The following is a 56,151-nucleotide window of genomic DNA, read 5'->3' on the forward strand; positions in this document are numbered from 1 at the left end:
GGGGGCGCCCGCCCCCCCACCCTCCGCCCCGGGCGGGGGGGGCCCCCCCACTGCAACCGGGGCGGCTGACGGCTCGTAGCCGTCAGCGGCCCTGGGCCACCGTGCGATGTGCCGTCAGCGGCGCACCGGCGAGGGCGACTCGGTCCGGTTGCCGTCCACGGGCGCGGGGACGGTGCCGGCCGCGGGCATCGCACCGAGCCGGCGGCGTACGCCTCCGACGAGCGTCGACGCCGTGAAGGCCGCGCCCTGGACGAAGCGCATGGCCGGGCCGAAGCCCGAGGCCGTCACCAGGCCCGCCAGGAACAGGCCCGGGTGGGAGGACTCGAAGCCGTGCCCGACCAGCGGGGAGCCGTCGGGCAGTGCCGCCAGCGTGCCGCGCAGCTCGGGGGCGAGCAGTCCGAGCCGGTCGCAGCGCGCCCGGAATCCCGTGGCGGCGATGACGTGTTCGGTCTCCAGGCTGCGCGGGGCGCCCGTACGGCTCACCGTGTCCAGCCGGACCCCGCCCGGCACCGCGGAGGCCGCGGCCACCTCATGGCCCGGCAGCAGCTCCACCACACCCTCCACCCGGTCCCGCACCCACCACGCGCCCGCCGGCCCCAGCGCCGTGGTCGCGATGCGGGCCCGGGTCGGCTCCGGCAGCCGCCGGAACAGGCCCGGGCGCTCCGCGTAGAACCAGTTCCGCCAGCCCGGGCCGAGGCCGCTGTGCGGGGAGCGGGCCGACTGCCACCAGGGGCGCTCCCAGGCCGGCGGCACGTCGTTCCAGACCAGCTGTTCCGCCCGGGCCAGCACCCGTACGCGCGTGCCCTGTTCGGCGAGCAGCGCCGCCGTCTCCAGGGCCGCCTGGCCGCCGCCGATCACCGTGACGTCCTTGCCGCGGAAACGGTCGAGGTCGCTGTGGTGGCTGCTGTGCGTCACCAGCGCGGGGTGCAGTCCGCGCAGGGCCTGCGGTACCTCGACGAACGGCATCACCCCGACCGCCAGGGCCACCGCCCGCGCGTGCACCTCCTCCCCGTCCTCGGCGATCGCCGTGAAGCCGCCGGGCCCGGCCGACACGCGGGTCACCGTGCGCTCGTCCACCCCCGGCACGGCGTTGCGCGCGAACCACAGGCCGTACTGCGCGAACGCCTCGACCGGGATCGGCTTCGCGTGCCGTGCCGTCAGCCCCTGCTCCGCGCAGTAGACGTCCAGCCGCCACCGCCCGGCCGGGTCGGAGAGGTTGGACGCCCACGGCTCCGACTTCAGGAACATGCCGCGGGGCATGTTGTCCCGCCAGGACGCCATGGGCCGGCCGAACACGCGCAGGTTCAGCCCGGCGGCCGCCGCGTGGGACGCGATCGACAGGCCGTACGGGCCTGCGCCCACCACCAGAAGGTCGTACACCATCAACTGCTCGCTTTCTCGTTGTCGGTCAGGGAGGGCGAGGCTGCCCGGGGGATCAGCCGAGGCGCCGGCTCCGCCACCGCCGGCGTCGTCGTGCCCAGCCGTTCACGCAGCCGGCGGGACACATGCCGGCACCACAGGGCCCACATGACCCGTCCGGGGGAGCGGTCGTCCCCGGCGTACCAGGCCAGTTCGCGTTCACGTCCGCCCGGCGCCGCGCTCAGCGCGGCCAGCGGCGCGTAGTTCTCCACCACGAAGGTCCGCCCGGCCAGCGGGGACCCGTCCGGCAGCGGACAGCCCGTCATGTCCAGGTGCAGGGCCCGGACGACGTCGAGACCCGCGCTGTCCGCGAAGAGCCGGAACTGGGCGCCGGTGCGCGGGTTGAAGTCGAGCAGGTGGTAGCGGCCCGTCGTGCCGCAGCGGCGGAAGTCGAGGTCGAAAATGCCCCGGTAGCCCAGCGCGTCGACGAGCCGCTCGGCCAGCGCCTGCACCTGGGCGTTGGGCGTCCAGCAGCCCACCGCGGTCAGCCCCGCCCCGCGCGGCCAGGCCAGCTGCTTGCGGCCGGGACCGCCCCCGCGCACGGTCCCCGAGTGGTCGGCGTAGCCGTGGAAGAACCAGTCCCGGTCCGGCCCCGGTGCCAGATACGCCTGGAGCAGCAGCCGGCTGCCCGCTTCGCCGGTGCGCACGAACAGCTCCCGGGCCTGCTGCACGGACCGCACCAGCACCGTGCTGCGCAGTCCGCTGCCCGCGGGCAGCAGCCAGGGCCGGCTCCACTTCGCCACCACCGGCAGCCCGAGCCGCCGCATGGCGTCGGCGACCTCCGCAGGGCTGTCCGGGACCAGCGTCTCCGGGTACGGGACGTCGGTGGCCGCGCACACGGCGGCCAGCTCCGCCTTGTCGGCGACACGCTCCGCCAGGGCGTTCGGCATCGCCGGCAGCAGGTAGGAGGGCGCGAGTTCGTCCCGCATCCGGCTCACGGCGATCGCGGTCGCGTCGTCCATCGGGACCAGGACGGCGGGCCGCCCGATGTGGTCGGCCACGCGGCGCAGCACCGCGAGGATGTCGTCCGGGGAGGCTCCCGGCGGTGGCGGGGAATGCATATGGCGTACATAGCGTGACGCGCCGACGGGACTCCCCGCGGAATCCGCGACGACGTGTACGTCCACGCCCGCTCTGCCGAGTGAACGCGCGGCTCCCAGTGTTCCGTGGTGAAAAGGGTTCCGGTCGATCCGCATTACTACAGCGGGGACGCGGGTATCGAGCAGCGACACGAATTCTCTCTTTCTTTTCGTTCGGCTCACCCGCACGGGCGAGCCCGGCACTCGAAAGCCGCAACGGCGGTGGCGTCACTGGCTTTTCTGTGACTGACTTCGTATGACTGCCCGTCAATAACAAAAGCCGAGGCAGTAGTCCGGACGAGAGCGAAAAAAGGAGCAGGCATGGCCCCACAGCAGAAGCGGGCCGGTGTCCGCCGGTTGGCCCTGGGGGCGGCGGCGGTCGCCGCGTCGGCCGCCCTGGCGTCCGGCCCCGTGGCCGGGGTGGGAGTGGCGCGAGCCGCCGAACCACGGGCTCCGGCACCGACCCCGCCGCCGCCCGTGGCCACGCCCTCGGCCCTCGCACCGCCGGCCGTCCCCGAGCCGTCGACACCGGCCCCGGCCGCCACCACCCCGGCGGCGCGCGAGCCGGCCCCGGCCTTCGGTGTCTTCCTCAAGTCCGACGCCCGCGGCGTGGCCCGGATGCCGCTGTTCAGCCACTGGCTGGGCGGTACGGAGCTGCGCGCCGGCCACACCTATCTGCCGGGCCACCGCTGGCGCGACATCGAGGGCGCTCCCGGGTTCCTGGACGTGTGGGCGCACTGGCGCAACAAGAAGGCCGACCGGATGCTCGTCCTCAACGTCCCCATGCAGGAACGCAACGAGGAGGGCATCTCCGACCACGAGGTCCGGCGGCTGCTGCAACGGGGCGCGGCCGGGGAGTTCGATCACCACTTCCGTGTCCTCGCCGAGCGGCTGGTGGAGTTGAAGGTGCCGGACACGGTCCTCGTGCTCGGCTGGGAGATGAACGGCACCACGTACACCCATCGCTGTGGGCCGGACCCGGAGGCCTGGAAGAAGTACTGGAACAGGATCGTCACCACCATGCGTTCCGTGCCGGGCCAGAATTTTCGGTTCGATTTCACGCCGAGCCGTGGCCGCGACGCCGTTCCCTGGACGAAATGCTATCCGGGGGACGACACGGTGGACATCATTGGCATGGATTCCTACGACCAGCCGGCCGGGATGTCGTTCGAACAACAGGTGAAAGAGCCCTACGGGTTGCAGGACCATGTGGATTTCGCCAAGGCTCACGGCAAGCCCATTTCCTATCCGGAATGGGGGCTCTTCCGCAACGGTGACAATGCCGATTACATGCGGGACATGCTCGCCTGGATGGAGGAGCACAAGCCGCTCTACAACACGCTGACCGACTACTGCCCGCACGGTGTGTGGCAGTGCGGGGCCAACCCGAAGTCGTCCCAGCTCTACCGGTCCGCCCTGTTCGGCCGTACCGACCAGGCGGCCCCGTCCCTCGAGCCCACCCCGAAGCCGACCCCGCCCGGCACGGCGACGCCCCCGGCGGGCTGCACGCCGCTGGACCTCGGCAGCTGGGTGGAGGAGTGGCTCGGCGGGAAGCTCTGCCTGCGCTTGGACTGGTGGTAGTCCGGCTGATCCGCTCGGGCCCGCCGCCGTCACCGTTGTCCGCGGACATCGGCGGCGGCGGCCGGGCTCGGCACCGAGGGGGCCGGGGCGGGTTCGTCCTCCCGGCCGTTCCTCCGCGGCCGCGCCAGCAGGGCCAGGCCGCCCAGCAGACCGCCCGCGCTCGCACCGACCAGACCGGTCACCGCCGTCGACGTGGAGGTCGGCTCGCTCGGCTCCACCGCCCGCGAGAACTGCACGAGCCGCACATGCGTGTTGCCCCGGGTGTCGTCCGCGTGCCGGGTCAGCGAGCGGGTGACCGCGTTGGCCATGTCGACGGCGAGGCCCGGCTTCGAGGAGGTGGCCGAGACGGCGACCATCGGCGCGTCCGGCGATGTCGCCGTGCGCACACTGCGCTGCAGGGTGCGCACCGGCACACCCGCGTACACCTGCGCGTCCCCGAGCACCGCGAGCTGCGTGGCGACCCGGCCGTACGCCTGGGCGAACCCGAGGGCGGCGTCCGGCGAGGACTTCCCCGCGGGCACGGCGATGACGTAGCTGGTGGCCGTGTAGGTCGCGGGGGTGAGCAGGCCGTACGAACCGCCGAGCAGGCCCCCGGCGAGGGTGCCGGCCGCGACCACGGACCACAGGGGCAGCCCCCGCAGACGAGCCAGGGACAGGGGACGCTGACGGATCGGAGTGTCGGTCATGAGGAGTTGGCTCCCGGAGAAGAGGGGGACGTCGAACTGGAGACCGCTGCCGCGTACACGTCCGTGAGACGGGCCGCGCAGTGGGTGATGCTGTAGTGCCGCGCGACCTCCGAGGCCGTACGCGGCCGGGCACCGGCCGCCCGTACCTCGGCGATCGCGCGGGCGTATGCCTCGGGGCCGCCGGTCACCCGCCGGACGCCGATGGCGGCCGGCGGCCGTACGTCCTCGATGGCCGGGCAGGAGGCGTAGAGCACGGGCAGTCCTGCCGCCAGTGCCTCCACGGCCGCCAGGCCGAAGGCCTCCTCGGTGGACGGGGAGGCGAGCAGGTCCATCGCCGAGGTGAGCGAGGGCAGGTCAGGTCCTGACGAACCGTCGGGCACATAGGGACGCTCGCCGGCGAACACGACGCGGCCGGCCACACCGGCCTCCTGGGCCGTGCGGCGCAGGAAGGGCTCCTCGGGGCCGCCGCCCACCAGCAGCAGCCAGTGGTCCTTCGGGAGCAGCGTGAGCGCGCGGACGAGGACATCGAACCGCTTCCCCCGGCTGAGCCGGCCGACACCGCCGACGACCCACGCTCCCTCCGGCAGGCCGAGCTCGCGGCGGGTGCGCTCGCGCCGCTCCGCGTCGAAGCGGAACCGGTCCAGGTCGATGCCGTTCGGGACGACCTCGATGCGCGGCGCGGGCACGCCCCAGCGCTCCAGGCGGCCGGCCACCGTCGAGGAGACGGCGACCGTCGACGAACCGAGCCGCTCGCTGGCGAGGTACAGCCCGCGCACCCCCGCGGTCAGCCTGCGGCCCTCCATCTGCGAGTCGCCCAGGGAGTGCTCGGTGGCGACGACCGCCCGGACCCCGGCGAGGCGTGCGGCGAACCGCCCGTAGACACAGGCCCGGTACAGGTGGGTGTGCACCAGGTCGTAGCCGCCGGCCCGGATCAGCTTGACCAGCCGCGGCAGCGCGCCCAGGTCGCGGTTGCCGCCCATGCCGAGGTGCGTGACGCGGACCCCGTCGGCGGTGAGGCCCTCGGCGACCGCCCCGGGGTTGGTGAGCGTCACGACGTCGCAGTCGACGGGCAGATGACGCAGCAGCAGCCGCAACTGCTGCTCGGCGCCGCCGACGCCGAGGCCGGTGATGATGTGCAGAGCTCTCATCTCACAGGCCCTCCACCGGCCGCCGGCGCAGCCGGTGCAGCCGGTGCTTGAGGTGCAGGCGCATGGCCGTGTCGTTCTGGCCCACGTGCACCCGCGGCAGGGCGTGCGGACCGGTCAGCGGACCCGGGTCGATGGCGCAGGCGTAGGTGTAGCCCGCTTCCCGTACGGCCTCGACGGCGCGGGCGTCGACCGTGCCGTACGGATAGCAGAAGCCGTCGACCCAGGCGCCCGTCAGCTCCGTGAGCAGCGCCCGGCTCTCGCCTACCTCGGCCCTGAGGGTGAGGTTGTCGGCCCGGGTGAGGTCGACGTGCGTCAGTCCGTGCGAGCCGATCTCCACGCCCTCGGCGGCCGCGTGCCGGATGCCGTCCGCGGTCAGCAGCGGCTTGCGCGGGCCGAGCGGGTCCCAGGCGTTGTCGCCGCCGAGCCGCCCGGGCAGCACGAAGAGGGTCGCGCGGCAGTCGTAGCGGCGCAGCAACGGCAGGGCCTCGGTGACGAAGTCGGCGTACCCGTCGTCGAAGGTGAGCCCGACCAGGCCCCGTGCCTCGCCCCGGGCGCGGGCGGCGAGCAGCTCGGCCACGGACACGCCCCGCAGCCCCCGGCGGCGCAGCCACGCCAGCTGCCGGTCGAGCCGCTCGGGTGTGACCGTGATGCGGTACGGGTCGTCCGAGCAGTCGCCCACCGAGTGGTACATCGCCACCCAGGGGACGGGGCCCCTGTGCGGGGCCGGGGGTCTGCCGGTGTCGAGGGAATCAACGGAAGCGGCCATGTGTGAGCCTTCGTGTGACGGCGCGTAGGGAGCGCAGAGCGGACGCGGGGCCCTGGGCACCGAGGGCCCAGGTGAGCGGGACGAAGACGAAGGTCACGGTCAGGAAGCCGGCCGCGAGTCCCGCCGCGGGGGAGTCCGGCAGGCTCGCGGCGAACGCCCCCGCGAGCGTGGCGACGACGGCCGCGCCCACCAGCCTGCTCAGCTCGGCCAGCACCTGCGGGACACGGACCGAGACGCTGTGCGGGCTGTCGCGACGCCCCGTGCGCAGCCCGGCGAGCAGCAGGGCGGCCGTGACGGTGATGCCGAGGGCGTTGGCGGCGGCGATCCCCGCCACGCCCCAGGAGTGCACGCTTGCGGCGCCGATGAAGGACGTCACGGCGATGCCCGCCGTCATCGCGCCCAGCGGATACCAGCTGGCCCGGCCCGCCGAGAAGTAGGAGCGCACGAGGGCGCCCACCAGGGTCTGGCCCAGCAGTCCGAGGGCGTAGACGCGCATGACGTCCGCCGTCGCCGCGGTGTCGCCCGCGGTGAACGCGCCCCGCTGGAAGAGCAGTTCGATCATCTGCGGGGCGCAGGCGATCACCGCGCACATGCCCAGCAGCACCAGGGCGGCGGCGAGCGCCAGATCCCGCTCCACGCGGCTGCGGGCCCGTGCGGTGTCGCCGTCCGCGAGCGCCCGCGCCACCACCGGGAAGGTGACCGTGCACACCATCAGCGACAGCGTCATCGGGATCTGGGCGACCTTCTGCGCGTAGTTCAGGTGCGAGATGGCGCCGGCGGGCAGGCCGGAGGCGAGGAAGCGTTCGGCGAGGACCTGCGACTGGCGGCACAGCGCGAAGAGGAGGACGGCGGCGACCAGGGCGACCTGCATCGGCCGCTCCTCGACGACGGCCCCGGCCTTGGCGAGAGGCCGCGCGGGCGAGGCCAGTCGCCGCCACAGCGCCGGCACCTGCACCGCCACCATCAGACAGCCGCCCGCCGCCACCCCGACCGCGGCGGAGCGCACGCCCCAGCCCTCGCCGAGGAGGAACATCGCGGCGATGATGCCGGTGTTGTAGGCGACGTAGATCGCCGCGGGCGCGAGGAAGCAGCGGTGGGCCCGCAGGGCGGCGCTGCAGTACCCGGCGAGCCCGAAGGCCAGCACGCAGGTCGCCGTGATCCGGGTGCAGTCGACGGCGAGCCGCGGGTCGGGCAGGCCGGGTGCCAGGGCCTGGACCACGTAGGGAGCGGTGCCGGCGAGCAGCGCGGCCACCGCGGTCAGGGCGAGGCACAGCCGGGGCAGGGTGGCGCCGACCAGGGCACGGACCGGATCGCCCGGGGCGCCCCGGGCGCGGCGGGCCAGCGCCATGCTGAACGCCGGGATCAGCGCGATCGCCAGCCCGTCCTCGATGAGCAGCGTGGCGGCGAACTCCGGCACGGTCCAGGCGACCAGGAAGGCGTCCGTGTCGCTCCCGGCGCCGAACAGCCGCGCCAGCGACTGGTCGCGCACCAGGCCGAGCAGCGATCCGGCGATGGACAGCGACGCCGTCACCAGCGCGGCCCTGGCCAGGAAGCTCCCGGAGGCCTGCGCCGACGCCGAGGCGGCCGGGTCGGCACCGTCCCCGGCCTTGACGGCGGCACGCGCCGGGGGCACGGTCGTCGCGCCGTCCGTCTCGGGACCGGGGGTCTGCGAAGGCACCACCGTCATCGCGCCATGGCCTCCTCGGCGCGCTCGCGCACCCCGGCCCGGGGCAGCTCCGCACGCGCGTCGTCGCCGGCCAGCGCCCACCACGCCACGAGCCCCATGCCCACGGCGATCAGCACGGTCGAGGGACCGCCGATGTCTCCGTACACGAAGTCGGTCAGCAGCCAGAGCAGCAGTCCGCAGGCGACGAGCCCGCAGTCGAGTCCCGGGCCGCGGTCGCGGACGCGCAGCAGCCGCCGCACCCCGCACACCAGCAGCGCCAGCCAGCTCCCGGCGAGCGCGAGCAGCCCGATCAGGCCCTGCTCGCTCAGCACCAGCAGGTACATGTTGTGCGGCGACAGCAGCGGCTGCCGCTGGTACGCCATCCCCGCGCCGTCGGTCTCGCTGCCCGACGACAGCGCCAGCGTGGCGTGCCCGTCCCGGTACTCGGGAAAGCCCTTCAGCCCGACGCCGGTCAGCGGGTGCCCACGCCAGATGTCCGTGGCGGACGCCCACAGGGTGTACCGGTCGACGACGGACTGGTCGGGGGTGTCGGCGACCTGGGCGATGCTGTCGATCCGCTGCTGCAGCAGCGCCGAGCCCACGCCGAACCCGCCCACCAGGATCACGCCGGAGGCGACCGCGGCCGCGACCACCTTGAGCGCGCGCCGCCATCCGGTCAGCACCAGCTGCGCGGTGCAGGTCAGGGCGGTCGCGATCCAGGCTCCCCGGCTGAAGGACAGCGCGAGCGGCAGCATCAGCACCAGCGCGCACCCGGCCGCGATGACCCGCTGCCGTACGGATACCCGGCCCAGCGCGATCCCGACCGCGCACACCAGGCCCAGCGAGACCGCCGTCGCCATGCCCATCACGTCCTGCGGCCCGAAGGTGCCCACCGCGCGGATGTTCGCGCCCTGGTAGGAGGCGCCGGTCCGGGTGACGAACTGGTGGACGCCGACGGCCCCCTGGCACAGCCCGAGCCCCACGAAGGACCAGGCCACCAGCCGGAAGCCGGACCGGTCGCGGAGCAGGAGCAGCACGGCCGCCGGGACGAGGACGAAGGTCTGCAGATAGCGGCCGAGGCCGGTGAGCCCGGCCTGGGGTGAGAACGCCCCCATGGCGGCGATCGCGAGCCCCACGACGGGCAGGCCCAGCACCACGGCCGCGGCGGGCGACAGCGGGCGCCGCCGTTCGCGCAGGAGACGGATCACGCAGTAGACCACCACGAGCCCGGAGAGCACGTCGGCGGGCCCGGCGCCGTCCGGTGCCCGCGGCAGGGCCAGCAGGGCGGGTACGGCCACCACGGGAAGCGCCGGCGTCAGCGCGACGACGCGGCGCGGGAGCGGTGTCAGTGCGAGGCTCACCGCTCAGCTCCCCGTCGGACGTACCACCGTGGCCGCGGTGCGCAGCAGGATGCACACGTCCTGCCACAGGGACCAGTCGTCGATGTAGGCGTTGTCGAACCGGCAGCGGTCCTCGATCGAGGTGTCGCCGCGCAGCCCGTGGATCTGGGCGAGACCGGTGATGCCGGTCCGCATCCGGTGGCGGACCGCGTAGCCGGGGTAGGTCTGGCCGAACTGCGCGACGAAATAGGGGCGTTCGGGCCGCGGCCCGACCAGGCTCATGTCGCCCCGGAGCACGTTCCACAGCTGGAGCAGTTCGTCGAGCGAGGTACGCCGCAGCATCCGGCAGAACCAGCGCATCTCGTCCTCGTTCGCCACGCTCCACCGGGTCGCCGACTCGTGCTCGTCGACCGGGCGGTGCGTACGGAACTTCAGCAGCGTGAACGGCTCCCCGTTCCTGCCGATGCGCTCCTGCCGGAACACCACGCCCGGCCCGTCGCTGAGCCGCAGCGCCGCGGCGAAGGCCAGCAGCAGCGGGCCGACCAGAAGCAGCAGTGCCCCCGACACCAGGATGTCGAGGGCCCGCTTGCCGGCGCTGCCGTGCCGCGTGGGGGACAGGTCCAGACGCCGGCAGGAGAACCCGGCCAGCCGCTCCCGCGTCGCGTACGACGGAGAGTCGGCGTCGACTTCCCAGACGACGCAGCCCGATTCGGCCAGCGCCCTCAGCAGCGGCTCCTGTTCGGCGCGCACCGAGGGGTGCACGGCCAGCACCGCCCGCACCCCGTTCTGGATGACCGCCCGCTCGACCTCCTCGGCGGTCGTCAGCACCGGCAGGGTCTCGGTGCCGTCCGACTGCTCGGCGACGATCCCCACCGGCCGTACACCGCACCGCGGTTGACGCAGGACGGCGGCGGCCACGCGCTGCGCGGTCGCGACCGGGCCGAGGACGAGCGCGGTGTGCGGGTGGCGCAGCAGCGCGGCGCGCCGCCGCGCGTGCACGGCCCCGCGCAGCACACAGCCGGCCGTCACCTGCAGCGCGAGCCCCGCCAGCACGGTACGGAGGGACAGCGCGTGCTCCGGCCGGTATGCCGCCAGGAGCGCCGCGAGCGTCAGCCAGGCCACCGCGACGCGGCCGCACACGGCGGGCAGTTCCTCCAGCAGCCCCGGTACCGGCGGCCGCCCGTCGCGCCGGCGCAGCAGCAGGGAGAGGACGATCAGCAGGGTGACGAGCAGCGGCTGGCGCGGGGCCTCGGCGAGCACCGGCGCGCCCGCCAGGGCGGCGACGCCGTCCGCGGCGAGCAGCGGGACGGGCGAGGCCGGCCGGGCCGGGCCCCGCGGGGCGGACAGCCGGAAACCGGTGGCGGTGCCGCGCGGCGGCATGACCGAGACTGGTGAGGATCCGTGCTCCCGTGGCGGTACGCCGGGGGAGGGCACGGTACGTTCGGCGGTCACGAGTGGATGGACTCCCTGTACTCGGTGGGCTCGACGCGCTGCGTCGTCCGGTTCGGTTCGGCGCCACGTCCGGTGTCGAGCCGCTGACCGTGCTCAGCGCCGGGGACGGCGGCGGTCCATGGGCCGAGCAGATCGCGGTAGACGTCCGAGACGGCCTCGGCGGTGTGCCGCACGTCGTGGGTCGACAGCACGTGCCGGCGGCCCTGGTCGCCGAGCGACTCGCGCAGCAGCGGGTCGGTCAGCAGCTCGGTGACGGCCCCGGCCAGCGCCGCCGGGTTCTCCGGCGGGACCAGGCACCGGGCGGAGAAGGAGGGCGGCAGGCTCTCGCGGGCCCCGTCCACGTCCGTGACCACCACGGGCCGCCCGCAGGCCATCGCCTCCAGCGGCGCCAGGGCCATGCCCTCCCAGCGGGACGGCAGGACGACGAGGTCGGCGACCTGGTACCAGGGGGAGGCGTCGGTGACGGCTCCCGCGAACACCACGGATTCCGGGGCGTCCTCGCGCAGCCGGTCGTGGTCCGGCCCGTCGCCGACCAGGACGAGGCGGGCGTCGGGCACCCTGCGCACGATGTCGTCCCAGGCCCGCAGCAGGACGTCCTGCCCCTTCTGCCGGCACAGCCGCCCCACGCACACCACGAGCGGTGCCGCCGGGTGGAGGCCGGCCAGCGGTGCGAGCCCGGAGCGCACGAGGCCGGCGGTGGCCGGGTGGAAGCGCCGCGGATCGATGCCGTTGGGGACGACGGTCCAGCGGCCGGTGATCCTCGCGCCCATGCCGGTCGCCCGCTCCGCCTCGCTCACACACACGGTGCGCGAGGCCCAACGCGCCCCCCAGCGCTCCCACATGAGTGCCAGGGCCGCGGTGCCTCCGCCGACCGCCTCGAACGACCAGGCGTGCGGCTGGAAGACCGTCGGGATCCGCCCGCGTACCGCGAGGCGTCCGGCGAGTCCGGCCTTCGCGCTGTGCGCGTGCACCAGATCGGGGCGCACCTCGTCGATCACCCGTGCCAGATGCCGTACCTCCCGGACGAGCGACGTACCCGGCGACCGCGTCGCGTGCCAGTGCCGTACGCGTGCGCCGAGCGTGCGCAGCCTCGCGGTGAGCACGCTGTCGGGGCAGGCCACGGTGACGTCGAGGCCGTCCGACAGCTGTGCCGCGACCAGGTCCGTCACGACGCGCGCCACCCCGCCGTCCACCGGTTGGGTGAGATGGAGAACTCTGGGATGGGGGGCGGTGGATGGCAGATGCATGTGCGCGGATTCCTCGCTCGCGAAGGCGTTCGGGGCGGACGGCGACGGACTCACCGCCGCGCGTCGACGGCGACGAAGAGCACGCCGGCCCACGCCGCGTCGTGCTGGGACTGGATCCGGAAGGTCGCCTGGTCGCCGCCCTGCTGCAGACCGCTTCCGAGGTCGAACACATCGGAGTCGTAGCCGAGGGTGTTGGCGTGGGAGGGCACACGCGACGCGTCCGCCCCGGGCTCGCTGATGGTGGAGTTGAGGACGTCGTCGCGGGGGTTGGCGTTGTTGCCGAGAGCGGTCGCGGACTGGCCGGTCGCCACGGTGAACGAGTCGCCGCCGGTGCCGCGGTCGCCGTTGTACGTCACCAGGCCCGCCCGGCCCCACGCGCCCGCCGCGAAGCCCAGACCGGTCACACGGACCTCCTGGGATCCGGACCTGAGCGGGGCGAACCCGTCCCAGACCGCGAGGTTCCGCAGCGGCTCCGACGGGTTCTCGTAGGCCACCACGAGCGTCCAGCCGCCCCATGCCCCGGCCGTCGACCTGCCCATGGCGATGTTGATCTGCGCCACGGTGTACAGGCCCGATCCGCCCTCCCGCACCAGCCCCGTCACGTCCGCCGAGGCCTGGAAGGCGTCCATGCCGTCCAGTACGCGGTGGCCGACGATCGTGTCGGCGAGCAACTGCTTGTACTCTCCGCCGGGTTCGGCGATCAGCACCCGCCCGTTGTCCTCCGGCGGCTTCTGCTCGCCCACCCGCAGGTTGCCGCCCCAGTAGAGGCGCGCGTAGGTCACCCGGGAGCCGCTGGGCAGGCGGACCTCGGAGCGGGAGGAGTTGTAGGTGTTGGGGTCGCGGTCGACGTCGACGTAGAACATGTCGAAGTCGCCGTTGGCCGCGACACCGCCCGCCTGCGCGTCCGGGCAGGAGGGCCGCTGGGCCGCGCGGCAGGTGATCGAGGCGTTGGCAGCGCGTACGATGCCGCCGTGCTGGAGTGCGCGGTACCGCTCGGCGAAGGCGAGGCTCTCGGCCTCCGGCGAGGGCGCCGCGGCCGGCGCGGCGGCCGGGGAACTGCTGGCTGCCCACATGGCGGCAAGGGCGAGGACGCCCACGGTCGCGCGGCGAAACAGCGGGCCCAGGGAATGGCGCATGACCGGTCGTTGCCCTTTCGGAACAGGTGGCCGTGGCGGCAGCGCCACGAGTGCGATGTGTCCGCGCTGAGGAGTGCGTCGGGCGGTTCGCAACTCTAGTCATCAATCGGACATAGTCGATGAAATTCGGTGAAGTCTGACAAGTGTGTCGGAATCGTGAAATCGCAAGTGTTTGCTGGTTCCGACCGCCGTCCCGGTGCCGGGCGGTGCCACCGCCCGGCGGGCGCCGGGCCTTTGCTCCATCAGGGGCGAGGGCGGTGCGACCTGACAAAGCGTCTGATCAGGCCGGACGCGGCGAAAGAGGGAATTATGTATTCCCGAAAAGCCTATGAATGCTTGCGGAAAGGCCTTGGATCTTTCACGGTGGGCTCAAGATCCATCGCCGTCGAAAGGAATCCCCATGCGTGCTCTGCCCGCACGGCGCATCGCGTCCAGCGCACTGTGCGCCGCCCTTCTGGTCGGGATCACCGGCCCCGTCGCCATGGCGGCCGACTCGACCCGCGGGCACGGCCATGCGGCCTCCGATGCCCGGCTTCCCGGCGCCGATGTGCGCCTCGTACAGATCCAGAGAATCAACTGGGGCACGCTCACCCCCGTCGCCGACCTGCTGAACGCCGTACTCCGGGACAACGGCCGACTGTCCGCGGCCGAGGCGACGAAGCTCGGTGACGCCGCGAAGACCGCCCTGGCCGAGGCGGCCGCCGAGGACGAGTACACCCTGTCCCCCGTGGCACCCCTGACCCCGGCGCCGGTCGTGCTGCCGGCTCCCGTCCTGCCCGCTCCCGCCCTGGTGCCCGAGCGGCGCGCCGCCGACCCGGTGACCGACCTGCTGGACCTCGTGCTGGGGGCTGTCGACGGCCTCCTGCAAGGGATCACCGGTGGTGCCGGAGGCCTCCTTCCGCTGGTCGACGACCTGCTGGGCGGGGTGGACGAACTCCTCGCCGAACTGACCTCGGGCGAGCCGGTGCTCCAGGACGAGGACGCCGTTCCGGCGGTGACGTCCAGCACCTCGACGACCCCGGCGGCGGAGCCCGACGACTTCTTCGCGCCCGAGGTCTCGGTGCTGACGCCGCTGCTGCCGCCGGCCCCGTGAGCCCGTCCAGTCGTGGTGCCGGCCTCGACGAGCGGCGCCACGACTGATTGTTCTTTTACACCCGGAGGTCCGGTCCTTTAATAGATCTCGTATGAGGTATTGGCAATCTTCGGCAGTTCCGGTTTCCGCCCAGGCCAGGGCTCGTTAGGCACGGCGACAGAAACCACTCCGGCGACGTGCGTTGCCGAAGAAAGGAACACGATGAAGTCTCTGAAGGCTGCCGCAGTCTTTGCCGGGTCCCTGATCGCCGCCGGTTCCGCGACCCCGGCGTTCGCCCAGGACGCCATGGTCGCCCCGAGCGCCCCCGCCGCTCAGAGCGTCCCGGATGTGCAGAGCGCTCCGGTGGCCCAGAGTGCTCCGGCTGCCCCGGTCGCCCAGGCCGCCCCGGTTGCCCAGTCCGCCCCGGCACAGAGCGCTCCGGTCGCTCAGAGCGCTCCGGCCGTGCAGAGTGCCCCGGTCGCCCAGGCCGCCCCTCAGCCCGCTCCGGTCGCTCAGCCCGCCCCGGCTCCCCAGCCCGCTCCGGCTGTGCAGAGCGCTCCGGTTGCTCCGCCGGCTCCGCAGCCCGCTCCGGCCGCTCAGCCCGCCGCCGCCCCCGAGCCCGCTCCGGCCGCTCAGAACTCTCGCGACCTGGCGTCCACCGACCTCACCGGCGGCGTGAGCACCAAGGTCCCGCTCGACGTGACCGCCGAAGGCAAGGAGTCGCTGGTCCACACCGCGAAGAACGCCGCGTCCACCGTCAACGACGCCAAGCCGCTGCACGGCAACCTGTGGTTCTAGGGCTGGAACCACGCCCCGCGGAGGGCCGGTCCTCGGAATGTCCGAGGACCGGCCCTCCGCTTGTGCCCGGCCACTGACGGGTCCCCCTCCCGGCCGGGACGCACATCGGTGATCACTTGTCTGGCCGCGCGGCGGTGACCGCGCGGGTCGTCCGGCGGTTACGGCTACGACACCGGAACCGGACGAGGAGTGGGCCATGGCCGTCAGCATCGACGGAAGACCGGCGGGGGACGGGGCGATGGGCCCGGCGGGTGCCCTGCCGGCGGGCGGTACGCGGGGGGAGGGGATGCGGCGTGAGGTGGCGCGGCGGGAGGTGAGCCGGGGGGAGGTGATGCGGCGCGAGGTGTCGCCGCAGGAGGTGACGCTGCGGGAGGTGTCGCGGCGGGAGGTGTCGCGGCGGGAGGTGGCGCGGCGGCAGGTGAGACGGCGGGAGGTGTCGCGGCGGGAGGTGACGCGTGGCCTGCGGGTCTGCGCCCTCGTCGCGGCCCTGGTGGCCCCGGTGGTCCCGGTGTTCGCGGCCTTGTGGCCGAGACGCCTCGGAAGGGACGCCCCGGGCGGCACCGCCGTCACCGAGACCTACCGAGGCCGTCGCATCGGCGTGGCGTGGACCCCGCCGCACGGCCCGGCCGGGCAGGGCCGGTGGCACGTCACCGTCGACGGCCGCCCGCTGCATCTGATGCGCCGGGCCGACGGCACCTGGCTGAGCATGGTCGACCACTACTGCTCCTACCGGACACCGCTCGAGGCCGCCCGCGCCGCCGTCGACGCACTCGGCCCCGGTCAGCGACTGCGCGCGCCGGGTCCGGGCCAGGGAGGCGCGGGGCACCCGCACACGGAGGCCCGCCGTGGCGTACGTACGTAGGGACGCCGCCACGCTCACCCGGGCCGAGCAGCGCCGGTTCGTCAAGGCGCTGCTGGAGGTCAAACGGCGTGGCGAGTACGACGAGTTCGTCCGGACGCACGTCGAGTACTTCTCCGCGGACGGCGAGCACGGGCTGCGCGCCGCGCACATGGCGCCGTCCTTCCTGCCCTGGCACCGCAGGTTCCTGCTCGACCTGGAACGCGCGCTGCGCCGGGTGGACTCCTCGGTGACGGTGCCGTACTGGGACTGGACGCGGGACCGCACGACCACCTCCGCGCCCTGGACGGACCGTCTCCTCGGGGGCGACGGGCGCCGTTCCGACCACCAGGTGATGACCGGTCCGTTCGCCTACCGGCACGGCAACTGGACCATCAAGGTGAACGTGACCGACCGGGACTTCCTCACCCGGGAGCTCGGACGCCCCCGCAGACCGATGGACCTGCCCACCAAGAGCGAGCTGGCCCGGGCGCTGAAGGACCCTGTCTATGACGTGGCGCCCTGGGACTCGACGGTCACGCGGGGCTTCCGCAACAAGCTGGAGGGCTGGGGCACCGGCCGGGACAACTCGTCCTGGCGCAACCACAACCGGGTGCACGGCTGGGTCGGCGGGGACATGCTCGGCGGCGCCTCCGTCAACGACCCCGTGTTCTGGCTGCACCACGCCTTCATCGACCTGCAGTGGTATCGCTGGCAACGCCGGCACCGAGGTGCCCGCTACCTCCCGGCCACGCCGCCGGGCCGGGACGACCGGCAGCACGGCCGGATCGTGGCCCGACGCCAGAGCCTGCCGCCGTGGGACGTGACGCCGCAGGAGCTGGAGGACGTAGGCCGGATCTACCGCTACGCGTGACCGGATCTGCCGCTACGCGTGAGGGGACATGGGGAGAGCCCCGGCATTCGGGGGGCCGGGGCTCTCGGGTCAAGCGGAGGTCAGTGGCGGTGACCGTGCTTCTTGCCGTGCTTCTTGCTGTCCTTCTTGTTGCCGTCAGTGTTCTTGCACTCGTTGCCGACGGCCGGGTTGAGCGCGCCGATGATGCTCACGGTGTTGCCGCACACGTTGACCGGAACGTGGACCGGCACCTGAACCACGTTGCCGGACAGGACGCCGGGCGAGCCGATGGCCGCGCCCTTGGCGCCGGCGTCCGCCGCGGCGAGACCGGCCCCACTGAGCACCACGGCGCTCGTGCCGAGAGCAACAGCGCCAACCTTCGCGATGCGAGACATCACGTTCTCCCTTACTGACTAGGTAAGTGCGGCAGCAGTACGCGCTGCCGCACTGCCCGTTCAACGCGGCGATGCCCGACCGGTCACGAGAAATCTTCTCCGGATCACCCATCTTGAACAGGGGCTCCGCCAAATGGGTGCTGATGGGCGGCCGTCCGGGTATCCCCGCCCCGCGGCCTGTCTACTGGCCGGGACCGCCGTCTCCGCCGTCTCCGCCGTCTCCGCGCGGGCTACGGGGGCAGGTCCCGCTCGTCGTGAGCGGCGGCCGCTCGAAGGGGAGTTGGGTCGGCGTGGCGGCCCCGGATGGACTACCTGACGGAACCGCCGCAGCGCTGCGACGTGCACTTTCACAAGAAACTCACGCCACGAGGCGTTTCGTGTGGCAAAAGTCCCAAACGCCGCTTATCTTAGCGACTGTCAGTGACCGGACCACTACGGTCTGTGTCGATTCGAGAAATCGGAGAAGTAATGCGCAAGTACCAGAAGGCCGCGGTCGTCGTGGCCATGCTCGGCAGCGTCAGCTTCCTCGGCGCCGGCGTGGGTCACGCTGCGGGCGGGGACGGCAAGTTCAAGCTCGACAACGAGCAGGCCCAGTCCTGTGAGCAGAACGACAGCACCCAGGGTCTGGTCAACGTCGACGACGTCAACGTCAACGTCGCTGCCCTGCTCGGCCTGGCCAACCAGGACAACAGCGAGCGCGAGTCGCTGAACTGCTCGCAGTCCTTCTCGCTGCGCGGCGGCCACTGATCAGATTGATCCAGGCAGGCCCCGGGGCTCGGTCCGAGCCCCGGGGCCTGCCGCCTGGCTAAAGGGGAAAGGTAGATGTTCAACTCGAAGAAGATCGCGGCGGCGGCGGGAATCCTGGGGAGCTTCGCCCTGATCGGCATCGGCGCCGTCCAGGCCTCCGCGCAGGGTCCCGGCCGCTGCGTCCAGGACAGCAAGGGCAACGTCCGCTGCGTGCAGACGAGTGAGTACCAGGTCGTCACGGACACGGCCGGCAACGTCACCGTCGTCAATGACTCGACGCAGACCTGTCCGTCCTCTCACGGCCAGGTCAGCTGTGTCGACACTGTCACGGCCCCCTCTGGGAGGGGCTGACGACTCCGTCGCTCGGCGCGGTCGTACTACAGGTTTTATCCAGAAAATTACGTGATTGGGCGTTTCGCCCAGCGAGAGGCGCATACGCCGCCTAAGGTTGGCAACTGTCGGTGACCAGTCCATTACGGTCTGTGTCAATTCGAGAAATCGGAGAAGTAATGCGCAAGTACCAGAAGGCCGCGGTCGTCGTGGCCATGCTCGGCAGCGTCAGCTTCCTCGGCGCTGGCGTTGGTCACGCTGCGGACGGCGACGAGCAGTTCAAGCTCGACAACAAGCAGGCCCAGTCGTGCGAGCAGAACGACTCGCGTGAGGGACTCATCAACATCGACGACGTGAACGTCAACCTCGCCATCCTGGGTCTCGCCAACCAGGACAACAGCGAGCGCGAGTCTGTGACCTGCTCGCAGACCTTCTCCCTGGGCAAGTAATCACCCCACCAGGTGATACAGGCAGGCCCCGGGGCTCGAACCAGGTGTCCGAGCCGCGGGGCCTGCCTCTTGGCTTCTCAGCCGTATATGCGTCCGGAACGGCTCCTCGCCCAGCGGCGGGGAGCCGACCGCAAAGGAAAAGGTAAATGCTCAACTCGAAGATGATCGCGGCGGCAGCGGGAATTCTGGGGAGCTTCGCTCTGATCGGTGTCGGTGCCGCCCAGGCCTCCGCCCTCGGTGACCCCGGCAAGTGCGTCGACGACGGCAACGGTCAGGTTCGCTGCGTGGAACTGAGCCAGTACACGTACACCACCGACAAGGGTGGCAAGGTCACCGTCACCAACAACTCGTCGCAGGACTGCCCGACGGCGCACAGCCAGGTCTCCTGTGTCAGCAGCGCCGTCGTCCCCGGCAAGAGGGCCTGACTCCCGCCGAGTCCGAGGCGCCTGGTCCGCGGCGGCGCCCCTCGCGAGAGTCCACCCGCGCAGCGGAGGATGGCCGGGACCCGATACCGGGTCCCGGCCATTGTTGTGTCTCAATCTTGTACGGGCGTCAGGGCAGCCGCCGTACGGGCGTGCCCGCGAGGAACGCGCTGATGTCCTCCACCGCCTGGCCGTAGTACGTCGTGTAGTTGGCCTCGGAGACGTAGCCCAGGTGCGGGGTGGCGAGGAGACGGGGGGCCGTGCGCATCGGGTCGTCGGCGGGCAGGGGTTCGACGTCGAAGACGTCGATGCCGGCACCGGCGATCCGGCCCTCGCGCAGGGCGGCGAGGAGGGCCTCCTGGTCGACGATGGCCGCGCGCGAGGTGTTGACCAGATACGCGGTCGGCTTGAGGAGCGCGAGTTCGGCGGGCCCGAGCAGTCCGCGGGTACGGTCGCTCAGCGCGAGGTGGACCGAGACGAAGTCGCTGCTCGCGAGGAGGTCCTCCCGGGAGGACGCGAGTTCGACGCCGACCTCGTCGGCGCGCTCCGCGGTGAGGTTCTGACTCCACGCGCTGACGTGCATGCCGAAGGCCAGTCCGACCCGGGCCACGCGGCTGCCGATCTTCCCGAGCCCCAGAAGCCCGAGGCGACGCCCGTGCAGATCGGCCCCGACGGTGGACTGCCAGGGGCCGCCGGAGCGCAGGGCGTTGCTCTCCTCGACGACACCGCGGGCCAGACCGAGCAGCAGCGCCCAGGTCAACTCCACGGGCGGAGTCGAGGAACTGGCCGTACCGCACACGGTGACGCCATGCTCCTCGGCGGCCGCGTAGTCGATGACCGAGTTGCGCATCCCGGAGGCCACGATCAGCTTCAGCCGGGGCAGGCGCGCGATCAACGACCCGGGGAACGACACGCGCTCGCGCAAGGTCACCACGATGTCGAACTCGGCCAGCGCGGCGGCCAGGGCGTCCTCGCCGTCCAGATGGCTGTCAAACGAAACGACCTCCACCTCACCCGCGATCGCCGACCAGTCGACAACCTCGGTCGCCACCTTCTGAAAGTCGTCCAGCACAGCACAGCGCAGCCGCACGTCGCGCCCCTTCCTCGGCCCAGATCCGGTTCCAGGACCATGATCGGGCCTGGGAGCGGGTGGCGGGAAGACCTCTCTTTTCTGTTCATCTCGATTCGTCTCGGTTCGTCCCTGTTCGCTGAGCCGGATGGTCGGGCGGACGGCGCGCACGTTCCAGCGGGGCGGTCAGGAGACGGCCCTGGCCAGGCCCCCCGGTGTGGCCGCCGCGCTCCGCATGGCCAGGCGACCGGCGACCGTGACCGTGGCGACGGTGACCAGGGTCGCGCCGAAGGCGAGTACGCCCAACGGCCCGCCGGCCAGGGCCGGAACCGCGGAACCGGTCACCGCGATGCTGAGCGGGACCAGCACCGACGCACAGGCCACAGCGGCCAGCAGCAGCGCCACCCCGCAGGTGAGCACGGCCTCCCAGGCGAGCATCCGCAGGACCTGCGCGGACTGTGCGCCGGCGAGGCGCAGCAGGGCGAACTCCTGTCGGCGGCCCGCCGTCGCCATGCTCAGGGTGTTGACGACGGCGATGGCCGTGAACACGTTGATCATGGTCAGCAACAGCAGGACGAACAGGTTGGCGGCCGCACCGGACTCCGCTTGGCGCTCCGTTTGGTTCGCTGTTTGGCTCTCCTCCGCTCCGTCACCGGTCCGCGCGCCCGGGAAATCCGCCGCCAGGGCCTTCAGCTCTCGCTCGACAGCGCTCCGATCGGCTCCGGGGGCGGTCCGTACGAGAACGGTGTCGTCCAGGGGCGCGGCGGCATGCCGGGCCGCCGACGTGCGGGGCAGCAGCGCGTCGGCGAAGTCCCGGTCACGGGAGTAGACGGCCGCGACGCGGTAGGCGTCCCGGCCGCCGTCGTCCCAGTTCACCCGGACGCGGTCGCCCACCGCGACGCCCAGGCTGCGGGCCGCGCTGTCGCCGAGCGCCAGGGACGAGTCACCGAGGCGGTCGAGTGAGCCGGAGCGGACACCGAGGTCCAGAAGGCCGGGCACCGCTTCGGCCCGCATCGCGACCAGGCTTCCGCCGACGACGGACGCTTCGTCGTCCTGGCCCGCGTCCGCGCGGCTCAGCTCCCCGTCCACGGACAACAGCCCGGAGGCCGCCGCCACACCCGGGAGCCGGGCGGCCCGCCCCGCGTAGCCCGGCGCGATACCCGGCCCGGCCGAGGACACGACATGATCGGCGAGCAGACGTTCCCGCTCCGCCTGTTGCGCGCCCTGCGACGTGATCAGCGGCACGCAGAGCAGGGTGCCCGTGAGGGAGAGGGCGAGCACGAGCGGTGTCACGGTGGCGGCCAGCCGTGCGTTCTGCCTGAGGAGATTGCGGACCGCCAGCGCGCCGTCCCTGGGCAGGAACCATGTCACCGGAGCCAGGAACAGCGCGCCGGCCACCCGGCAGATCAGCGGCGCCAGCAACGCCATCCCGATCATCAGCACGAGCACCATGCTCTCGGTCGTCCCGCCGCCACCGTCCAGCCGGCCGACCGCCACCGCGCCGAGACAGCCGCCCGCCCCGGCGAACACCCCCACCCCCAGCAGCACACGCCGCCATCCGAGCTTCGGCGCCGGAGCGGCCGACTCGCGGAGCACCTCCACCGGCCGCACCCGCGAAGCGCGCCGCGCGGCGGCGAACGCCGCGAGCTGCGCCACCACAGCGGCCAGCCCGACGGTCGCCCAGGGCGCGACCGGCCCCACGGACAGGGCGAACGACGGAGGCAGCACGTCCCCGTCCACCAGCACCCGGTGCAGGAGCATGGCCACGCCGATCCCGCCCGGAACACCGAGGAGCGCGGCCGCCACCGTCACCAGCAGGACCTCCACCGCGATCATCCGGCGGATCTGCCCCTTGGTGGCCGCGACGGCCCGCAACAGGCCGATCTCGGTCAGCCGTCCGGCGACCGCGAGCGTCAGAGTGCCGGAGACGACGAAACCCGCGACGAACAGCGACAGCACACCGAACGTCCCCACGAGCGAGGAGAGCATGGTCGCCGGCGACGGCACGTCCCAGAACTCCGCCTCCGCCCGCCCGCCACCGGAGGCAACCACCAGTGACGGGGCCGCATCCCCGTACAACACCGTGACGGCCTTCTCCACCTCCCGCCGAAGCGCCGCCGAGTCCGTCGTCTCCTTCCCCAGTACGCCCACGGCTCGCACCGGCTGGGCCGAGCCGGCGAGCCGCTCCGCCTCGCGCGAGGTGTGGAACGCCGCGTACTGGCGCGCCAGTCGCCGCGGCGGATCGGCGATGCCGGATACCTCATACGGACGCAGCCCGTCCGGGCCGGCCAGCCGTACGGTGTCACCCACCTCGGCGTCGAGGCGCCCGGCCAAGGCGCCGTCGAGCACGACTTCGGAATCGCCGGCCGGGGCGCGGCCCTGCCGCAGGGTGAAGGGCCCGAGGACCGCGCTCTCCCACGAGTGCCCCAGCGACGGCCCGTCCCACGGTGCCTCGACCGCCCTGCCCGAGACGTCCACCGCCGTGGTGGGAAAGGACAGTTCGGGAACGGCTCGCTCGACGGACGGCAACCTCTCCAGCGCCGTCCGCAGTTCCCCGTCCCGCGGCACGAACGGCTGCCCGGCGACGACCACATCCGTCCCCGCGTAGCGCTCGACGGCCGATGCGTCGCGGGCGCTCGACTCCAACAGCACGGCACACGCCGTCGTCATGACCAGCGCCAGAACGAGGACCACGAAACCGGCCGCCCAGCCTGCCCTGCGTCCCGAAAGGGTCCGCCATGCGAGTCGTAACACGGGTGCCTTTCGAAGCGGGCGAGGACTCCCTCGCCGGGGGCGCTGAAAGGCTATCCAAGTTTGGGTAACGGGTCTGTGCGGAAGGGGGTCTCGGCTTCGGAGGAGGGGCTCGGGCGGAGGAATCCGGCCACGAAAAACGCCCTCCCAAACGGGAGGGCGGAGACTTGCGCCCCCGGCAGGACTCGAACCTGCGGCCAAGCGCTTAGAAGGCGCCTGCTCTATCCACTGAGCTACGGGGGCCGGGTGTGGTGGCCTCTGTCGTGGTGCCCTGGTGTGGGCTGATCCGTGACGTTGCCGGGGACAAGGATAGGGCTCCCGCGTCCTTGTCCCTGTTGCTTCGCCTCCGTGGCTCGATGTGGAGGTTCGGTGAAGCGGTCCTGATAATCGCAGGCAGGTACGAATCGTGCACCGCTTTTGGCGTCAGAGGCATCGGGTGTTGTGCACTCGTTATGCCTGGAGTGTGCCTGTGTCCCAGTCGCCCCTTCCATCCCTTGTGTCCTGTCGGCGCGCAGACATGCTCATATGCTTCAGAATTCCCCTAAAATTGGGCATTCTTCACATGTGGTGACCTTGGACGTAAGGCCTCAGCTGCTCGACGCACTCTCCGCCCTGCGCGACCGTGTCGCCGCCGCACGCTTCCCGCTGCCCCTGGCGGGGGCCCCACGCGCGCGTGCCAACCGCGATGAACTGCTCGCGCAGCTCGACGACTACTTGGTGCCCCGGTTGCGGGAGCCCGAAGCGCCGCTTCTGGCCGTCGTGGGCGGATCGACCGGAGCCGGGAAGTCGACCCTGGTCAATTCCCTCGTAGGGCGTCGGGTCAGCGAGGCGGGCGTGCTGCGGCCGACGACACGGACCCCCGTACTGGTCTGCCATCCGGAGGACCATCACTGGTTCGGCGGGATGAGGGTGCTGCCCGACCTCACGCGCGTGTGGGCGCCCCAGCAGAACGACACGGACGACCTGCTGCTCCCCGGCGAGGACCCCGCGCGCGTGCTGCGCATCGAGAGCGCCGACACGCTGCCGCCCGGCCTCGCCCTGCTCGACGCGCCCGACATCGACTCCCTGGTCTCCGACAACCGCGTCCTGGCCGCCGAGCTCATCTGCGCGGCCGACATCTGGGTCATGGTCACCACGGCCGCCCGCTACGCCGACGCCGTGCCCTGGCACATGCTGCGCACCGCCAAGGAGTACGACGTCACCCTCGTCACCGTGCTCGACCGGGTGCCCCACCAGGTGGTCTCCGAGGTGTCACGGCAGTACGGGGCCCTGCTCACCAAGGCCGGTCTCGGGCACGTGCCGCGCTTCACCGTGCCCGAACTGCCCGAGTCGGCCTTCGGCGGCGGCCTCCTGCCGCTCACCGCCGTCGCCCAGCTGCGCACCTGGCTGATCCACCAGGCCCAGGAGCCGGCGGCCCGGCAGCAGGTCCTGGCGCGTACGGCGTACGGCGTCCTCGACTCGCTCAAGTCCCGGATGCCCGAGCTGGCCGGCGCCGCCGCCGCGCAGTACTCGGCCGCGCTGCGGCTCACCAGCGCCGTCGAGGGGGCGTACGACAGCGAGCACAAACGCGTGCGCGGCCGGTTGCAGACCGGGGCGGTGCTCGCCGGGGACGCGCTGAAACGGTGGCGCGCCTTCCCCCTGGACTGCACCGCCGCTGAACTCCTCGACGCGCTCGTGGAGAGCCTCAGCACGCTCCTGCTGTGCGCCGTCACCGCCGCTGACGAGCGCGTGGACGACGCCTGGCGGCGCGAACCTGCGGCGGCCGCCCCGGAGCTCGCGCCGCGCGATTCCGCGGCCGAGAGCGCCGAGCACCGGATCGGGCTGGCCGTACGGCGGTGGCGGCGGGAGCTCGAGGAGTACGCCGAGGACGAGGTGAGCGAGCTCGAACGGAACGTCGCGCCCGACCCCGAGCTGGTCGCCGCCCTGGTCGCCACCGGCCTGCTGGGCGGCCGCCGAGGCCGGATGGCGGGGGAGGGGCTCGCCGAGCGCCTCGGCGCCCACGGCGCACTGCGGCTGCGCGACCGGGCCGGACGGCTGCTCGCCCAGCACGTCGACCGGGTCCTGTACGCCGAACGTGAGCGCCGGCTCGCCCCGCTCGACGCGCTCGACGTCCACCCCGAACACCAGGCCGAACTCATCGCCGCGCTGTCCGTACTGCAGAAGGAGAGGTGACCGGTGACCGCCGTCACTGACCAGGACCACACCGAGCACGCCGATCAGCCGGACGACGGGGACAAGGCAGGATCCGCCGGAGGCTCCGCCGGGAGTGCCTCGGCACATCCCTCTCAGGTCGCCCAGAACGGCTCCCACGCGCGCGTGCAGGACGCCCGTACGGACTCCACGGGCGCCTGGGACGACGGACTCATCGCGCGCCGCGTCAACGAGACGACCGACGGAAGCCAGTTCGTCCCCACGGACAGCAGGTCCGCCGCCCCGCCCGCGATGAGACCACTGGTGTACGACGGGGCGCTGCGCTCCCGCCTCGAGGCGCTGCGCGAACTGGTCGGGCTCTCCCGTACCCGGCTCGACAGCAGGACGCTGGCGGAGGCGGGCCGGGTGCTCGACGAGGCGTCCGCGCGGCGCAGGCTCTCCGGGCAGCACACCGTCGTCGCCATCGCGGGCGCCACCGGCAGCGGCAAGTCACAGCTGTTCAACGCGCTCGCCGGCGTGGCCATCTCGGAGACCGGAGTGCGCCGTCCCACCACCGCGGCACCCATCGCGTGCAGCTGGAGCGACGGGGCGGCCAACCTCATCGAACGGCTCGGCATCCCGCCCCGGCTGCGCCGCCGGCCGCTGCCGACCGGGGACGCGGAGTCCCGGCTGCAGGGGCTCGTCCTGATCGACCTGCCCGACCACGACTCGGCGGCCGTACAGCACCGCGAGCACGTGGACCGCATCCTTGCGCTCGTCGACGCGGTCATCTGGGTCGTCGACCCGGAGAAGTACGCCGACGCCGTCCTCCATGAGCGCTATCTGCGGCCTATGGCGGCCCACGCGGAGGTCATGTTCGTCGTCCTCAACCAGATCGACCGGCTGCCCGGGGAGGCCGCCGACCAGGTCCTCGACGATCTGCGCCGACTCCTGGACGAGGACGGCATCGCCCTCGGGGAGTACGGCGAACCGGGTACGACCGTGCTCCCGGTGTCCGCGCTCACCGGGGACGGCATCGCGGACCTGCGCGAGGCGCTCGGCCAGTTCGTAGGGGAGCGCGGGGCGCCGGCCCGTCGTGTCTCGGCCGATGTGGACATCGCGGCGGCGCGGCTGTGGCCCGTCTACGCCACCCGGCGGCGGACGGGGCTCAGCGAACAGGCCCGGGAGGAGTTCGCGGACCGGCTCGCCGACGCGGTGGGCGCCACGGCGGCTGGGGAGGCGGCCGAACGGGCATGGCTGCGCAACGCCAACCGCGCGTGCGGAACGCCCTGGCTGCGACTGTGGCGCTGGTACCAGGACCACGGCGAGCCCACCACGGGCCGGCTGCCCTCGCGTACCCAGGCCGACGAGGAGGCGACCGCCAGGCAGCGGGTCGAGCAGGCGGTCCGTACGGTGGCCGACCGGGCCTCGGCCGGGCTGCCCCCGCCCTGGGCTCAGGCGGTGCGCGAGGCGGCCACCCGTGGCTCCCAGGGGCTGCCCGAGGCGCTGGACGAGCTGACCGTGCGTGCGGGCGTGCCGACGGGGCGGCCGCCACGGCCGGGGTGGTGGCCGGTGGCCGTGCTGTCCCAGGCCTCCATGACGATCCTTCAGTTCCTGGGCGGGCTGTGGCTGCTGGGCCAGATCTTCCAGATCATGTCGCCGAACCTGGGCGTGCCGGTGCTGCTGATGGTGATCGGCATCGTCGGCGGTCCGCTGGTCGAGTGGAGCTGCCGGATGGCGGCCCGCGGCCCGGCCCGCCGCTACGGACTGGAGGCGGAACGCCGACTGCGCAAGGCGGCGGCCGGGTGCGGAAGGGCCCGGGTGCTGGATCCGGTGGCAGCGGAACTGCTGCGGTACCTGGAGGTGCGGGAGCAGTACGGGAGGGTGGTGGGGGCCGGGCGATGACGGCGGGGGCGTGGCGGCTGTGACGGGCCGTATGCGCGGGTAGGGCGAGGGCGGCGTCCGTTTCGGGCGTCGCCCTCGCCGTGTCCGTGCCCGTGTCAGCGTCCGTGTGCAGTTGGGCGTGTGGCTGGACGTGCGGCTCGGTGTCACCCGTCGGGGTGGCGGAGTTTTCCACAGGTGGGCGGTGGTCCACAGCGCTCAGCGGGCTCGGCGCGGTCGCGGCAGTCTGGCGGACACAGCCGTACGGGACGGGCCCGTACGGGGCTCGGCCCGGTGTCGGAGTCCGGGCGAGGGAGGGGTTCGCGATGAACGAGACGATGGTCTGCGCGGTCGGCAGGGTGGCGACGCAGCCGGTGTACCGGGAGATGGCGTCAGGACCGTCGGCGAGGTTCCGGCTGGCGGTGACCGCGCGCTACTGGGACCGTGAGAAGAACACGTGGACCGACGGGCACACCAACTTCTTCACAGTGTGGGCCAACCGCCAGCTCGCCACGAACACGGCGGCGTCGCTGACGGTGGGCGAACCCGTGATCGTGCAGGGCAGGCTGAAGGTGCGGACCGATGTACGGGAGGGGCAGAGCTGGACCTCGGCGGACCTCGACGCGGTCGCGATCGGCCACGATCTCGCCTGGGGCACCTCAGCCTTCCGGCGCGGAGGCAAGCCGGAGACGGCGGTCCCGCCGGCATCACCGGAGCCCAACTGGGAAACACCGCCGGACGATTCAGCGGATCCCGCAGAGGCATCGACTCAACGACAGTCAGAGTCAGCTTTGCTGACGTGACGTCAGTCACGGTCGCTCTGTCCGGACTGCGGCTTATCAGTGCGTGCGCACCGTACGGCCAGGGGTGGATTTGTCGATAAGCCCTGCCCGCAAGGGATCTTGGCGATAACGATTCCGAGTCGGATCACTCATCCGACCGTCTGACCGGCGGGCCGGGTCCCACGCCTCCCTAGGATGCCGGGACATGACTCTCGGGGCTCTCGATGCCCGTGAGGCTTCTGATTTCTGCTGGTGGGACCGTACCCCCCACGTCAACGGGTCCTGCTCGAAAGGAAATTTGGTGTTTGCTTCGTTCTCGGCGGTGTTCGTACGCAGGCGACGGGCGGCCCGCCTCGGCGCCGCGACGCTGGTGTCCGGGCTCGTCGCCGCGGGCATGCTGGCCGGTGCCGGCCAGGCGTCCGCCGACGAGACGACACAGAGTGAGGGCGGGGCGACCGCGACCATAGCCGGACTCAAGACGTACGGCACCGCGGTGATACACGGCGGCACCGGGGACCAGCAGGTGTCGGCGGGCCTGTTCGAGATGTCCGTCGAGGGCGGCGGCATGCTGCAGACGTACTGCGTCGACCTCCACAACCCCACGCAGCGGGACGCCAAGTACCACGAGACGTCCTGGGGCGGCACGTCCCTGGGCGCCAACAAGGACGCCGGCCGGATCCGCTGGATCCTGCAGAACTCCTACCCGCAGGTGAACAACCTCGCGGCGCTCGCCCGGAAGGCGGGCGTGCGCGGTGCGCTGACCGAGCAGGACGCGGCGGCCGGCACGCAGGTGGCGATCTGGCGCTACTCGGACGACGTGGCCGTCGACGCCCTTGACCCGCAGGCCGAACAGCTCGCGGACTTCCTGGAGAAGAACGCCCGGGATCTGCCCGAGCCCCGTGCCTCGCTCACGCTCGACCCGCCCGCGGTCTCCGGCCGTCCGGGCGAGCGGCTCGGCCCGGTCACGGTGCACACCAATGCGAGCGGCGTGACGGTGGCGCCGCCCGCGGATGCCGCCACCAGCGGGGTGCGGATCGTCGACAAGCAGGGCAAGGCCATCACGTCCGCGGCCGACGGCGGGCAGGTGTTCTTCGACGTCCCCGAGGACGCGGCGGCCGGTTCGGCCGAACTGACCGTGCAGGCCTCGACCAGCGTGCCGGTCGGCCGGGCCTTCGCCTCCGAGAGCCGGAGCCAGACGCAGATCCTGGCCGGCTCCAGCGAGTCGACGGTGTCCGCGACGGCCGGGGCGACCTGGGCGAAGCAGGGTGCGATACCGGCACTGTCGGCGGCGAAGAACTGCGCCAAGGGCGGTGTGGACATCATCGCGTCCAACAAGGGCGACGAGCCGTTCACCTTCGAACTGGCCGGACTTGAGCACACCATCGCCGCGGGCGAGACCAGGACGGTGACGGTCCCGCTCCAGGAGGACCAGGCCTACGACTTCACGATCCACGGCCCCGGCGGCTTCACCCAGCGCTTCACCGGCATGCTGGACTGCCAGACCCGGAGCAGCGAGACGGGCACGGCTACCCAGACCCTCAGCGAACCGAGCCCGGCCACGGTGGGCGGCACTGCCTCCGACACCAACCTCGCCGAAACCGGCTCCACGAGCGTCACCCCGCTCATCGCGGGCATAGCCCTCGCCCTGGTCGTCATCGGCGGAGCGACCCTGATCGTCCTCCGACGCAAGGCGACCCCGACGAACGACTGACGGGGCCGGACGGGCCTGTGGCAGCCCGACAGGGACGCCACAGGCCTCACCCCGACTCCGGGCTCAGAAGCACCAGCCCTTCGATGGAGTTCAACCGGGCGCTCAGGCCGGGGTCGGGTACCGGCGTGGCAACCAGCACCAGGACTCGGCAGTCCGGGTGTGCGGAATCGTAGGGTTCCTCCTCGTCAGCCCCGGGGGTTCTGCGTCCACCGCTTCTACGAAGCGTGCGGCTTCACAGCCCTGGCGCAAGGGTTTCGCCGCTACGTCGGGTAGCCGCGCGCATCCGCCGGCCGCGCGCATCCGCACACGGAACCGAACCGATCGCCCTGACGTGTTCCTGTGCAGGGGTGGTGGTTCACGCTGCGATCCGATCAAGATCGAGGCAAGGCCGGTGCGGATGTCAGTGTCGGCAGCGATACTTGCGGTGACGGATGACCATGGGGGAGGTCACAGTGACACACCTGCCGAAGAGCAGCCCACCACCACCGGGCCCGAGCCTGCCCATTCTCCCGGCAGTTCCGGCGCAGTCGGCACCTCCGGCCCCGACCCGGCCTCCCGGGAGCGGCCCCGCAGCATCCCCACCCCCCGCGCCCCGCCGCACCGCCTTCGCCGAGGGCCTCGACCAGCTCCGCTCCGCCGCCACCACCGAGCCCGGCCGCCTGCGCATCATCGGTGCTCTCCTGGCCCTGCTCGTCGTCGCCTTCGGTGCCGTCACCGCCTGGCAGATGACCGACCGTGCGGCCGCCGCGGACGACGTCCTCACCAGCAGCCAGCCCCTCAGCTCGGACGCGGCCGACATCTACCGCTCCCTGGCGGACGCCAACACCGCGGCCTCCAGCGGTTTCCTCGCCGGCGGCCAGGAATCGGCTGCCTCCCGAGACCGCTACGAGAAGGACATCCGCACGGCCGCGGACAAACTCGTCAACGCCGCCGCCAACGCCGACCCGGACTCTCCGTCCACCGCGACGATCGCCAAGCTCAACAAGCTCCTCCCGGAGTACAAGGGCCTGGTCGAACGCGCCCGCACCTACAACCGCCAGGGCTTCCCGGTCGGCGGCGCCTATCTCCGCTACGCCAACGAGAAGATGCAACAGCAGATGCTCCCGGCGGCGGAGGACCTGTACAAGAAGGAGAACCAGCGCCTGCGCGCGGACTACGCGGACGCCACGCCCTACCCCTGGGCGGCCATCGCCCTGGGCGTCGCCGCCCTGGCCGCCCTCGCCTGGGCCCAGCACCGCAACTACCGGCGTACGAACCGGGTGTTGAACCAAGGCCTGGTCGCCGCCACCGCCACCGCGACGGTGGTCCTGCTCTGGCTGGTCGTCGGCCACACCATCGCCCGCGCGGGCCTGAACGACTCCTACGACCACGGCGTCCGCTCCTTGAACGTGCTGCACGACGCCCGCATCGCCTCCCTCAAGGCACGGGGCAACGAGAACCTGACCCTGGTGGCCCGCGGCGCCGAGACGAAGAAGGTCGGCGCGCAGACCTTCGACGCCTACGACTACGACTTCCGCACGGACATGGCCGACCTCGGCAAGTACCTGGCGGACGCCGCGAACCTCGCCGACGACACCTCGGGCGAACAGCCCGTCACCGCCGCCGTCGGCAACATGACGGAGTGGAAGAAGCGCCACACCGCCGCCCGCGAGCAGGACGAGAACGGCAACTACCAGCAGGCGCTGGACAGGGTCATCGGCACCGAGGACGCGACCGGCGAGTGCTTCGACAGCGTCGACGAGAACCTGCGCACGGCACTCGCGCACGAGGAGACCGAGTTCAAGCGCGCGGCCGGTGACGGCCGGGACGCCCTGACGGGCCTGTCGGCGGGCGCGGCCGTCCTCGCGGTCCTGGGCGCCGCGGGCGCGGTGCTGGGCATCGGCCGCAGGCTGTCGGAGTACCGATGAACGGGGCACGGGATACAAGGGGAGACGTGAAGGGGGCGTGAGCATGCGAGCACGACGTCTGCGGGCCAGCCTGAAGGGCTGGGGCGGGGTGGCCACGATGGCGGTCGTCTGCGCCCTGGTGGCGGTCTTCGCGCTGTGCGTCCCGCTGTCCGGACCGGGCATCGGCGACGGCCGGGCCGTCACGCAAGCCTCCCAGGCCACGGTCGAGAAGGCCGAAGAGGACTGCGAGGCCCCCGAGAAGCAGACGCTGTCCCCCTCCTCCGCCGACGGCGACACCATCCAGGCGATCAAGGACCGCGAGGGCGAGAAGCGCAAGCTGATTGTCGGCGTCGACCAGAACAGCTACCGCTGGGGCTACCGCAACCCCAACAGTGGTGAGACCGCGGAGCTCGAGGGCTTCGACATCGACCTGGTCCACCGCATCGCCGAGGACATACTCGGCGACCCGGACGCCGTCCAGTTCAAGGCGATCCCCACCGACCAGCGCATCCCGGCGATCCAGGACGGCCGCGTGGACATGGTCGTCCGCACGATGACGATCAACTGCGATCGCATCAAGGACGTCGCCTTCTCCGCGCCCTACTTCAAGACCGGACAGCAGGTCCTGGCCCCGAAGTCCTCACCCGTCAAGGGCTACGACGACACGCTCGCGGACCGCAAGGTCTGCACGGCGGCAGGCTCGACGGCGTACTCCACGCTGGAGGCCGACCAGAAGGACGGCAAACTCCCCGCCAGCACCGACATCTCCACGACCGTCCCGAACCAACTCGACTGCCTGGTAAGGCTCCAGCTCGGCGAGGTCGACGCCGTGGTCACCGACGGCGCCCTCGCCGCGAGCCAGGCGGCACAGGATCCGACGGTCCAGCTCAAGGGCGACGCCTTCACTGCCGAGTACTACGGCGTGGCGATGAAGAAGGACGCCGACGATCTGGTACGCCGGGTCAACAAGATCCTGGTGGACTACCGCGAGGACACCGCGAACGGCTGGCAGGCCTCGTACGAGAAATGGCTGTCGGCGACACTGGGCAAGGATGCGAAGAAGTCGGAACCACCGGCTCCGAAGTACCTCCGCAACACCTGACCGATCGACCGACACCCGGCCCCACAACCCGACCGAACTCCGACCAGCAAGCCGATCCAGACCCAACCGGCACTACCGCAGCGAGAGGTGATCGATGGGCGTCACGGGATCCACCGGGCCGGTGATGGACCGGGACGAGGTGGACCGTGCGCTGGCGCGGCTCGGCGCGGAGCACGAGGCGATCGAGACCTCGCTCCTCGCCCTGCAGGACCACGCGGGCCGCAGACTCCTGGAGGGCGCCGAGCTCACCGGTGTCACCCAGGAGCGCTGGACGTCCACGGAGGCGTCGATCACGCTGCTGTGGACCTACTTCGACGCGTACACGGACGCCCTTCGCACCGCCCGCGACATCCGATCCCGCCGCCGCTGGTCCAGCCGCGAGGACCTGGTGGAGCTGACGGAACTGCTGACCGGCGAGTCCGTCACCGTCGCGGGCAGCGCCACCGCGACGGCCAACGCCCCCACCCTGCACGGCGCCGCGAACAAACTCAGCGAGCGCTACTCGCTCACCACCCTCGTCGACCGGATGAACGAGCTGTACGCGACGAGCCTGGACATGGTCGTCGCCGCCGACGCCGTCTGGTCGGCCCTGCCCGCCCGGATCGACCTGCTGGCGGCCGAACTCCAGCGCACCCGCAGGCTCGCGCACTCGGTGGGCGTGCGCCCCGGAGAGCACCCGGCGGGCGACGATCTGGAGCGCATCACACGCACGCTGACGAAGCTGCGTGAGCAGGTGATCTCGGACCCGCTGGAGTTCTGGCTTGCGGCGGAGGGCAGTTCGGCTCCGGGCGGCGGTCGGCCGGACACGACGGTGTACGACCGTGAGGCGCGCGCCCTGGAGGACGTACGCAGGGAGATCGACGCGGTCCTGACGGTGCGGCAGGACGCCGAGAAGCGGATCGTCAGGCTGCGGGACATCCTCAGCCGCGCGGACCGCACCCTGGCCGAGGCGCGCACCGCCCGCGGCGAGGTCCTCGCGAAGATCGCGGCGACGGAGGTGCCGGTCGTCAGCGGGCCGCCGACGGTGTTGCAGGAGCAGGTGACGGCGGCAGCCGATTACCGCAGGCAGGGCCAGTGGCACCGGCTGTCCCCGCTGCTGGAGTCGCTGGAGCAGAAGGCCGAGGACGAACTGCTGCGCGCCCGGGAGTCGTTGACCGCGGTCACCGCGCCCCTGGCGGTCCGGGCCGAGCTGCGCGGCCGGCTCGACGCGTACAAGGCGAAGGTCGCGCGGCACGGCTTCGCGGAGGACGCGCTGCTGGTGGAGCGGTACGAGAAGGCGCGCCGCATGCTGTGGAGCGCCCCCTGCGATCTGCGCGCCGCCGAAGGGGCCGTGCTGCGCTACCAGCAGGCCGCCCTGGAGCTGCTCGGCGGCCCGCGGGTGCCGGACCAGGGCGCGGTCGAGGACGACCGGAGGGGGCCGGGCGCATGAGCGACAAGGGGGAGTCCATGACCGAGGCACGCACCTGCCAACGCCCCACCTGCACGGGCAGCTACGAAGACGTCGGCGGGGGTGAACTGTACTGCGACACCTGCGGCCTCGCCCCGGTCGTCGCGGCTGGGGGTCCCCCCTCTGGGGGAGGCATGGTCGCCTCGCCCCCCACCGGCATCACCGCCGGCGGCAAGGGAGGCTCGCGCGGCTCGGGCGCCAGCTCGCGTTCCAGCAGCCGCAGTTCCCGTACGTCGTCCCAGTCGTCGAAGTCCCGCCGCTCGGTGTCGGGACGCCTCTCGCGCTCCCTGTCGGGCAAGTCGACGAGCCGCTCGGTGTCGGTGCGCAGCTCCGGCTCGGGCGCAGGCTCCTCGTCCCGGGGCCGGCTGGGCGCCGGGCTGGTGCAGGTGCCGCCGATCCCGCGGCCCGACCCGCGCGAGATGGTCCTGGACAACCCCGAGGTGCCCGAGCGGAAGCGGTTCTGCTCGCGCTCCGACTGCGGCGCCCAGGTGGGCCGGGCGCGCGGTGACCGGCCGGGGCGCACGGAGGGGTTCTGCACCAAGTGCGGGCACCCGTACTCGTTCGTGCCGAAGCTCAAGTCCGGTGACGTCGTGCACGGCCAGTACGAGGTGGTCGGCTGCCTCGCGCACGGCGGCCTGGGCTGGATCTACCTCGCCGTCGACCGGGCGGTCTCGGACCGCTGGGTGGTCCTCAAGGGCCTGCTGGACACCGGCGACCAGGACGCGATGGCCGCGGCGATCTCCGAGCGGCGCTTCCTCGCGGAGATCGAGCACGCCAACATCGTGCGGATCTACAACTTCGTCGAGCACCTGGACCAGCGCACGGGCTCCCTCGACGGCTACATCGTCATGGAGTACGTCGGCGGCAAATCGCTGAAGGAGATCGCCAACGGCCGCCGCACAGCGCAGGGCAGGCGCGATCCGCTGCCGGTGGAGCAGGCCTGCGCGTACGGCATCGAGGCGCTGGAGGCGCTCGGCCATCTGCACAGCCGCAACCTGCTGTACTGCGACTTCAAGGTCGACAACGCGATCCAGACCGAGGACCAGCTCAAGCTGATCGACATGGGCGCGGTGCGCAGGATGGACGACGAGGAGTCGGCCATCTACGGCACGGTGGGCTATCAGGCGCCGGAAGTGGCCGAGGCCGGCCCGTCGGTGGCGAGCGACCTCTTCACCGTCGCCCGCACGCTCGCCGTCCTGACCTTCGACTTCCAGGGCTACACGAACGTCTACGCGGACTCCCTGCCCGACCCGGACCACATCGAGGTCTTCCGGCAGTACGAGTCGTACTACCGCCTGCTGGTCCGCGCCACCGACCCCGATCCGGCCCGCCGGTTCGCCTCCGCGCAGGAGATGACCGAGCAGCTGACGGGCGTCCTGCGGGAGGTCGTCTCCCTGCAGTCGGGTCGCGCCCGGCCCGCCCTGTCCACCCTGTTCGGGCCCGAACTGCGGGTCACGGACACGGAGCTGTTCCCGCGGCTGGACGGTGAGGTGTCCCGGCTGGGGGCGCGGGTGGTGCGGACGCGGCGCGGTTCCCCGACCACCGCCGCGCTGCCCGCCGCCGCTCAGCTCCCCGCAGGCGGTCCGCTTCCCTCCGGCCTCGTCAGACCCGTCGACGCCCCCGCCGCCACCCTCGCCCTGCCCGTTCCCCGGGTCGACCCGACCGACCCCAACGCCGGTTTCCTGGCGGGCCTGATGACCTCCGCGCCGGCCGAGCTGCTCGGAGCCCTCGCCGCGGCCCCGGCCCCGTCGACCGAGACGCGGCTGCGGCAGATCCGGGCCTGGCTGGAGACCGGCGAACCGGCCGCCGCGCTGGAGGCCCTGGTCACGCTGGAGGGCGAGCGGCCCGACGACTGGCGGGTGGTCTGGTACCGGGGCGTGGCCGCGCTGGTCACCGGCGACGACGAGGGCGCCGCGCTGGCCTTCGACGCGATCTACGACGCCTTCCCGGGCGAGATCGCGCCCAAGCTGGCGCTGGCCCTGTGCGCGGAGGTGCTGGGCCAGCTCGACAACGCCGCCGAGTACTACCGGCTGGTGTGGTCGACCGACCCGAGCTATGTCAGCGCCGCGTTCGGACTGGCCCGCGTCCAACTGGCGAGCGGGGACCGGCGCAGCGCCGTGACGACGCTGGAGTCGGTCCCGGAGTCCTCCATCCACTACACGGCCGCGCGCGTGGCGGCCGTACGGGCACGGCTGAGGCAACGCACCGCGGCCGCCTCCGACGTACCGTTCCTGGAGGATCTCACGGCCGCCGCGGCGCAGGTCGAGGCGCTGGACGCGTACGGTCTGGATCCGGCGCGGCGGGAACAACTGTCGGCCGAGGTCCTCGGCAGTGCCCTGGACTGGGTACTCTCCGGGGGCCAGGGTTCCGTCCCTCCCGCCGCCGGGGGACGGACGCTGCTCGGCAGCGGCCTGGACGAGCGGGGCCTGCGTTTCGGCCTGGAACGCTCGTACCGCACGCTGGCCCGGCTGGCGCGGGGCGGCGAGGAGAGGATCGACCTGGTGGAACGTGCCAATCGTTACCGCCCCCGGACGTGGGTGTAGTTGATGTCGCAGATGCCCCAGTTGTCCGCCTGCCCGAGTTGCGAGGAACCCCTCGAATCGGGTGACCGTTTCTGCGGCGCGTGCGGATATGACCTGTCCGCCGTGCCCGAACGGCCGCAGGACAACCCGACCATCACCATGAACGGCTCGGTGCCCGCCCAGGGCGCTCCGGCCGGTGAGTATCCCGAGCGCCCCCCGGCGCCACCCGGCGGCGCGCCCTGGCCCGCCCCGGGGACGGCGGACCCTCAGGCCCCGGCACCGGGTGTCCCCCTGCCACCGGAGGCGCCCCCGGCCACCGGCGTACGGTTCGACCGGAGGCCGCAGCCCGACGGACATGCCGCACCGCCGGAGACGTATCAGACCCAGCCGGATCACAGTCACCCCGATCAGAGCCAGCCCGACGAGTACCTCCTCCAGGCACCGGACCCACGGGTGTCCGCCGAGCCCGCGGCCCCGGCCGCCGGCGCCGGCGGCAAGGTCTGCGTGGCCTGCCGTGCCGGCCGTGTGGACGACGACGGCTACTGCGAGAACTGCGGCCACGCCCAGCCGCGTGAACGGGACCACATGGAGCAGGAGTCCGGCCCGATGGCCGCGGTCAGCGACCGCGGCCTGCGCCACCACCGCAACGAGGACGCGTTCGCCATCGGCACCACCGCGCTGCCCGACGGCACCCCCGCCTCCGTGGCGATCGTCTGCGACGGAGTCTCCTCGGCGACCCGTCCCGACGACGCCTCCCAGGCCGCGTCGAAGGCCGCGAGCGAGGCGGTGCTGGCCGCCCTGCCGCGCGGCACGCACCCGCAGCAGGCGATGCACGACGCGATCGTCGCCGCCTCACGCGCCGTCAACTCGCTCGCCGCCGAGCCCGCCACGGCCCTGGAGCAGGCCCCGCACCAGAACGCCCCCGCGTGCACCATCGTCGGCGCCGTGGTGACGTCGGGCCTGCTGATCGTCGGCTGGGTCGGCGACAGCCGCGCCTACTGGGTCCCGGTCGACCGGAGCGCTCCCCCCGCCCGGCTCACCGAGGACGACTCGTGGGCCGCGCAGATGGTCGCCGCGGGCCTGATGAACGAGGCCGAGGCCTACGCCGACGAGCGCGCGCACGCGATCACCGGCTGGCTCGGCGCGGACGCCTACGAACTGGAACCGCACACCGCCGCGTTCAAGCCCGACCGGCCCGGCGTGGTGGTGGTCTGCACGGACGGCCTGTGGAACTACGCGGAGGCGGCCGAGGAGATGGCCCGGGTCCTCCCGCTCGACGCCGCCGCGCATCCGCTGCACAGCGCCCGGGTGCTCATCGGCCACGCCCTGGACGGTGGGGGCCACGACAACGTAACAGTGGCCCTCGTGCCGTTCCCCGCCGTGCCCCAGGGGGCAGGATCGGCCTGAGGCCACGTACGGGGACGCCTCGGCGGACCGGAGGGGACCGGTCCGCCTACCGTCATCACCCCGCTCAGGTGGGGGCTTTCGAGGGGGATCGAAGCAGGCATGGCCATTTTCTCGAAGTCGAACGTGCCGCAGTTCTCGGTGGACGTGTACCAGAACGAGTACCTGCCGGAAGGCACCGGCGAGGTCAACGCCATCGTCACGGTGACGGCGACCGGCGGCGGCACGATCGGCAGCGCGGTCGCGGCGCCCCACGTCTACTCGCCCGGTGAGGGCCCGTCCGCGGCCGTGGCGGTCATGGTCGACTGCTCGGGGTCGATGGACTACCCGCCGACCAAGATGCGCAACGCCCGGGACGCCACGGCCGCCGCGATCGACACCCTGCGCGACGGCGTGCACTTCGCGGTGATCGGCGGGACGCACGTGGCCAAGGAGGTCTACCCGGGCGGCGGGCGCGTCGCGGTCGCCGACGCCACCACCCGCCAGCAGGCCAAGCAGGCGCTGCGCTCGCTCAGCGCGGGCGGCGGCACGGCCATCGGCACCTGGCTGAAACTCGCCGACCGTCTGCTCTCCTCCGCGGACGTCGCCATCCGGCACGGCATCCTGCTCACCGACGGCCGCAATGAGCACGAATCGTCCGAGGACCTGAAGGCCGCGCTCGACGCGTGTGCCGGGCGTTTCACCTGTGACGCGCGCGGCGTGGGCACGGACTGGGAAGTGAAAGAAGTCACAGGGATCGCCTCCGCCCTGCTCGGGACCGCCGACATCGTCGCCGATCCGGCCGGGCTCGCCGCCGACTTCACACAGATGATGGAAACGGCGATGGGCAAGGAGGTCGCGGACGTCTCCCTGCGGCTGTGGACCCCGGTCGACACCACCGTGAAGTTCGTCAAGCAGGTCGCGCCGACGGTCGAGGAACTGACCGGCAGGCGCACCGAGGCGGGCCCCCGCGCGGGCGACTACCCCCTTGGTTCCTGGGGCGATGAGTCCCGTGACTACCACGTCTGTGTCGAGGTCCCGGCCGCGCACATCGGGCAGGAGATGCTCGCGGCCCGGATCTCGCTGGTCATTCCGCAGCCCGACGGCAGCGTCCAGAACCTCGGCGCGCAGGGCCTGGTGAGGGCCGTGTGGACCGACGACATGGTCGCCTCGACGTCGATCAACCCCCAGGTCGCCCACTACACCGGGCAGGCCGAACTGGCACAGGCCATCCAGCATGGGCTGGACCTTCGCAAAGCGGGAGATATGGACGGAGCAACGGCCAAACTGGGCCGGGCCGTTCAGCTCGCGAGTGCCTCCGGGAACGCCGATACTGCGAAACTGCTTGCGAAGGTGGTGGACGTGGTCGATGCCGCGACCGGTACTGTGCGACTGAAGGCGAAGGTTCAGGAGGCCGACGAGATGACGCTCGAGACCCGGTCCACCAAGACCGTTCGTGTAAAGAAGTGACCTAGAAGAGATCGAAGGAGGGACGGGCCGACATGCCGACCTGCCCGAACGGACACCAGTCGGGTTCCGACGACTGGTGCGAGGTCTGCGGTCACCGCATGGCGGGTGCCGTGCCTCCGCCCCCTCCACCGCCCCCGCCCGGCGGCTACGGCTTCCCGCCCCCCGGCGGCCCGGGTGGACCCGGCGGTCCCGGTGGCCCGCCCGGAGGTCCCGGCGGTCCTGGTGGACGACCTCCGCACCTGTCCGCCGTACCGAACGCCGAGCCGGAGCTCTGCCCGCAGTGCCGTACGCCGCGTGAGGGCGGCGCACCGTTCTGCGAGGAGTGCCGGTGGAACTTCCTGACGAACACGGCGACCTCGTACACCCCTGCGGCCCCGCCCCCGCAGGCGCCCGGCCCGGGCGTACGTTTCCAGCCTCCGGGCCAGCCCGGTCCCGGTCCGTCGGGTCCGTCCTACGGCGGCGGTGACTCGTACGAGTACCAGGGCTCCCGTCCGTCGCAGATGAACCGTCCGGCCGAGCCGATCCCGCCGTTCGGCAACGATCCCTCGGGCCCTCCGCCTCCTCCCGGCGGCGGTTTCCCCGGCCCGGGCGGCCCCGGTGGCCCTGGTGGCCCCGGCGGCTACCCCGGTCCCGGCGGTCCTCCCGGACCTGGTGGTCCTCCCGGCCCCGGCGGTCACCCCGGACCCGGTGGCCCTTCCGGCCCGCCCGGATTCGGTGCCGACCCCTCGCGACCGGTCCCGCCGCCGCCCGGCCCCGGCGGCCCTGGTGGCCCCGGCGCTCCGCAGGCCTTCCAGCAGTCCGGCCCGCCGGCCCCGCCCGGATTCCCGCAGGAGACCCAGCGGCCGCCGCAGCAGGGCGGTCCCTTCGGCGGCGGTGAGGACGACTGGGTGATCTCCCCGCCGACCTCCGGCCCGGGCGGCCCCGGTGGTCCGGGCGGCCCCGGCGGCCCCGGTCCCGGTCCGGGTCAGGGCGGCTACGGCTTCCCCCCGCCCGGCGCGACGCAGGCCCCGCCCGCTCCCGGTCAGGGCGGCGGCTACGGCTTCCCCCAGCCGGGCGCCACTCAGGCACCTCCCGGCCCCGGTCAGGGCGGCGGCTACGGCTACCCGCAGCCGGGCGCGACCCAGGCCCCTCCCGGTCCCGGCCAGGGCGGCTTCCCGCAGCAGCCCCAGGCGCCGCAGGGACCGTCGACCTGGACCGCGACCATCGGCCCGGACCGCGACTACTTCATGGCGATGATGCAGCGCTCCGGCCCCGAGGCCGCGGGCCTGAACCTGCCCGCGTACTCGCCCGAGCAGCAGCGCACGCTCACCGGCAACCAGCTCACGATCGGCCGCCGTCGGCACTCCACCGGCGACACCCCCGACGTCGACCTGGCGGTGCCGCCGGAGGACCCGGGCGTCTCGCACCAGCACGCGGTGCTGGTCCAGCAGCCGGACGGCAGTTGGGCGGTCGTCGACCAGAACTCGACGAACGGCACGACGGTCAACGGCTCGGACGAACCGATCCAGCCGTTCGTCCCCGTCCCGCTGCAGGACGGCGACCGGGTGCACGTGGGCGCCTGGACGACGATCACGATCCGCCGGGGCTGAGCCCCACCAGGATCAAGAGGGGAGGGGCCAGGCGTACGGCCCCTCCGGGTCGTCCAGCCAGGCCCATTCATGCTCGCCGCTGACCGTGATGCCGTAGCGCTCCCGCTGCGGCATGCCCTCCTGCTCCCACAGCGCGTGCGCCTCCTGCGGATCGAGGGTGCCGCGGGTCAGCGTCAGCAGGAAGCGGAACAGGTCGTCCTCCCTGGCCCTGCGCGGCACCCCGCCCAACTGGGCGGGTTCTCCCCAGGGCCGGATCCCGCCGCGCAGCGGCACGAAGTAGGCGGGCGTGTGCAGGAACCGCCCCTCGGCATGCCCGGCGTCGCTCACCGTCAGCACGATCAGGCCGGTGCCGAGCGGCATGAGGATCCGGCCGCCGGGACGGCTCTGCGCGAGCCAGGCGCGCGGCACGGTGTTCAGGGCGCAGGTGGCGATGATCCGGTCGAACGGCGCACGCTCGGGCACGCCCCGGGCACCGTCGCCGGTGACGACGACCGGCCGGTATCCGGCCGCTGCCAGGTGCCGGCGGGCCGACTCGGTGATCTCCGGGTCGAGATCGACGGTGGTCACCTTGTCGTCGCCCAGCCGGTGGGCGAGCAGCGCGGCGTTGTAGCCGGTGCCGGCGCCGATCTCCAGGACCGTGTCCCCGTCCGTCACGCACAGCGCGGCCAGCATGTCCGCCATCAGGGACGGCTGGCTGCTGGAGGAGAGCAGTTCGCCGTCGCGCAGCCGCGTCGCCAGCGGGGTGTCCTCGTAGGCGCCGACCACCCACCGCTCACGCGCCCGGGGGTCGGGGCTCTCGCCCCAGCGCCGTTCGTAGCCGCCGGCGACGCCGACGTAGTAGTACGGCACGAACAGATGGCGGGGGACCGTCGCGAACGCCTCGCGCCACACCGGGTCGGCGGCCCAGGCCCCGCTCGCGTCGATCCGGCGCACCAGTGCCGCCCGCGCGGAGGCGGCGAGGCCGTCCGGTTCCGGTTCCCTGTCGGGAGCATGACCGCCCATACCCCCACAGTAAGGGCAGGGAGGGCGGTCCTAGGCCTTGAGTCCTATGTCCCCGCGTCTGAGAGCATGGAGGGCGTGAATGAGATTCGGCGCGGCACGCTTCAGGAGCAGACCTTCTACGAGCAGGTCGGCGGGGAGGAGACCTTCCGCCGGCTCGTTCACCGTTTCTACGAGGGAGTGGCCGAGGACCCGCTGCTGCGGCCCATGTATCCCGAGGAGGACCTGGGCCCGGCCGAGGAGCGCCTGGTGCTGTTCCTCATCCAGTACTGGGGCGGCCCCACGACGTACAGCGACAACCGCGGCCATCCCCGCCTGCGGATGCGGCACGCGCCCTTCACGGTCGACCGTGCGGCGCACGACGCCTGGCTGAAGCACATGCGGGTCGCCGTCGACGAACTCGGGCTGTCCGAGGAGCACGAGCACACGCTGTGGAACTACCTGACGTACGCGGCGGCCTCGATGGTGAACGCGCCGGGCTGAGGGTGAGAGACGGCGGCGGGTTCAGCGGACGCTGACGTCCAGCGCCCCGAGCCCGGCACGTCGTACGGCGACGGATCCGTACGGCGTGCGCAGCCGGAGCCACGCGCCCGAGGAGAACAGCCCCAGCGGCACTCCCGGCCGCAGGAAGCCCAGCGACTGCGCGGCGTGCACGACCCGCACGGGGAGGCGGGTGTCACCGACCGTACGGGACCAGATGTCCCGCCCGATCCGGTCCAGCTCGGCCCTGGTGCGCCCCTCGGAGGGCAACTCCTGCGTACGGGACCGGAACTCGGCGACCACGGCGGCGACCAGCGACCGCAGGGCGTCCGGCGCCGGCAGCCCCGGCTCGGGCCGCCAGCCGCCGCGCGGCGGCAGTACACCGGCCCACGGCGGCCCGGTCACGGCACCCGGCACGACAGCCGTGGCAGCCTTCTCGTCCACCGACTCCAGCAGCTCACCGGCGGACACGGTCACATCGAGCGTGACGTCCAGCCCGTTCTCGTACGGCTTGGCCAGCCGCACCGCGCGCACGGCCAGCACCTCGAAGGACGGCGGCCGTCCGAAGACGGCCAGTGCGGTGCCCGCCGCCTGCAGGCGCACCGCGGCTCCACGGTCGTAGTGGAGCAGCCGGGAGAGGAAGGCCGCGAGATCCGCCGCCTCCCCCTCGTCGACGAGGTGCAGGACCGTCATGCGGCGACGGCCTCCTCCTCCGCGTCGTCCGTGTACTCCTCGAGGAACTCCCGCTCCTCCGCGGTGATCCGGCGCGGGCGCTGGGCCTCGAAGTCGAACGGCACGACCACCGTCGAGGCCCGTACATAGACCACGTCGTCGTCCTTCACCTCGTAGGTGATGGTGAAGGACGCGGCCCTGATCTCGGTGATCCACAGCTCGATGTCCACCGGGTGGTGCCGGTGGACGAGCTGCCGCTTGTAGTCGATCTCATGGCGTGCCACCACCGACCCCTGCTGGAAATCCTTCTCCGGCCGGAAGAGGAAGTCGATACGGGCTTCCTCCAGGTAGCGCACGAAGACCGCGTTGTTGACATGGCCGTACGCGTCCATGTCCGACCAACGCAGCGGGCAGCGGTAGTTGTGCCGCAAGATCGATCAGCCCCGGGTCAGCTTCTTGTAGGTGGCGCGGTGCGGACGGGTGGCGTCCGGGCCGAGCCGCTCGATCTTGTGCTTCTCGTACGACTCGAAGTTGCCCTCGAACCAGAACCACTTGGACTCGCCCTCGTAGGCGAGGATGTGCGTGGCGACCCGGTCCAGGAACCACCGGTCGTGGGAGACGACCACGGCGCAGCCGGGGAACTCGAGCAGCGCGTTCTCCAGGCTGCTCAGGGTCTCGACGTCCAGGTCGTTGGTCGGCTCGTCGAGGAGCAGCAGGTTGCCGCCCTGCTTGAGGGTGAGCGCGAGGTTCAGCCGGTTGCGCTCACCGCCGGAGAGGACACCGGCCGGCTTCTGCTGGTCCGGGCCCTTGAAGCCGAACGCGGAGACGTAGGCACGGCTGGGCATCTCGACCTGGCCGACGTTGATGTAGTCGAGCTCGTCGGAGACCACGGCCCACAGGGTCTTCTTCGGGTCGATGTTCTCGCGGCTCTGGTCGACGTACGAGATCTTGACGGTGTCGCCGACCTTGATGGAACCGGAGTCCGGCTCCTCCAGGCCCTGGATCATCTTGAACAGGGTCGTCTTACCGGCGCCGTTCGGGCCGATGATGCCGACGATGCCGTTGCGCGGCAGCGTGAAGCTGAGGTCGTCGATGAGGACCTTCTCGCCGAAGGCCTTGCTGAGGTTGTTGATCTCGACGACGACACTGCCCAGACGCGGGCCCGGCGGGATCTGGATCTCCTCGAAGTCCAGCTTCCGCATCTTCTCGGCCTCGGCCGCCATCTCCTCGTAGCGGGCCAGACGCGCCTTGGACTTGACCTGACGGCCCTTGGCGTTGGACCGCACCCACTCGAGCTCTTCCTTCAGACGCTTCTGCCGCTTGGCGTCCTTCTGGCCCTCGACCTTGAGGCGCGCGGCCTTGGTCTCCAGGTACTTCGAGTAGTTGCCCTCGTAGGGGTAGAGGCGGCCGCGGTCGATCTCGCAGATCCACTGGGCGACGTTGTCGAGGAAGTACCGGTCGTGAGTGACCGCGACGACGGTGCCCGGGTACTTGGCCAGGTGCTGCTCCAGCCAGTTCACCGACTCGGCGTCGAGGTGGTTGGTGGGCTCGTCGAGCAGCAGCAGGTCGGGCTGCTCCAGCAGCAGCTTGCACAGCGCGACGCGGCGGCGCTCACCACCGGACAGGTTGGTGACGGGCCAGTCGCCGGGCGGGCAGCCCAGCGCGTCCATCGCCTGCTCCAGCTGCGCCTCGAGGTCCCAGGCGTTGGCGTGGTCGAGCTCCTCCTGGAGCTTGCCCATCTCGTCCATGAGCGCGTCGGTGTAGTCGGTCGCCATCTGTTCGGCGATCTCGTTGAACCGGTCGAGCTTGCCCTTGACCTCGGCGACACCCTCCTGGACGTTCTCCAGGACGGTCTTGTCCTCGGTCAGCGGCGGCTCCTGCAGCAGGATGCCGACGGTGTAACCGGGCGTGAGGAAGGCGTCACCGTTGGACGGCTGCTCCAGACCCGCCATGATCTTCAGGATCGTCGACTTGCCGGCGCCGTTCGGGCCGACGACGCCGATCTTCGCTCCCGGGTAGAAGCTCGTCGTCACGTCGTCGAGGATCACCTTGTCGCCGTGCGCTTTGCGCGCCTTGCGCATGGTGTAAATGAACTCAGCCAAGAGAAACCGTCCGGCAGCTTGAAACTGGCAGTGGGCAGATACACCCCATCTTGCCGTACGGCCAGGCCTTGGCGGAAACGCGTATGGCCGGGGGCGGCTGAACTGGGGGTTCGCGGCTGTCGGCTGGTTGATCTATGAGGTGTGTGTCATCTGAGGTCGATCATCCGTACCGGTTGGCCGGTGGTACGGGCGATGGTCTCGAAGTCCCGGTCGTGGTGCAGCAGCGTGAGTCCGGCCTCTTCGGCAGCGGCGGCCAGGAGCAGATCGACCGGGCCCGCGATGCGGTGCTCGCCCTTGGCTGTGAGCTGCTCCTGCACGACGCGAGAGCGGCGGTAGACGCCGTCCGGCATGGGGCACCAGGCGTAGTGGCCGTCGAGCGCCGCCTTCAACCGCGCACGGTCCGCCGCCGAACGGGCCGAGCAGAGGACCTCGAGCTCGGTGATGTCGCAGATCGCGACGAGGCCGGCGGCGATCCGGTCGTCCCACTCGGCCGTGTTCTGGCCCAGCAGGACGCGCGCCAGTGCGGAGGTGTCGATGAGGTAGTCGGCGACGCTCACGGCCGGTACGTGCTCTTGTCCAGGAGGAGGTCCATGTCCAGCGCACCGTCGGCCACCAGCTCCCGGGCCTCATCGAGCGCGCGCAGCCGCCGGTAGCGGGCGGTGACCTCCCGCAGGGCGGTGTTGATGGTGTCGCGTTTGGTGGTGGTGCCGAGTTCCGCGGCGGCGGCCTCCAGGGCCTCGTCGTCGAGATCGATGACTGTGCGGCTCATGGTGACCTCCTTGTGAATACGGTGGTGTATATCAGTATACAAGATCGAATGTATCTGGCGGGTTTCTGTGGACGGCCGTGCTCGGTGGGTGGGCCGGGCTCGCTTGAACCAGTGGGGAACGCCTGAGTCAGGCCGTAGCGGATCCACTGTCCATGTCCGGGGGCAGCGGGCACATGGGAGTATCCGGGCGTGGAGATCACGGCGGCCCTGCGGCCGATGCTTGGCTCGCTCGCCAAGCCGGACGGCGTCTTCGGCCGTGTTGGGCGAGCTGATGCCGGCACCGTTGAAGAGCATGTCTATGGCCTCGTTCTCGAGGCGCAGGAAGCCTGGGCGCCCTATGCGGTAGCGGGCGCGCAGGGGCCGACTTCGCCTGCCGAGGTGGGCGAGGCATTGAAGAAGACCACTGAGGAACAGGCTGTGGCTCTCATGACCTGTCTGTCTGCGGAGGATCTGGTCTACCCGGGCCGGATGCGTCGTGACCCTGAGCATGCGCGTCGAGCCGCCGAGCGAGTGGTGAGGTTGTTGGGGTGGGACGCGGTCTGGTGGACGAACATCGAACCGTTCGATGGGGGGCATGCGTGGAACCCGGTGAGCCGGCACACCTTTGACGGGGTAGTCGCCGGCGTGGGCAATGGTGCTGTTGTTGCTCTGCTTCAGGTGGGCGATGACTGACGTAGGGAAGCCGTGAACCTGAGCACTGCTTTAGGAGAGCGGGTGTGGTGTCTTGCCGATGACCCGCGGCTCTGTTCGTGGAGCTACCGGGTCAGGTGCGTCCTCCAGGCAGGGAACGGGCTTCGCTCGTCAGTCGGCGGTCGCGCCGGGGCGGGGATCGGCCGACCGGATGCAGTCACCGAGGGCGGGAAAGGGCACTGGTGGACCGGCCGCCGCGCGAACCGCGTTCAGGCTGGCGCTGTCCGTGTCCAGGCTGACGACCACTGGGTGGGGAAGCACGTAGAACTCCCACTGGGCCGTGTCGAGCGGGTTGTAGACAGCGTGTTCACGGGCGGTCTGGACGGCGAAAACGTAGACGTCGGTGTTGTACGACTTCGCCTCGGAGTAGCCGCGATCGGGTGACCACGTGCGAGCGTGGAGCCCAGTGAAGCGGATTTGGGACGGTGCTCGTTGATCCCAGGCTTGCAGGTATGCCCCGGCCTTGACTTCGATGCGCAGTCCGTCGTCGGTCTCGACATCGTGGCTTGCCCATTCCACACGGGGTTTGGTGGAACCGATCGCCTGGTGGACCAGAAATTCGGCGAACAGGCCGCGTGTGTTGTTCATGCGGAGGTCCGGCATGGCGAACCGCCAGAAGTCGACCACGGTCGCGTCCGGGACGCCGACGATTGCCTCGTCGCCGCGGAGCGGGGGCATGGGGCGCGGGGTCAAAGGCAGACGAGCAGACTCCTCCATGGGCCGCAGTCTGCCAGGTCGGTGGGGCATCGACTCTTGCGTGTCTGCTACCGACAGTCCTTGCCAAGGCGCTGGTTGGACCGCATCGAAGGGCGGAGCCGATTCCGCGCTCCGAAGCTCCGCATTTCAGCAAGGGGCAAGGCTCGAAGCTCCACGCGTACGCCAGGGAGTGCGTAGGGCGCCCGGACTCGGTGCGAACGGCCTTGAATGAGACGGAAACTGAGACAGCACAACTGGCTGAGGGACGGGAGTCCTTCGAATCACCCTCGCTCGATGTGTGCTCTGGGTCACACTTGAGTGCTCGGTCGAAGTTGGGGGGATCATGAGTAGTTCACACATCAACGCGCCCATTCGAGCCCGTATGTACGCGAATTCCTGGCACAAGGTCATCTGGGTCGTGGTGGTTGTGCTGTCGGCTGGCCTTCTCGTACCGCCACTGTTCTTCATCGCAGCCAAGAAGCGCGTTGTCAGCATGGCCGTGCCAGCGGTCTACGCAGCCGTCATCTACGGCTCAGCAATCCTGGGATCGTTGCTCGGCAATCCGAAGAACTGGGTGGGCGGTGTACTTTCGATCACGATGATCACCGGTGCTGTGCACGCGGCCATCCTCGACGTCGATTGGAAGCCTGGCCGGTGACCGCCGGGACGGCGGAACGATCTGTTCGGCTCGAGTGAGTGTCATCGCCTGCAGCAGCACTCCTGCTATGTCATCCAATACGCTGAGGCAGACGGCAATGTCGTCGGTGTCCGGGGGTCTGATGGAGCAGCTTCAGAAGCTCGTAGTCCGCTACGGCGATTGCGAACAGGAGCCTGTGCGCTTTCGCCCAGGAACATGGCGCTCATGGCTGGAGCCGCACGGAGCGGCGCGGGTACTCGACATCGGCGTTGGATGTGCCAACGGGCTGAGTGGCGACCGTCTCATCAGCCGGGCTGACTTGGCCGATCTCCGTGACGGCGGTGGTGACGATCCCGACAGTCTGCGTGACCTGTTCGTAGCCGTCATGGTCTGGGGCTCCGGCATCACAAACGGACGCGGGCCGCGGTATACCGAGGCCGCCCTGTCCGACGCCCGCATGCCCGCTGTCCTCCGGAGCACACGCCAAGCGGTCCGAGAAGGCGACCTGAGTGGGGCCTACCGGCAGTTCGTCCTCAACGGGGTGCGGCGATCCTTCTTCACGAAGTGGTTCGCGGCCGTTGACGACCGCAGCGCCACGTGTGACCGAGCCTTGATTCTCGACGATCGGGTCTTTCGTTCATTGAACGCCCTCGGGTGGTCCAGTTGGCAGGCGGCCGGCACTCGCCATTGGCCGACCCGATACGCCACCTACGTCAGCTCCATGCATGGTTGGGCCTCGTCTCTAGGAGTCACAGCGGACTGGCTTGAGTGGCTTCTCTTCCATCTGAACGGCCGCGTGGACGAGCCCTGAGTTTGCCGAGGTGGTCGACGATGCGGTCCGCTGAAGAGCACTATCCAGGACGGCGCCGACGCCGTGATCATTTCACTGCCGACCGCTGAACCTCGGGGCTTCACCCAGGCCTTCTGCCACCTGCGAGCCGCCGACGCCACCAAAGGTCAGAGCGCCACTGCCGACGGTCGGCAAACGGGTCGGGAAGGGTGCGCTTGAGGTACACAGTGTCCAGAGAGACCACTTGGCGCCTCAACTCGGCACGAGCCCGGACAGGAAGCAGTTCCAGGACCAGCTCGAGCACGTCGCGGGCATGCCTCACGTCGTCAAAGGAACAGCCGCGGCACGAGCACTCCGCGGCTTGCGGATAGACAGGCCGACGTCCAGGCGGTTCCAGAAACGCTTGGTAACGCCGCAGCGCACGGTCTGTGGCACCGGGATAGACGTAATAGTCGGCCGACAGCCTCTCTGCTCGATGTATCGCGAGGCTGGTGCGGGCAGAGAGCCCATGGATCCGATCCGGCGGCGGGTCTTCCCAGACGCGAGGACCTTGCTGTTCGAGGCGCAGGGCGCCAGGCCGTCTACGCGGCATCGGCCTTTCGGTATGCAGTCATGAACGTCATCATGCCAGCACCCACGCCCCTGCGGTCAGGAGTAACGGGACAAGCTAAACCGGACCCGTTTGAAACGGCTGCTACTGGCCGTCCTCAGCCTCAATCCAGCCAGACCGAAGGCGCCGTAGCTCGCCCTCCATGATCTCCACGACGAAGAATTGTGCACCGCCATCGACCTCACCACAGCTCGGTGCCCTCAGACCGCGAGATCCTGATAGCGGCAAGGCAACGTCAGCGGTAGTTACTCGAAGACGGTCAATCAGGTGGTGGAGACTTGGCCGCAACGTCGTTCTCGCCCGCTTTGGAGTCCTCCATCAGCTGCGCAACGGCTCTCTGTACCGCCTCTTCGTTGTCAACGTCGCTCACCGTGATTGCGATCGTTTTCCCATTCCGTTCGATAGTGATCGTCGTACTTGCCCTGCGTCCACGGGTTGCCCGCCAAGCTATGATCGCCGCTGCGAAAGATGCTGCGGCGACTCCGCCGGAGAGAGCGCTGCCGATTACTGCGAGAAGTGGGCCCATTACTGCTCCAACTCTGCCACTAGGGCACCGCTAAAGCTGGTGACAAGAGCAGTCGAGAAAAACCACAATGAATAGGTGCACACGAAAGACTCGTCTATTCGCTGCTTGTCGCCCAGGGCTGCAGAAATATCAGCGAACCACAGTGTCGTGAAGACAGCGATCAGGACGTTTCCGCAGCCTAGGAGTCGAGGTATGACTCCGAATCTCGCATGCTTCATAGTGAACGCCTGCCCCGCAGCGGCAGCGGACAGCCCGGTTGCGACGATTAACAACTCGCCGTGGCCGATAAGGTCCGTCAAGGTTCTTTCGCTACCGCGCGTTGCGCCGATGAAGTAGCCGGCAATGATTGGCATGACTGCGAAGACAACGCCGAATGTAAACCAATTGACCATTTTGACGGTCGCCAGCTTCCATTTCGGGTGCGTGGTCGCGCCCGGCGTCGTGTGGCCAGGCGGCGACGCCCCTGCAGTGCTACTCCCAGGCGTACCGGTTGAAGAAGTCGACATGAGCCCCCGTTCTGCGCTCAGTGCAGCGTCGTCTCGTATTTGTAGCGCAGAGCACGGCGGTCAGGCAGGGTTTTCGCGGTCCCGAAGCCAGTCATCATTGACCGCGAGCAATGCTCGAGACTTGTGGATCGAGCTCGGGAAGCGCACGAAGGGCGTATGTTCCCGAGTGAACGACTGATGGTCATCTCGGGGTGCCGCAGGTGGACGCTGTGGCAGGCAGCCCCGTACGTGTCTCGTACTGGTCGGTGCCGATGGGCCCGGCGGCGATGCTTTGTTCCCCGCTTGCCGTCGTCCGGCTGATCGCCGCCGGGCGGCGCAGCGCCGGCCCGGGGGAGGGGGAGTGAGCGAGACCGCGTGCGAGCCGATCCCTGATTCCCCTCAAGTGACGCCCACGCAGACCGCCTTCGTGCGCTTCGCCGATCACTGCGCCACCTGCCGGACGTGCTGCGCCATGGACGACGAGGGAGCCAACCTGAACCTCCCCTGTGCGGAGCAGGACCGGCTGCGCGAGGGGTATCGGCAGGCGGGCCGTGCGGCCGGTCGGGGAGGGGGCCGGTGAGCGGGTTCACGAGTGCGGTGGAGCGGAGGCTGCCGCTCGCCGAGCCGGAGCCCGTGAGCGGCTGTGCGGAGTGCCGGTGGTTCGGCAGTCAGCGGGAGGCTGCCAGGGCAGCGAGAGACAGGTCTCGTGTCTCCGATGGCAAGGTCCGGATTCGTCGTCACCCTCACGGATCGCGCCGTGATCGTCGACGTGCCCGTGTGACGTCTGAATCCGGGGCGAGCGTTATCCCTGGCGGGTAACCGATACAGGCCCGAGGTCCTGACCTGGGGCGACGAACGGCTCGTCCTCTCCGAAGTCCGGGGCCTGGAAGGGGTTCCTGGCCGGCGGGGGCGATGCTGTGGCAGGGGAGCTGGGCGGTCCGTCCGGGGCGGAGAACGGCGAGGTCAGGTCGATGAGAGGTCTCCCTTTGAATCCAAGCCCCCCGTTGGGACCTGGCATGCGGTGAGCGGGTGCTGCGGTCGTACTACAGCTTGGTCATCTTCGCGTACGGGCTCAGGATCCGCTGCTCCACCGAGCCGCCGAAGTTCACGAGCGCCGCGATTCCCTCCTCGATGCCGATCACCCGGCCGAGACCGTAGATGTCGTGGGTGACCTGGTCGCCGACGGCGAAGTGCTTGGGAGCCGGCACGACCGGGGGTTTGAAGGGGCTGGTGGGCAGGTGACGCTTCGCGGAAGGCTTTGTCATTGCCTCAGTATGCGCCCGCGGGTACCCCAGTCACAGCGGCCGTCCACGGAGGCTGTTCGAGCGCACGCCCGCCCACCCCCGTCTCACACCCCGAAATGCGCCCGCAACCGCCCCTGCGCCCCCTCCCTCGACCCCACCCTGTCCAGCCCGAGGAGGGCCGCGCCGAGGACCGGGCCGGCCGTGACCACCTGCGGGATCGCCTTGGGGGCCCGGTCGGCCAGCAAGTTCTGGATCATGGTGTTCAGTTGCGGGTGCTCGGCGGCCAGGACGCCGCCGCCCAGGAGGACCGGGGTCGGTTCGTCCACCAGGTCGAGGCGGGTGAGGGCCACCACGGCCATGGAGACCACCTCCTCCGCCTGACGGTCGACGATCGCGCGGGCGATGGTGTCGCCGTCCGCCGCCGTCGCGAAGAGGACCGGTGTCAGCTCGTGGCGGCGGGATTGCGCTACCTGGCCCAGATGCAGCGCCTCGATGAGCGCGTACATGGATGCCAGGCCGAAGTGGGCGGGGAGGGTCCGGGACAGCGATGTGGCGGGGCCGCGGCCGTCCTCCGCACGTGACGCATGCCACATCGCCTCTTCCGAGAGGCCCCAGCCGCCGCCCCAGTCGCCGGAGACCCTGCCGAGGGCCGGGAAGCGGGCCGTGCGGCCGTCGGGGTGCATGCCGACACAGTTGATCCCGGCGCCGCAGACGACCGCTACGCCCCGGGGTTCCGTCACGCCCGCGCGCAGGATCGCGAACGTGTCGTTGCGGACCACCCCTGTTGTCCCCCACGCTCGTGCGTGCAGCGCCCTCTCCAACTGGTCCTCCTCGGCCGGGAAGTCCGCGTTGGCCAGGCACGCCGAGACGTGGGTGACGGAGGTGAGTCCGGCGGTGGTGAAGGCCCGGGTGACCGTCTCGGCCAGCGTGTTCATCGCCGTCTCCAGGCCGACCGACGGCGGGCGGAAGCCGCCCCCACGCGCCCTGGCCAGGACTTCTCCGTCCGCCGTCACGATCGCCACGTCCGTCTTGCTGTTGCCGGCGTCGATGGCGAGGACGGTCGCGGTCAGGCCCACGCGAGGTGCTCCCGGTTGTGTGCGATCAGTCGGTCCGTGAGTGTCTCGGCGTACTCGTACTGGGCGATGAGGGGGTGGGAGAGGAGCGCCTGGAAGACGCGCCTTCGGCCGCCGTGCAGGGCCGCCTCCAGGGCCAGGTGCTCGTACGCCGTCACGTTCGCCATCAGGCCCGCGTAGAGGGGGTCCACCGGGGCGACGGGGAGGGGGGACGCGCCCTTCGTGCCCACCGCCGCCTGTACCTCGATCACCGCGTCGTCGGGGAGGAACGGGAGCGTGCCCCGGTTGTACGTGTTCACCACCTGGTACGGGGTGCCGGCGCCGCCCAGCAGGGCCGCCGCCAGGTCCACCGCCGCCTCCGAGTAGTACGCGCCGCCCCGTTTCGCGAGCAGCTCCGGCTTTTCGGACAGGGCCGGGTCGGCGTACATCGTCAGCAGTTCCTTCTCCATCGCCGCGACCTCGGCCGCCCTCGACGGCTTCGTCCGCAGTTCTCGGACGACCTCGTCGTGCGCGTAGTAGTAGCGCAGGTAGTACGACGGGATCACACCCAGGCAGTCGAGCAGCGCGCGCGGCAGACGCAGGTCGCTCGCGATCGTGTCGCCGTGGTCCGTCAGGAGCTTGGGCAGGACGTTCTCGGCCTCCGGGCCGCCGAGGCGTACGCCCGTTTCCCAGGTGAGGTGGTTGAGGCCTACGTGGTCCAAGTGGACGTCGGGGGGCTCGACGCCCAGCAGCGCCGCGAACTTGCGCTGGAGACCGATCGCCACGTTGCACAGGCCTACCGCCTTGTGGCCCGCCTCCAGCAGGGCGCGGGTCACGATGCCGACCGGGTTGGTGAAGTCGATGATCCAGGCGTCGGGGTTGGTGCGGCGGACGCGGTCCGCGATGTCGAGGACGACCGGGACCGTGCGGAGGGCCTTCGCGAGGCCGCCGGCGCCGGTTGTCTCCTGGCCCACGCAGCCGCAGTCGAGGGGCCAGGTCTCGTCCTGTTGGCGGGCGGCCTGGCCGCCGACGCGGAGCTGGAGGAGGACCGCGTCCGCGCCGTCGACCGCGCGGTCGAGGTCGGTCGTGGTGGTGATGCGGCCGGGGTGGTCCTGGCGGGCGAAGATGCGGCGGGACAGGCCGCCGACCAGGGCCAGGCGGTCTTCGGCCGGGTCCATCAGGACCAGTTCCTCGATGGGGAGGGTGTCCCTGAGGCGGGCGAAGCCGTCCACGAGTTCGGGGGTGTAGGTCGAGCCTCCGCCGACCACGGTGAGTTTCATCTGCGTCTAACCCTTTACTCCGGTGAGCGTGACACCCTCTACAAACGCCTTCTGGGCGAAGAAGAACACGAGGATCACGGGGGCCATGACCAGCACGGTGGCGGCCATGGTGAGGTTCCAGTCGGTGTGGTGGGCGCCCTTGAACGACTCCAGGCCGTAGGAGAGCGTCCAGGCGCCCGGGTTCTCCGAGGCGTAGATCTGCGGGCCGAAGTAGTCGTTCCACGCGTAGAAGAACTGGAAGAGGGCCACTGCGGCGATGCCCGGTTTCGCCATCGGGAGGACGACCTTGAGCAGGGTGCGCAGGTCGCCGCAGCCGTCGACCCGCGCCGCGTCCAGGTACTCGTCGGGGATCGTGGTGAGGAACTGGCGCAGCAGGAAGATCGAGAACGCGTCGCCGAACGCCATGGGGATGATCAGGGGCCAGAGCGTGCCGGAGAGGTCCAGCTGCTTCGCCCAGAACAGGTACATCGGGATGATGATGACCTGCGGCGGCAGCATCATCATCGAGATGACCAGCATCAGGGCCAGATTGCGGCCTCGGAAGCGGAACTTGGCCAGGGCGTAGGCCACCGGGATCGAGGAGACCACCGTGAGGGCCGTGCCCAGGAACGCGTAGAACAGGGTGTTCTTCCACCAGGTGAGGAAGCCGGGGGTGTCGAAGACCCTGCGGTAGTTGTCCCACTCCCAGGTGTGCGGGATCAGGTCGCGGCTGAGCGCTTGGCTGTCGCTCATGAGCGAGGTGAGGAAGACGAAGACGAAGGGGAGGGTGAAGAAGAGGGCCGCCGCGATGCCCAGGGAGTGGACCGCGATCCACTCCAGCAACGCCCTTCGGTGGGCCGTGCGTTCCGCGGGGGAAGGCGGCGCCTTCACATCCAGGGGTCTGTCGAGCAGTTGCGTCATCGTTCACCTGCGTTGATCAGGCCGCCCTTGCGGCGCATCAGGAGTGCGGTGAAGGCCATGGAGAGGGCGAAGAGCACCAGGGCCACCACACAGGCGGAGCCGTAGTCGAAGCGCTGGAAGCCCAGGTTGTAGACGAGTTGGGGCAGGGTGAGCGTGGACTTGTCCGGGTAGCCGGGCTCGAACTGCGTTCCCGCGCCCTGGATCACGCCCGAGGCGACCTTCCCGGCGATCAGCGGCTGTGTGTAGTACTGCATCGTCTGGATCACGCCCGTGACGACCGCGAACATGACGATCGGGGAGATGTTCGGGAGCGTGACGTAGCGGAAGCGCTGCCAGGGTGTCGCGCCGTCCAGTTCGGCCGCCTCGTACTGCTCCTTCGGTACGTCGAGCAGTGCCGCCATGAAGATGACCATCAGGTCGCCGATGCCCCACAGGGCCAGCAGGGTGAGGGCCGGCTTCGACCAGGCGGGGTCGTTGAACCAGCCGGGGGTGGGGAGTCCGGCCTTCTCCAGGAGGGAGTTGACCGGGCCCGTGCCGGGGTTGAGGAGGAAGGCGAAGGCCATGGTGGCCGCCACGGGCGGGGCCAGGTAGGGCAGGTAGAAGAGGGTGCGGAAGACGCCCGTCGCTGTCTTGATCTTGGTGATCAGCAGGCCCACGCCCAGGCCGAAGGCGACCCGGAGCGTGACCATGATGACGACCAGCCACAGGGTGTTGCGCAGGGCGGGCCAGAAGAAGGGGTAGTGCTCGAAGACGTACGTCCAGTTCTTCGTGCCCGACCAGGCCGGCGGCTTGAAGCCGTCGTACTGCATGAAGGAGAAGTAGACGGTGGAGAGCAGGGGGTAGGCGAAGAAGACCGTGAAGCCGATCAGCCAGGGGGAGAGGAACGCGAGGGTGCGGAGCGTCGAGCGGCGGTGTTTCGCCCGCAACGTATAGGTGCTCATGGTGCTACCGGGGCTCATGATGCTCATGGCTACTTCGCCTGCGCGATGTCCGTGTCGATCTGCGCGGCCGTCTTCTTCAGGCCGGCCTCGAGATCGGTCGTCTTCCCGCTTTCGTAGGCGTAGCCGAACTC

The 56,151-nt window shown here is 71.2% G+C and carries 53 protein-coding genes and 1 tRNA gene (1 of these 54 only partly in view); 25 read left to right on the top strand and 29 right to left on the bottom strand.

Features of this window, described 5'->3' with window-relative positions:
• Positions 1-114: 114 nt before the first annotated feature.
• Together ACFT4A_RS06855 and ACFT4A_RS06860 are read right to left on the bottom strand one after the other, a co-directional pair.
• Positions 115-1,383 carry an NAD(P)-binding domain-containing protein gene (locus tag ACFT4A_RS06855; RefSeq protein ID WP_382826645.1) on the bottom strand — a complete coding sequence of 423 codons (1,269 nt, stop codon included), beginning with the start codon at positions 1,381-1,383 and terminating at the stop codon, positions 115-117.
• A complete protein-coding gene (locus ACFT4A_RS06860; protein WP_382826646.1) occupies positions 1,383-2,651 on the bottom strand; it encodes an ATP-grasp domain-containing protein in 1,269 nt (422 codons plus the stop codon). Before ACFT4A_RS06860 ends, ACFT4A_RS06855 begins: the two co-directional genes overlap by 1 nt.
• Positions 2,652-2,819: 168 nt before the next feature.
• On the opposite strand from ACFT4A_RS06860, the gene ACFT4A_RS06865 reads away from it, so the two are divergent.
• Positions 2,820-4,079 carry a glycoside hydrolase family 26 protein gene (locus tag ACFT4A_RS06865; RefSeq protein WP_382826647.1) on the top strand — a complete coding sequence of 420 codons (1,260 nt, stop codon included), beginning with the start codon at positions 2,820-2,822 and terminating at the stop codon, positions 4,077-4,079.
• A 29-nt stretch (positions 4,080-4,108) separates the two neighbouring features.
• Here the strand turns inward: ACFT4A_RS06865 and ACFT4A_RS06870 are convergent, their stop codons facing one another.
• From ACFT4A_RS06870 to ACFT4A_RS06905, 8 genes are read right to left on the bottom strand one after another with little or no spacing between them, the layout of a single operon-like run.
• Complete coding sequence (locus ACFT4A_RS06870; RefSeq protein ID WP_382826649.1) at positions 4,109-4,765, bottom strand: lipopolysaccharide biosynthesis protein; 657 nt, start codon at positions 4,763-4,765, stop codon at positions 4,109-4,111.
• The gene (locus tag ACFT4A_RS06875) at positions 4,762-5,913 is read right to left on the bottom strand and encodes a glycosyltransferase (protein ID WP_382826651.1); all 1,152 of its coding nucleotides are present in this window, start codon (positions 5,911-5,913) and stop codon (positions 4,762-4,764) included. Before ACFT4A_RS06875 ends, ACFT4A_RS06870 begins: the two co-directional genes overlap by 4 nt.
• Position 5,914: 1 nt before the next feature.
• On the bottom strand, positions 5,915-6,679 hold the full coding sequence (locus tag ACFT4A_RS06880; RefSeq protein ID WP_382587397.1) for a polysaccharide deacetylase family protein: 765 nt from the start codon (positions 6,677-6,679) through the stop codon (positions 5,915-5,917).
• Complete coding sequence (gene murJ, locus ACFT4A_RS06885; RefSeq protein WP_382826652.1) at positions 6,663-8,366, bottom strand: murein biosynthesis integral membrane protein MurJ; 1,704 nt, start codon at positions 8,364-8,366, stop codon at positions 6,663-6,665. The genes ACFT4A_RS06880 and murJ overlap by 17 nt, the downstream gene beginning before the upstream one ends.
• The gene (locus tag ACFT4A_RS06890; RefSeq protein ID WP_382826653.1) at positions 8,363-9,706 is read right to left on the bottom strand and encodes an O-antigen ligase family protein; all 1,344 of its coding nucleotides are present in this window, start codon (positions 9,704-9,706) and stop codon (positions 8,363-8,365) included. The genes murJ and ACFT4A_RS06890 overlap by 4 nt, the downstream gene beginning before the upstream one ends.
• 3 nt (positions 9,707-9,709) lie before the next feature.
• Positions 9,710-11,137: an exopolysaccharide biosynthesis polyprenyl glycosylphosphotransferase gene (locus ACFT4A_RS06895; RefSeq protein ID WP_382826655.1), complete on the bottom strand. Its 1,428-nt coding sequence runs from the start codon at positions 11,135-11,137 to the stop codon at positions 9,710-9,712.
• Positions 11,134-12,384 carry a glycosyltransferase gene (locus ACFT4A_RS06900; protein WP_382826657.1) on the bottom strand — a complete coding sequence of 417 codons (1,251 nt, stop codon included), beginning with the start codon at positions 12,382-12,384 and terminating at the stop codon, positions 11,134-11,136. The genes ACFT4A_RS06895 and ACFT4A_RS06900 overlap by 4 nt, the downstream gene beginning before the upstream one ends.
• Positions 12,385-12,434: 50 nt before the next feature.
• Complete coding sequence (locus ACFT4A_RS06905) at positions 12,435-13,520, bottom strand: DUF3344 domain-containing protein (protein ID WP_382826659.1); 1,086 nt, start codon at positions 13,518-13,520, stop codon at positions 12,435-12,437.
• 400 nt (positions 13,521-13,920) lie between these two features.
• Between ACFT4A_RS06905 and ACFT4A_RS06910 the strand changes: the two genes are divergently transcribed.
• The 4 genes from ACFT4A_RS06910 (at position 13,921) to ACFT4A_RS06925 (ending at position 17,102) form a co-directional block, all read left to right on the top strand.
• Positions 13,921-14,613, top strand: coding sequence for a hypothetical protein (locus ACFT4A_RS06910; protein ID WP_382826660.1), 693 nt, complete (start codon positions 13,921-13,923; stop codon positions 14,611-14,613).
• A gap of 201 nt (positions 14,614-14,814) precedes the next feature.
• Positions 14,815-15,390 (top strand): hypothetical protein, encoded by a 576-nt coding sequence (locus tag ACFT4A_RS06915; protein ID WP_382827169.1) that lies wholly within the window; start codon positions 14,815-14,817, stop codon positions 15,388-15,390.
• A gap of 196 nt (positions 15,391-15,586) precedes the next feature.
• On the top strand, positions 15,587-16,252 hold the full coding sequence (locus ACFT4A_RS06920) for a tyrosinase family oxidase copper chaperone (RefSeq protein ID WP_382826661.1): 666 nt from the start codon (positions 15,587-15,589) through the stop codon (positions 16,250-16,252).
• Complete coding sequence (locus ACFT4A_RS06925) at positions 16,236-17,102, top strand: tyrosinase family protein (RefSeq protein WP_382826662.1); 867 nt, start codon at positions 16,236-16,238, stop codon at positions 17,100-17,102. The genes ACFT4A_RS06920 and ACFT4A_RS06925 overlap by 17 nt, the downstream gene beginning before the upstream one ends.
• 80 nt (positions 17,103-17,182) lie before the next feature.
• Here the strand turns inward: ACFT4A_RS06925 and ACFT4A_RS06930 are convergent, their stop codons facing one another.
• The gene (locus tag ACFT4A_RS06930) at positions 17,183-17,476 is read right to left on the bottom strand and encodes a chaplin family protein (RefSeq protein ID WP_382826663.1); all 294 of its coding nucleotides are present in this window, start codon (positions 17,474-17,476) and stop codon (positions 17,183-17,185) included.
• Between the two features lie 468 nt (positions 17,477-17,944).
• On the opposite strand from ACFT4A_RS06930, the gene ACFT4A_RS06935 reads away from it, so the two are divergent.
• The 4 genes from ACFT4A_RS06935 to ACFT4A_RS06950 all read left to right on the top strand — a co-directional run bounded on the left by ACFT4A_RS06935 (position 17,945) and on the right by ACFT4A_RS06950 (position 19,427).
• Positions 17,945-18,223: a hypothetical protein gene (locus ACFT4A_RS06935; protein WP_382826664.1), complete on the top strand. Its 279-nt coding sequence runs from the start codon at positions 17,945-17,947 to the stop codon at positions 18,221-18,223.
• Between the two features lie 75 nt (positions 18,224-18,298).
• Complete coding sequence (locus ACFT4A_RS06940; protein ID WP_382826665.1) at positions 18,299-18,574, top strand: hypothetical protein; 276 nt, start codon at positions 18,299-18,301, stop codon at positions 18,572-18,574.
• A gap of 158 nt (positions 18,575-18,732) precedes the next feature.
• Positions 18,733-19,002 carry a hypothetical protein gene (locus tag ACFT4A_RS06945; RefSeq protein WP_359894185.1) on the top strand — a complete coding sequence of 90 codons (270 nt, stop codon included), beginning with the start codon at positions 18,733-18,735 and terminating at the stop codon, positions 19,000-19,002.
• Between the two features lie 146 nt (positions 19,003-19,148).
• Complete coding sequence (locus ACFT4A_RS06950) at positions 19,149-19,427, top strand: hypothetical protein (protein WP_382826667.1); 279 nt, start codon at positions 19,149-19,151, stop codon at positions 19,425-19,427.
• A gap of 127 nt (positions 19,428-19,554) precedes the next feature.
• On the opposite strand, the gene ACFT4A_RS06955 is transcribed toward ACFT4A_RS06950, so the two are convergent.
• The 3 genes from ACFT4A_RS06955 to ACFT4A_RS06965 form a co-directional block, all read right to left on the bottom strand.
• Positions 19,555-20,514 carry a D-2-hydroxyacid dehydrogenase family protein gene (locus ACFT4A_RS06955; RefSeq protein ID WP_382826669.1) on the bottom strand — a complete coding sequence of 320 codons (960 nt, stop codon included), beginning with the start codon at positions 20,512-20,514 and terminating at the stop codon, positions 19,555-19,557.
• A 165-nt stretch (positions 20,515-20,679) separates the two neighbouring features.
• Positions 20,680-23,187: an ABC transporter permease gene (locus ACFT4A_RS06960; protein WP_382826670.1), complete on the bottom strand. Its 2,508-nt coding sequence runs from the start codon at positions 23,185-23,187 to the stop codon at positions 20,680-20,682.
• Between the two features lie 227 nt (positions 23,188-23,414).
• Positions 23,415-23,487, bottom strand: a tRNA-Arg gene (locus tag ACFT4A_RS06965).
• Positions 23,488-23,808: 321 nt separating this feature from the next.
• Between ACFT4A_RS06965 and ACFT4A_RS06970 the strand changes: the two genes are divergently transcribed.
• The 11 genes from ACFT4A_RS06970 to ACFT4A_RS07020 all read left to right on the top strand — a co-directional run bounded on the left by ACFT4A_RS06970 (position 23,809) and on the right by ACFT4A_RS07020 (position 41,147).
• Complete coding sequence (locus ACFT4A_RS06970) at positions 23,809-25,416, top strand: dynamin family protein (RefSeq protein ID WP_382826672.1); 1,608 nt, start codon at positions 23,809-23,811, stop codon at positions 25,414-25,416.
• Between the two features lie 3 nt (positions 25,417-25,419).
• Positions 25,420-27,279, top strand: a complete 1,860-nt coding sequence (locus ACFT4A_RS06975) for a GTP-binding protein (protein WP_382826674.1) — start codon at positions 25,420-25,422, stop codon at positions 27,277-27,279.
• 302 nt (positions 27,280-27,581) lie between these two features.
• On the top strand, positions 27,582-28,058 hold the full coding sequence (locus tag ACFT4A_RS06980; protein ID WP_382826676.1) for a single-stranded DNA-binding protein: 477 nt from the start codon (positions 27,582-27,584) through the stop codon (positions 28,056-28,058).
• 280 nt (positions 28,059-28,338) lie between these two features.
• Positions 28,339-29,748, top strand: a complete 1,410-nt coding sequence (locus ACFT4A_RS06985; RefSeq protein WP_382826678.1) for a TQXA domain-containing protein — start codon at positions 28,339-28,341, stop codon at positions 29,746-29,748.
• Between the two features lie 452 nt (positions 29,749-30,200).
• On the top strand, positions 30,201-31,655 hold the full coding sequence (locus tag ACFT4A_RS06990) for a hypothetical protein (protein WP_382826680.1): 1,455 nt from the start codon (positions 30,201-30,203) through the stop codon (positions 31,653-31,655).
• A 43-nt stretch (positions 31,656-31,698) separates the two neighbouring features.
• Positions 31,699-32,736, top strand: a complete 1,038-nt coding sequence (locus ACFT4A_RS06995) for a glutamate ABC transporter substrate-binding protein (RefSeq protein ID WP_382826681.1) — start codon at positions 31,699-31,701, stop codon at positions 32,734-32,736.
• Between the two features lie 94 nt (positions 32,737-32,830).
• Positions 32,831-34,165, top strand: coding sequence for a hypothetical protein (locus ACFT4A_RS07000; protein WP_376388078.1), 1,335 nt, complete (start codon positions 32,831-32,833; stop codon positions 34,163-34,165).
• A gap of 17 nt (positions 34,166-34,182) precedes the next feature.
• Positions 34,183-36,726, top strand: coding sequence for a tetratricopeptide repeat protein (locus tag ACFT4A_RS07005; protein ID WP_382827150.1), 2,544 nt, complete (start codon positions 34,183-34,185; stop codon positions 36,724-36,726).
• A 3-nt stretch (positions 36,727-36,729) separates the two neighbouring features.
• Positions 36,730-38,112, top strand: coding sequence for a PP2C family serine/threonine-protein phosphatase (locus ACFT4A_RS07010; protein WP_382826683.1), 1,383 nt, complete (start codon positions 36,730-36,732; stop codon positions 38,110-38,112).
• A 99-nt stretch (positions 38,113-38,211) separates the two neighbouring features.
• Positions 38,212-39,558, top strand: coding sequence for a VWA domain-containing protein (locus tag ACFT4A_RS07015; RefSeq protein ID WP_382826684.1), 1,347 nt, complete (start codon positions 38,212-38,214; stop codon positions 39,556-39,558).
• A 32-nt stretch (positions 39,559-39,590) separates the two neighbouring features.
• Entirely contained in the window at positions 39,591-41,147 is a 1,557-nt protein-coding gene (locus tag ACFT4A_RS07020; RefSeq protein ID WP_382826685.1) for an FHA domain-containing protein, read from the top strand.
• A 12-nt stretch (positions 41,148-41,159) separates the two neighbouring features.
• Here the strand turns inward: ACFT4A_RS07020 and ACFT4A_RS07025 are convergent, their stop codons facing one another.
• A complete protein-coding gene (locus tag ACFT4A_RS07025; RefSeq protein ID WP_382826687.1) occupies positions 41,160-42,149 on the bottom strand; it encodes a methyltransferase domain-containing protein in 990 nt (329 codons plus the stop codon).
• Positions 42,150-42,215: 66 nt separating this feature from the next.
• On the opposite strand from ACFT4A_RS07025, the gene ACFT4A_RS07030 reads away from it, so the two are divergent.
• Positions 42,216-42,629 carry a globin gene (locus ACFT4A_RS07030; protein WP_184592781.1) on the top strand — a complete coding sequence of 138 codons (414 nt, stop codon included), beginning with the start codon at positions 42,216-42,218 and terminating at the stop codon, positions 42,627-42,629.
• 21 nt (positions 42,630-42,650) lie between these two features.
• Here ACFT4A_RS07030 and ACFT4A_RS07035 read toward each other — a convergent pair whose 3' ends face one another.
• The 5 genes from ACFT4A_RS07035 to ACFT4A_RS07055 all read right to left on the bottom strand — a co-directional run bounded on the left by ACFT4A_RS07035 (position 42,651) and on the right by ACFT4A_RS07055 (position 46,169).
• The gene (locus ACFT4A_RS07035) at positions 42,651-43,319 is read right to left on the bottom strand and encodes a hypothetical protein (protein ID WP_382826689.1); all 669 of its coding nucleotides are present in this window, start codon (positions 43,317-43,319) and stop codon (positions 42,651-42,653) included.
• Positions 43,316-43,729 carry an acyl-CoA thioesterase gene (locus tag ACFT4A_RS07040; RefSeq protein ID WP_382826690.1) on the bottom strand — a complete coding sequence of 138 codons (414 nt, stop codon included), beginning with the start codon at positions 43,727-43,729 and terminating at the stop codon, positions 43,316-43,318. Before ACFT4A_RS07040 ends, ACFT4A_RS07035 begins: the two co-directional genes overlap by 4 nt.
• 6 nt (positions 43,730-43,735) lie before the next feature.
• Positions 43,736-45,400, bottom strand: coding sequence for an energy-dependent translational throttle protein EttA (ettA, locus tag ACFT4A_RS07045; RefSeq protein ID WP_382826692.1), 1,665 nt, complete (start codon positions 45,398-45,400; stop codon positions 43,736-43,738).
• A 146-nt stretch (positions 45,401-45,546) separates the two neighbouring features.
• Complete coding sequence (locus ACFT4A_RS07050) at positions 45,547-45,957, bottom strand: PIN domain nuclease (RefSeq protein ID WP_382826693.1); 411 nt, start codon at positions 45,955-45,957, stop codon at positions 45,547-45,549.
• A complete protein-coding gene (locus tag ACFT4A_RS07055; protein ID WP_215121345.1) occupies positions 45,954-46,169 on the bottom strand; it encodes a type II toxin-antitoxin system VapB family antitoxin in 216 nt (71 codons plus the stop codon). Before ACFT4A_RS07055 ends, ACFT4A_RS07050 begins: the two co-directional genes overlap by 4 nt.
• Before the next feature lie 189 nt (positions 46,170-46,358).
• Between ACFT4A_RS07055 and ACFT4A_RS07060 the strand changes: the two genes are divergently transcribed.
• Entirely contained in the window at positions 46,359-46,841 is a 483-nt protein-coding gene (locus ACFT4A_RS07060) for a hypothetical protein (protein ID WP_382826695.1), read from the top strand.
• 129 nt (positions 46,842-46,970) lie between these two features.
• On the opposite strand, the gene ACFT4A_RS07065 is transcribed toward ACFT4A_RS07060, so the two are convergent.
• Positions 46,971-47,576, bottom strand: coding sequence for a hypothetical protein (locus tag ACFT4A_RS07065; protein ID WP_382826697.1), 606 nt, complete (start codon positions 47,574-47,576; stop codon positions 46,971-46,973).
• A gap of 361 nt (positions 47,577-47,937) precedes the next feature.
• Here ACFT4A_RS07065 and ACFT4A_RS07070 point away from each other — a divergent pair, with 361 nt between their 5' ends.
• A complete protein-coding gene (locus tag ACFT4A_RS07070; RefSeq protein ID WP_382826698.1) occupies positions 47,938-48,213 on the top strand; it encodes a hypothetical protein in 276 nt (91 codons plus the stop codon).
• Between the two features lie 121 nt (positions 48,214-48,334).
• Complete coding sequence (locus ACFT4A_RS07075; protein WP_382826700.1) at positions 48,335-49,003, top strand: hypothetical protein; 669 nt, start codon at positions 48,335-48,337, stop codon at positions 49,001-49,003.
• Between the two features lie 848 nt (positions 49,004-49,851).
• On the opposite strand, the gene ACFT4A_RS07080 is transcribed toward ACFT4A_RS07075, so the two are convergent.
• On the bottom strand, positions 49,852-50,118 hold the full coding sequence (locus tag ACFT4A_RS07080; protein WP_370869158.1) for a hypothetical protein: 267 nt from the start codon (positions 50,116-50,118) through the stop codon (positions 49,852-49,854).
• Positions 50,118-50,624 carry a hypothetical protein gene (locus tag ACFT4A_RS07085; protein WP_215121347.1) on the bottom strand — a complete coding sequence of 169 codons (507 nt, stop codon included), beginning with the start codon at positions 50,622-50,624 and terminating at the stop codon, positions 50,118-50,120. The genes ACFT4A_RS07080 and ACFT4A_RS07085 overlap by 1 nt, the downstream gene beginning before the upstream one ends.
• Before the next feature lie 340 nt (positions 50,625-50,964).
• On the opposite strand from ACFT4A_RS07085, the gene ACFT4A_RS07090 reads away from it, so the two are divergent.
• Positions 50,965-51,183, top strand: coding sequence for a hypothetical protein (locus ACFT4A_RS07090; protein WP_382826702.1), 219 nt, complete (start codon positions 50,965-50,967; stop codon positions 51,181-51,183).
• Positions 51,184-51,646: 463 nt separating this feature from the next.
• Here the strand turns inward: ACFT4A_RS07090 and ACFT4A_RS07095 are convergent, their stop codons facing one another.
• The 6 genes from ACFT4A_RS07095 to ACFT4A_RS07120 all read right to left on the bottom strand — a co-directional run.
• Positions 51,647-51,868 (bottom strand): hypothetical protein, encoded by a 222-nt coding sequence (locus ACFT4A_RS07095; RefSeq protein WP_184592772.1) that lies wholly within the window; start codon positions 51,866-51,868, stop codon positions 51,647-51,649.
• A gap of 83 nt (positions 51,869-51,951) precedes the next feature.
• Positions 51,952-52,923, bottom strand: a complete 972-nt coding sequence (locus tag ACFT4A_RS07100; RefSeq protein WP_382826704.1) for an N-acetylglucosamine kinase — start codon at positions 52,921-52,923, stop codon at positions 51,952-51,954.
• Positions 52,914-54,179: a 6-phospho-beta-glucosidase gene (locus ACFT4A_RS07105; protein WP_382826706.1), complete on the bottom strand. Its 1,266-nt coding sequence runs from the start codon at positions 54,177-54,179 to the stop codon at positions 52,914-52,916. The genes ACFT4A_RS07100 and ACFT4A_RS07105 overlap by 10 nt, the downstream gene beginning before the upstream one ends.
• Before the next feature lie 6 nt (positions 54,180-54,185).
• On the bottom strand, positions 54,186-55,079 hold the full coding sequence (locus ACFT4A_RS07110; RefSeq protein WP_382826707.1) for a carbohydrate ABC transporter permease: 894 nt from the start codon (positions 55,077-55,079) through the stop codon (positions 54,186-54,188).
• Positions 55,076-56,020, bottom strand: a complete 945-nt coding sequence (locus ACFT4A_RS07115) for a carbohydrate ABC transporter permease (protein ID WP_382826709.1) — start codon at positions 56,018-56,020, stop codon at positions 55,076-55,078. Before ACFT4A_RS07115 ends, ACFT4A_RS07110 begins: the two co-directional genes overlap by 4 nt.
• Before the next feature lie 29 nt (positions 56,021-56,049).
• On the bottom strand, positions 56,050-56,151 hold the 3' end of the coding sequence (locus tag ACFT4A_RS07120; protein WP_382826710.1) for an ABC transporter substrate-binding protein. The gene runs 1,236 nt beyond the window's last position; 102 of the gene's 1,338 nt are visible here — the last part of the coding sequence; the start codon falls outside the window, past its right edge; the stop codon is at positions 56,050-56,052.

The sequence above is a fragment of the Streptomyces sp. NPDC057099 genome, assembly GCF_042671245.1.
In the GTDB taxonomy this organism is placed as follows: Bacteria; Actinomycetota; Actinomycetes; order Streptomycetales; family Streptomycetaceae; genus Streptomyces; species Streptomyces purpurascens.

What these genes read in the sequence shown, in the direction of transcription:
- ACFT4A_RS06855 (WP_382826645.1), bottom strand. Translation starts at nt 1,383, where the DNA reads ATGGTGTACGACCTTCTGGTGGTGGGCGCAGGCCCGTACGGCCTGTCG.
- ACFT4A_RS06865 (WP_382826647.1), top strand. Translation starts at nt 2,820, where the DNA reads ATGGCCCCACAGCAGAAGCGGGCCGGTGTCCGCCGGTTGGCCCTGGGG.
- ACFT4A_RS06870 (WP_382826649.1), bottom strand. Translation starts at nt 4,765, where the DNA reads ATGACCGACACTCCGATCCGTCAGCGTCCCCTGTCCCTGGCTCGTCTG.
- ACFT4A_RS06875 (WP_382826651.1), bottom strand. Translation starts at nt 5,913, where the DNA reads ATGAGAGCTCTGCACATCATCACCGGCCTCGGCGTCGGCGGCGCCGAG.
- ACFT4A_RS06880 (WP_382587397.1), bottom strand. Translation starts at nt 6,679, where the DNA reads ATGGCCGCTTCCGTTGATTCCCTCGACACCGGCAGACCCCCGGCCCCG.
- murJ (WP_382826652.1), bottom strand. Translation starts at nt 8,366, where the DNA reads ATGACGGTGGTGCCTTCGCAGACCCCCGGTCCCGAGACGGACGGCGCG.
- ACFT4A_RS06900 (WP_382826657.1), bottom strand. Translation starts at nt 12,384, where the DNA reads ATGCATCTGCCATCCACCGCCCCCCATCCCAGAGTTCTCCATCTCACC.
- ACFT4A_RS06905 (WP_382826659.1), bottom strand. Translation starts at nt 13,520, where the DNA reads ATGCGCCATTCCCTGGGCCCGCTGTTTCGCCGCGCGACCGTGGGCGTC.
- ACFT4A_RS06910 (WP_382826660.1), top strand. Translation starts at nt 13,921, where the DNA reads ATGCGTGCTCTGCCCGCACGGCGCATCGCGTCCAGCGCACTGTGCGCC.
- ACFT4A_RS06915 (WP_382827169.1), top strand. Translation starts at nt 14,815, where the DNA reads ATGAAGTCTCTGAAGGCTGCCGCAGTCTTTGCCGGGTCCCTGATCGCC.
- ACFT4A_RS06920 (WP_382826661.1), top strand. Translation starts at nt 15,587, where the DNA reads ATGGCCGTCAGCATCGACGGAAGACCGGCGGGGGACGGGGCGATGGGC.
- ACFT4A_RS06930 (WP_382826663.1), bottom strand. Translation starts at nt 17,476, where the DNA reads ATGTCTCGCATCGCGAAGGTTGGCGCTGTTGCTCTCGGCACGAGCGCC.
- ACFT4A_RS06935 (WP_382826664.1), top strand. Translation starts at nt 17,945, where the DNA reads ATGCGCAAGTACCAGAAGGCCGCGGTCGTCGTGGCCATGCTCGGCAGC.
- ACFT4A_RS06940 (WP_382826665.1), top strand. Translation starts at nt 18,299, where the DNA reads ATGTTCAACTCGAAGAAGATCGCGGCGGCGGCGGGAATCCTGGGGAGC.
- ACFT4A_RS06945 (WP_359894185.1), top strand. Translation starts at nt 18,733, where the DNA reads ATGCGCAAGTACCAGAAGGCCGCGGTCGTCGTGGCCATGCTCGGCAGC.
- ACFT4A_RS06950 (WP_382826667.1), top strand. Translation starts at nt 19,149, where the DNA reads ATGCTCAACTCGAAGATGATCGCGGCGGCAGCGGGAATTCTGGGGAGC.
- ACFT4A_RS06980 (WP_382826676.1), top strand. Translation starts at nt 27,582, where the DNA reads ATGAACGAGACGATGGTCTGCGCGGTCGGCAGGGTGGCGACGCAGCCG.
- ACFT4A_RS06995 (WP_382826681.1), top strand. Translation starts at nt 31,699, where the DNA reads ATGCGAGCACGACGTCTGCGGGCCAGCCTGAAGGGCTGGGGCGGGGTG.
- ACFT4A_RS07000 (WP_376388078.1), top strand. Translation starts at nt 32,831, where the DNA reads ATGGGCGTCACGGGATCCACCGGGCCGGTGATGGACCGGGACGAGGTG.
- ACFT4A_RS07005 (WP_382827150.1), top strand. Translation starts at nt 34,183, where the DNA reads ATGACCGAGGCACGCACCTGCCAACGCCCCACCTGCACGGGCAGCTAC.
- ACFT4A_RS07010 (WP_382826683.1), top strand. Translation starts at nt 36,730, where the DNA reads ATGTCGCAGATGCCCCAGTTGTCCGCCTGCCCGAGTTGCGAGGAACCC.
- ACFT4A_RS07015 (WP_382826684.1), top strand. Translation starts at nt 38,212, where the DNA reads ATGGCCATTTTCTCGAAGTCGAACGTGCCGCAGTTCTCGGTGGACGTG.
- ACFT4A_RS07020 (WP_382826685.1), top strand. Translation starts at nt 39,591, where the DNA reads ATGCCGACCTGCCCGAACGGACACCAGTCGGGTTCCGACGACTGGTGC.
- ACFT4A_RS07025 (WP_382826687.1), bottom strand. Translation starts at nt 42,149, where the DNA reads ATGGGCGGTCATGCTCCCGACAGGGAACCGGAACCGGACGGCCTCGCC.
- ACFT4A_RS07030 (WP_184592781.1), top strand. Translation starts at nt 42,216, where the DNA reads ATGGAGGGCGTGAATGAGATTCGGCGCGGCACGCTTCAGGAGCAGACC.
- ACFT4A_RS07035 (WP_382826689.1), bottom strand. Translation starts at nt 43,319, where the DNA reads ATGACGGTCCTGCACCTCGTCGACGAGGGGGAGGCGGCGGATCTCGCG.
- ACFT4A_RS07055 (WP_215121345.1), bottom strand. Translation starts at nt 46,169, where the DNA reads ATGAGCCGCACAGTCATCGATCTCGACGACGAGGCCCTGGAGGCCGCC.
- ACFT4A_RS07065 (WP_382826697.1), bottom strand. Translation starts at nt 47,576, where the DNA reads ATGGAGGAGTCTGCTCGTCTGCCTTTGACCCCGCGCCCCATGCCCCCG.
- ACFT4A_RS07070 (WP_382826698.1), top strand. Translation starts at nt 47,938, where the DNA reads ATGTACGCGAATTCCTGGCACAAGGTCATCTGGGTCGTGGTGGTTGTG.
- ACFT4A_RS07075 (WP_382826700.1), top strand. Translation starts at nt 48,335, where the DNA reads ATGGAGCAGCTTCAGAAGCTCGTAGTCCGCTACGGCGATTGCGAACAG.
- ACFT4A_RS07080 (WP_370869158.1), bottom strand. Translation starts at nt 50,118, where the DNA reads ATGGGCCCACTTCTCGCAGTAATCGGCAGCGCTCTCTCCGGCGGAGTC.
- ACFT4A_RS07085 (WP_215121347.1), bottom strand. Translation starts at nt 50,624, where the DNA reads ATGTCGACTTCTTCAACCGGTACGCCTGGGAGTAGCACTGCAGGGGCG.
- ACFT4A_RS07095 (WP_184592772.1), bottom strand. Translation starts at nt 51,868, where the DNA reads ATGACAAAGCCTTCCGCGAAGCGTCACCTGCCCACCAGCCCCTTCAAA.
- ACFT4A_RS07105 (WP_382826706.1), bottom strand. Translation starts at nt 54,179, where the DNA reads ATGAAACTCACCGTGGTCGGCGGAGGCTCGACCTACACCCCCGAACTC.
- ACFT4A_RS07110 (WP_382826707.1), bottom strand. Translation starts at nt 55,079, where the DNA reads ATGACGCAACTGCTCGACAGACCCCTGGATGTGAAGGCGCCGCCTTCC.
- ACFT4A_RS07115 (WP_382826709.1), bottom strand. Translation starts at nt 56,020, where the DNA reads ATGAGCACCTATACGTTGCGGGCGAAACACCGCCGCTCGACGCTCCGC.